Raw genomic sequence first — 57,671 nt, 5'->3', positions numbered from 1 at the left:
TGAACGCCGGGGAAACTGTCGAGTTGACGCTGGAAACCGACGATGTCACCCAGTTTGGCAAGCCAGACATGAGCGCTCTGGAGAGCAGCTTCGAGGTGCGCGATACGCGTCAGCTCAACAGCCTGAAAACCCTGGACGGCAGCAGCCAGGCCACCACTCGCTGGATCGTCACCCTGCTGCCTCGCGAGACCGGCAGCGTGTTGATCCCGTCGTTGCAACTGGGTGAGCTGAAAAGTCAGCCACTGACGCTTCAGGTTCTGCAAAGCGAGCCCCAGGACCCAGGCAGCCATCTGGCGTCGATCTTCATCGAAGCGAGCCTCGATCAGGACAGCGTCTATGTTCAGGCCCAGGCCGTGCTGACCCTGCGCGTCTACCACTCGGTGTCGCTATTCGATGACAGCAGCCTGAGCCCCTTGCAAGTGCCGGACGCACGGGTCGAAAAACTGGGTGATTCGCGCACCTACGAAAAGCTGATCAATGGTGTGCGTCATGGCGTGATCGAAACACGCTACGCGATCTATCCGCAGCAAAGCGGCGTGCTGAAGATACCGGCACAAGTATTCAGCGCCACACTGGTGCAGACACCTGCCGAAGGCTCGCAAGGCCAGGAGGCCAACCCGTTCGGCCCGCAACCAGGCCGTTCGGTGCGGGTCAAGTCCGCCGAAGTGCCGTTGACCGTCAAACCCAAGCCCGCCGACTACCCGGCTGATACTCCTTGGTTGCCGGCGCGCAGTATCAGCCTTGAAGAGAGCTGGAGCCCGGAGCCCGGCACTACGCAAGTCGGCGATTCACTGACCCGCACCCTCATACTCAAGGCCGAAGGCCTGGCCGGTGCGCAACTGCCACCCTTGCCGCCCACCGAAGTGCCCGGCCTGCGGCGTTACCCGGATCAGCCGCAGCTGCGCAACCTGCCCAGTGAACGCGGCCTGATCGGTACCCGCGAAGAACGCGAGGCACTGGTGCCCGGCCGGGCCGGGGCAATCGACCTGCCTGCGGTTGAAGTGACCTGGTGGAACACCCGCGAAGATCATCTGGAGCACAGCAGCCTGCCCGCGCGCACCCTGCAGATCAGCAGCAACCCCGGTCTGGCGGTGGACACACCGGTGAACAACGACATGAGCGGTGTGACCGTGATCGGCCCGCCAGTCTGGCCGTGGCAGATGAGCACATTGCTGCTGGCCTGCACCACTCTGCTCGGTTTCGGCCTGTGGTGGCGCGCCCGTGGACAGCCGGCAATCGCCCGGGCCGTGCAGACCGGGCCCAGCCCGCGTACCGTACTGGATGACCTCAAGCGCGCCTGCCTGGCCAACGACCCTCAAGGCACCCGTCAGGCACTCGACGCGTGGGCACGCCAACAGCCGGAAACCCTGGCCGAAATGGCCGCGCGTTTCGTGCCGCTGTCCGATGCTCTGGACGGTCTCAACGGTGCGCTGTACAGCGAAACCGGCAAGCTGTGGCTGGGCGAGGATCTCTGGCGCGCCGTGCGCAAGCTGCCCGCCGCCGAACATATCAAGGACCCGGCAGGCGATGCCGGGTTGCCACCGCTGTATCCAAAATAAGGATGCAGCTCAGGCAACCCCCCTACACGACAAGGTAAACCAATGCGTCTGTTTCACACCTCTGACTGGCACCTGGGTCAGAACCTGCACGGTCAGGAGCGGGATTTCGAACACGCCTGCTTCCTGACCTGGCTGCTGGCCCGTCTGGCCGAACGAAAACCTGATGTACTGTTGATCGCGGGCGACATCTTCGACACCGTCAATCCGCCGGTCAAAGCGCAGGAACGCCTGTACGACTTCATCGTCAACGCCCATGAACGGCAGCCGCTGCTGACCATCGTGATGATCGCAGGCAACCATGACTCCGGCTCTCGAATCGAGTTGCCAGCGCCCCTGATGCGCCGTTTGCGCACCCACGCACTGGGCAGGGTGATGTGGCTGGACGACGGTGTGCTGGATGCCGAACGCCTGCTGCTACCGTTGCCGGACGCCGAAGGCAACGTCAAAGCCTGGTGCCTGGCGCTGCCCTTCCTGCGCCCTGCCGAAGTCACCGGCCCGACACTGGGTGACGACTACCTGCGCGGTATTGGTCGGGTTCATGAGTTGCTGATCGAAGCAGCCAACCTCAAGCGCCAGCCAGGTCAGGCATTGATCGCCATCAGCCACGCACACATGGCGGGCGGCTCGGTCTCGGAAGACTCCGAGCGCAGCCTGATCATCGGCAACGCCGAAGCACTGCCGGCCAGCCTGTTCGGACCGAGCATCACCTACGTCGCGCTTGGCCATCTGCACAAGCCACAACGGGTCAACGGCGAAGAGCGCATTCGCTACAGCGGCTCGCCGATTCCCCTGTCATTTTCAGAAATCAGCTATCAGCACCAGATTCTCGAGATCATTTGCGACGGTGAGACGCTGACCAGTGTCGAGCCGTTGCTCATCCCTCGCGCCGTCAACCTGCAACGCCTGGGGCCTGCGCCCTTGGCCGATTTGCTGGTACAGCTCAAGGCGCTGCCGGACATCGACCTGCTTGCCGACCCGGACCGCCAGCCGTGGCTGGAAGTGCGTGTGCGTCTGGATGAGCCCCACCCGGACCTGCGCAACCAGATCGAAAACGCACTACAGGGCAAGGCCGTGCGGCTGGTGCGCATCGGTGCCGAATACGCCGGTAAAGGCAGCGCGGACGGCAGCGAGGGTGACGCCACGCTGATCGAACTGGACCAACTCACGCCTCAGGAACTGTTCAGCCGTGCCTGGCAGGACAACTTCGGCAGCGAGGTCGACGAACAGACGCTGACCGATTTCGCCACGCTGCTGCGTGAAGTCCAGCAGGAGAGCGAACAGCCATGAAAATCCTTGCCATTCGCCTGAAAAACCTTGCCTCGCTGGCCGGGCCGTTTGAAATCGATTTCACTGCCGAGCCGCTGGCCAGTGCCGGCCTGTTCGCCATCACCGGCCCGACCGGAGCAGGTAAAAGCACCCTGCTCGATGCCTTGTGCCTGGCACTGTTCGGTGCGATTCCGCGGCTGAGCAATATCGGCCAGTCCAAGGTCCCGGACATCGATGGCGACATCACCACCAGCGACCCGCGCACCCTGCTGCGGCGGGGCACGGGCAGCGGTTACGCAGAAGTAGACTTTATCGGCATCGATCAGCGGCGTTATCGCGCGCGCTGGGAAACCAACCGCGCACGCGACAACGCGACCAAAAAGCTGCAGGCCAGTCGCCAGACCCTGACCGACCTGGACAGCGAACAGGTGCTCAGCAACCAGAGCAAGCGTGAATTCGAGCAACTGATCGAGCAGCGTCTGGGGCTCAACTTCGAGCAGTTCACCCGTGCCGTGATGCTTGCCCAAAGCGAGTTCAGCGCCTTCCTCAAGGCCGACGACAAGGAACGCAGCGAACTGCTGGAGAAGCTGACCAATACCGCCATCTACAGCCAGCTCGGGCGGCGCGCCTACAGCAAGAGCAAAGAGGCCGAGGAAGCGCTTAAAACCCTCACAGCTCAAGCCAGCAACATCGTCCCGCTGGCTCCGGAGCTGCTGGCCGAACTGGAGCAACGCCTCAGCGATGCGCAGCAGCAACTCAAGGCACACCAGACACAGCAACGGCAACTGGAAATCAAACAGCAGTGGCTGATCGAGCTGCACCGCCTGCGCGACGAACAACTTGCCGCTCAGGACGCGATCACCCGTACTCAACAGGCCTGGGACGACCAGAGCGGAGCACGTCAGACCCTCGGCCAACTGGAACGCCTGGGCCCGCAACGCCACCGTTTCACGCGTCGGGTCACGCTGAACGCCCAGCTCAACCCGCTGGCGGAACAGATTCTTCAGTATCAGCAACAGCAGGCTTCGCTGCAGGATCAGCAGCAACAGCTGGAGAGCCCCCGCACCCAGGCGCACGCCAGTCTGCTGGCGGCCCAGCAAACTCACAGCACCGCCAAGCCGCTGTTGCAGCAGGCTTTTGACACACAGAACACGCTGAACCACTTGGCCCAGGAACTGGCCAAGGTGTCTGACCTGCATCAGCAAACCGGACAGCTTTGCACTGAGAGTCAGGCCAGCCTGCACATTCTGCTCGACCAGCAGCGACAGGTTTCGCAGCGCCTTGAACGTATTGCCGAGCAACTGGAGCACAGCAGCGAACTGGCTCCGCTGGCTCAGGCCTGGAGCGCCTGGCGCGACCGCCTGAAATCCCTCACGCTGATCGCCAACCGCCTCAAGCACGGCCACAGTGAGCTGCCGGCACTGCAGCAACGTGCCAGCACGGCTGACCAACAGTTGACCGAGCAACGCAGCGCGCTGGAATTGCTGTACCGCGAAGCCGATTGCGAAGTGGATGCGGTGACTGAACAGGTACAGATTCTCGGCAGCCTGCTGCAGGACAATCGCAAGCAGCAACGCGCATTCGAAGACCTGGCCCGTCTGTGGGCCAGCCAGCAGGACGTAGACCGGCAACTGGTCGATCTGGCGCAGCAACAGCAAAGCGCTCAGCAGCAACGCGAACAGCTCAACAGCGAAGGCATTCGCGTTCGTGATGAACTGACCGTCGCCGAACAGACCCTGACCGTTACCCGGCAACTGCTGGAACGTCAACGCCTGGCCCGCAGCGCCAGCGTTGAAGAATTGCGCGTCCAGTTGCAGGACGACCAGCCCTGCCCAGTCTGTGGCAGCATCGAACACCCTTGGCATCAGCCGGAAGCGTTACTGGAAAGCCTCACGCAACATGACGACAACGAACAGGCCAGCGCGCAGAAGGCGGTGGACCATCTGGCCGAACAGCGCAACCAATTGCGCGAGCAGGTTGGCGGCGTGATCGCCCGCCAGAAAGAGCTGCTTCGCCAACACGAGCAGCTCACCCTGCGCCATCAAGCCCTGGCACCGGATCTGGAATCTCATCCACTCGCGGCTCAATTGCTCGACCACGACCCAGGCAAGCGTGACAGTTGGTTGAGCCAGCAATTGAATAACCTGAGCGAAGTCATCACCCGTGACGAGCAACGCCAGGAAGCATTGCTGACCCTGCAGAAAGACGCCGCACGCTTGCAGCAGCAACTTCAGGCAGCCACAGAAGCCAGTCAGACCGCGGCGAGCCATGTTGCCGAGCAGCTCAAGCAGCTGGATGTCGACAGGCAGCGGCTGGAAGAAGAACTGAGCGCATTCACGCCGCTGGTCTCGCCACACGTGCTTGAGGGGCTGCGCAGCGATGCATCGGCAACGGTGATGCAACTTGAGCAGCAGGTAACTCAGCGTCTGGATCAACTTGAACAGCAACACGAAGAGCAGCAGGAGCAGAGCGAGCGCCAGCAGAAGATCGAAAAGCAACAGATCGAGCAGCAGACTCGCCTGCACCGCCAGACCGAACTGGCGCAGGAAGTCGCCCGGCTCGGCGAGCAACAACAGGCCAGCCAACAGGCACTGACCGGCTTGCTGGGCGAGCATGCGACTGCCGAGCACTGGCAACAGGCGCTGGAAAGCGCCATCGAGCAGGCCAGGCAAACCGAAAGCTCGGCCGCCGAGGCTCTGCAGCAGATTCAAAGCCAATTGATCCAGCTGGCTGCAGAACTCAAGTCCGCCCAGCAACAACAGCAATCCTTACAGCAGGAACTGGCTGAGCTTGATGTGCAGATCAGCGAGTGGCGCGGCCAGCATCCCGAGCTGGACGATAGCGCGCTCGACACACTGCTGACTTACGATGACGCGCATGTCGAGCAACTGCGTCTGCAGCTGAACGCTACCGACAAAGCCCTGGAACAGGCAAAAGTGTTGCTACAGGAACGCGATCAGCGCCTGCAACAGCATCAGGCGCAACACAGTGACCTTAACGACAGCACGCAACTGGCGGCAGCGCTGCAACATGCCCAGGAGCAGTCCGCGCTCGGCGAGCAGCAATGCGCCGACCTGCGTGCCGAACTCAGCGAAGATCAGCGCCGCCGCAACGCCAACAGCGAACTGCAGGCGCGCATCACCGACGCCAACAACGAATACCTGCGCTGGGCACGCCTGGCATCGCTGATCGGCTCGGCCGAAGGCGACAAATTCCGCAAGATCGCTCAGGCCTACAACCTTGACCTGCTGGTCCATCACGCCAACGCGCAGCTCCGGCAGCTGGTGCGTCGCTACCGCCTGAAACGCGGCGGCAGCATGCTCGGCCTGCTGGTTATGGACACCGAAATGGGCGATGAACTGCGCTCGGTTCACTCGCTGTCGGGTGGCGAAACCTTCCTCGTTTCGCTTGCACTGGCGCTCGGCCTTGCCTCAATGGCATCCAGCACCTTGCGTATCGAATCGCTGTTCATCGACGAAGGTTTCGGCAGCCTCGACCCGGAATCGCTACAACTGGCAATGGACGCACTGGACGGCTTGCAGGCACAGGGCCGCAAGGTCGGCGTGATCTCCCACGTACAGGAAATGCACGAGCGGATTCCGGTGCAGATCAAAGTGCGTCGTCAGGGGAATGGGTTGAGCACAATCGAGGTGGGTAACTGAAAGACCTGTGACGCGGAACGTGAGGCACGGCAGTTGACTATTATTCCTCACGCTCAGCGTGGGAATGCCGTTCTGGACGCTCTGCGTCCGCTCTTGAATGTTGTGCCATCAGCGCTTTCGCGAACAGGCTCGCCTGGCAGTCTCCTGCTTTTGATTCTGCCCGGGAGGGCGTAGGAGCGGACCGGGCGACGCTTCGCTTGTTCGCGAAAGGGACGTTAAATTCAGAGAAAATGTAGCGCCCGAAGTACCGCCTTCGCGAACAAGTTCGCTCCTACGCCCGCTGGGCAGAAGCCTCGTTTCCAGGCGTGGATGTGCCGCCGCCACCAGCGCTTTCGCGAACAGGCTCGCCTGACATTCCGTGCATGGTCTGCCGCGCAGTGGGCAGTAAGTCGCAGGGACCTGTGTGGGCGAACATGCTCGCGAAAGCGTGACGGCTAATGAATCATTGAGCGGATCTGTGATCCAGCGCTGCGTAGAAATTAGCGCTCTGTTGCAGGTATTTGGTGGTGTAGGTCTGAGTCGAGTGGGCTTTCTTGTCGTTCACTTCGACGCTGGCGCTGGCCGGGAGAGCGACGCTTGCCGAGATAGCAGATGCAGCGATGATGGAGAAAAGATTGAAATTCATGTCGGTCACCCCTCTTGTCTGTCTGTACGCTGGTTTGAAGTCCTGACCGTTATGGCCGTGACTCAAACTTACGCCCGAGGGTGGTTCAGCAGAAATCTTTTGTAGCACTAACCCATATCACCAAGAATGATAACGGCTCCAGCCCTTGTATCTTGCGGGCTGGAGCCTTAGCAGCCTACTTGTCAGTCAGAAAACGCAGATAAGAAGGTGAATCTGCATCAAATTTCTGCACCGTCTCACCGATCTTTCCGCTCTGGGGATCGCGGCGCAGGGTCACGATCTGATTACTCTTCTGATTGGCGAACAGCATGAACTTGCCGGTCGGGTCAAAGGCGAACTCGCGAGGTTCCTTGCCTTCCAAAGAACGACGCTGAATTTCTTCCAGCTTGCCGCTGGCCTGATCGATACGGAATACCACGACCTGATTCGCGTCACCACGATTGGTCACGTACAGAAACTTGCCATCCGGTGAGGTGTGCAAGGCGCCGCCACCGTTTTTCTCCTGCACGCCTTTGTTCTTCATATCAACCAGTTGGGTCTGCTTGAAGACGCCGTCATGGTAGTCAAACACCGCGACCTGCGCCGTCATCTCCAGTACCAGCCAGGCATGCTTACCATCAGCACTGAACAGCGTATGACGTGGCCCGGAGCCGCCCGGCAACTGCACGGTCGGCTCCTTGGCTGGCTGCAGTGGCTTGGCCTGGCTCGCGTCGTACTGATAAACAAACAGCTTGTCAGCGCCCAGGTCGGCAGTCACTACGTACTTGTCATCCGGGGTCGGCACGGCCAGGTGCACATGGGACGACATCTGACGCTCACTGTTGACCTTGCTTCCAGGACCCAGCGGCAGCACCTGAACGGCTTCGCTCAACGTACCGTCCTTAACCACAGGCACCACGGTCAGCGCGCCACCCGGTTCAGGGTTCACTGCGTAGTTGGCAACGAACAGATAGCGCCCGTCATAGCTCAGGCTGGAGTGCGTCGGTTCTTCACCGCGGCTTTGAACCTGATTGATCGGCGTGATCCGACGGGTTTTCGGGTCGATTGCAAAGCTGCTGACCTTACCGACCACGTCTTTTTGCCCAGGGCCGTTTTCATTGACCGCGAACAGATAACGCTGGTCTCTGGAGACGGTCAGCCATGACGGGTTTTCGGTTTTGACCACTTGGAGCGGCTTGGCGTCGATCATCCCGGTTTCGCTGTTGAAGGCAAAACGATAGATCCCTTCACTCTTGCCTTGCGTGTAGGAACCTATCAGCAATTCAGTATCGGGCATGGCTTGGGCCTGCAGGGTAAATGCGCTCATTGCACTGGCAATCGCCAGCCACGGCAGAAATTTATGGGGCATGGGGGCATCCCTTTTTGTCGAAATTATTGATGCCTGTTACGGCACTGTCGCGGTCTATGACAGCGCCAGCCCGCATTTACTCAATCCTGCGCGGAATCATCTTCGTCAGAAGGGGTGAAGGCATCCAGGCAGATGATCCGGTGATCGGCGTTGCCGTCATTGATCACCCAGCTTTGCAGGGATTCATCAAAGGTCGCGGCGTCGACCTGGGCTTTGCTGAAGCGCCATACCTTGCGCTCGCGGCCGTCCATGCATTCGACGTTCAGTTCCTCGCCCAGAGAGAACTCCCAGGCGTGCAGACCGTCGATTTCCAGCATGGTGGTGGCTTCAAGGGCGGCGAGCAGTGTGGTGGGTGTGGTAGTCATGAAATTCATCCGGCCAGCAAAAGCGCGAATGATAGGGCAAAAGGCAGGCGCAGATACAGTCGGAGCGGACGCATAGCCGTACCAACGCCGAGCGCTGGCACGGTGAGCAATCCGCGTCTGCTCTTACAGCTTGCCGATGCCGCCTGGCTGAAACACCGGCTCGCTCGATGCCAGGCCGTTGACCAGCGGCTGACCGAACTCGGCCTGACTGATCTCGAAACGATCGCCCGGCTGGGTGCGCACGCCATCGGCGAACGACAGGGTGGCGGTGCCGAAGAAATGCACATGCACGTCACCCGGCCTGAGGAATTGCGCGTACTTGAAGTGGTGGTATTCAAGGTTTTCCAGGCTGTGGCACATGTTCGCTTCGCCACTGAGGAACTCTTTCTCCCACAGTACCTTGCCATCGCGCCAGACCCGACTGGTGCCCGACAGGCTTTGCGGCAAGTCGCCCACGCGCAACTCCGGTCCGAACGAACAGGCGCGCAGTTTCGAATGCGCCAGATACAGGTAGTTGCGACGCTCCATGACGTGATCGGAGTATTCATTACCGATGGCGAAGCCCAGGCGATAAGGCTTGCGGTCATGACCGATCACATACAAGCCGCTCAGCTCGGGCTCTTCCCCGCCGTCTTCGGCAAAGGGCGGCAGCGAAAACGAATGGCCGGGGCGCACGACAATGCTGCCGTCACCCTTGTAGAACCACTCTGGCTGAACACCGGCCTGCCCCGCTACCGGCTTGCCGCCTTCGACGCCCCATTTGAAGATACGCATGGTGTCGGTCATCGACGCTTCGTCGCCTGACTGCTGGTGCATCTTGTCGCGCGCCGAAGCGCTGCCCAGATGGGTCAACCCGGTGCCGCTGACCAGCAGGTGCGCCGGATCAGGATGGTCGAGCGGCGGCAGGATCCGCAGTTCCTCAAGCACCTGCGAATAGTCGTGCGTCTCGCCAACGCCACGCTGCTCGACCTGATGCGCTAGAGCCGAACCCGCCTCGATAGCCGCCAGCGCCAGCTCGCGAACACTCTCGACACCCTGGACCTCACGCACCTGATCACCGTCGACCAGCCCGACCCGGCGCTGACCGTCGTTCAATTCAAACTGTACTAACCGCATGAAATTCTCCTTCCAGATAATGGGCCGCAGAAAACCTATCTCGCCCTGGCACTCGCCGCGAAGTCGGACACTGGCAGCACATGCTTGCGCTCCAGCACGTGATAAACGATGCCGGTCAGCAGCAGCCCGAAGACCATGACGCCCGACAGGAAATACAGGCCCGACGCCAGGCTTCCGGTGATTTCCTTCAACGCGCCGATCACGAACGGCCCGATGTAGCCGCCCAGGTTGCCGACCGAATTGATCAGCGCGATACCGGCCGCCGCACTGGCACCTGCGAAGAATCGCCCCGGCAAGGTCCAGAACACCGCCGTGCAGGAAAACAGCGCAAACGCCACGACACACAGCGCAGCCAGCTGCGCCACCGGCAGGGTCAGCCAGGCACTGCAGAACAGGCCGATGGCCCCCAGCACATACAGCACGGCCAGATGCCCGTAACGGTCGTTGAGACGGTCAGAGCTGCGCGGCACGATCAGCAGGCCGATGATGCCGAAAATGTAAGGCACCGATGACACGAAGCCGGTGGTCAGGTCACTGCCGCCAAACTGTTTGATCAGCGTCGGCAGCCACAGGCCCAGACCGTAGATGCTCAAGGTCACCGGCAGGTAGAACAGCGCCAGCAACAGCACGCGTTTGTCTTTCAAGGCATGCAACGGATTGCCGTGGCGAGTCTGGCCGTACTCTTCAAGGTCCTTTTTCAGCTCACCGGTCAGCCAGTCCTTCTCGGCCTGGTCCATCCATTTGACCTGCTGCGGACCATCTGGCAACCAGCGCAGCACAGGCCAGGTGAGCAGAATCGCCGGAGTGCCGATGACGATGAACAGCCATTGCCAGCCATGCAAGCCGAGTATGCCGTCCATGCCCAGCAAACCACCGGACACCGGCCCGGTGATCATCATGGCGATGGGTTGCGAAAGAATGAAAAGGCCAAGAATCTTGCCGCGATGGCGCACCGGAAACCACTGGGTGATGTAGTACAGCACACCGGGAAAGAAGCCCGCCTCGGCTGCACCGAGCAGAAAACGCATCACATAGAAGCTGTGTGGCCCCTGTACGAAGGCCATGCCGATGGTGATTGCGCCCCAGGTGATCATGATTCGTGCGAACCAGCGACGCGCCCCGAAACGCTCGAGCATCAGGTTGCTGGGGATCTCCAGCAGAAAGTAACCGATGAAAAACAGTCCGGCACCCAGCCCGTAGGCGGCGTCGCCGATACCGATGTCCGCGCCCATGTGCAGCTTGGCAAAGCCCACGGCAGAGCGGTCTACATAAGCGATCAGGTACAGCAGGATAAGGAAAGGAATCAGTTTCAACGTAATGCGGCGTATAAGCCGCAGTTCCTGGCTCATGTAGGCGGTCTCCCATTGTTTTTGTTATGGAACCTGCGGGAATCGCCTCTGTGCCTGGGGCTGAATAACGCAGCACATGCGCCAGGATGATCCCTCGTCTACGACCGACTATATAGTAATACTATTTAAACTGACAACTCTTCCAATACGCGTTTTTTAGGCTTACCTTAGCCAGCAGTATCGCCATTAAGTCTTACAATAAGAGAGCCGATCATGTCTGACTCCGATAAAAAACCGACCCTCCGTTCTGCCCAGTGGTTTGGCACCGCCGACAAGAATGGCTTCATGTACCGCAGCTGGATGAAGAATCAGGGCATTGCCGACCACCAGTTTCAGGGCAAGCCGATCATCGGCATCTGCAATACCTGGTCGGAGTTGACCCCCTGCAACGCGCATTTCCGGCAGATCGCCGAGCACGTCAAACGTGGTGTGATCGAAGCGGGCGGCTGGCCGGTCGAGTTTCCGGTGTTTTCCAACGGCGAATCCAACCTGCGCCCTACCGCGATGTTCACCCGTAACCTGGCGAGCATGGACGTTGAAGAAGCAATTCGCGGCAACCCCATTGATGGCGTCGTGCTGCTGACTGGCTGTGACAAAACCACACCTGCCCTGCTGATGGGTGCCGCCAGTTGCGACATCCCTGCTATCGTCGTGACCGGCGGACCGATGCTCAACGGCAAGCATCAGGGCAAGGACATTGGTGCCGGGACCATCGTCTGGCAGATGCATGAGTCCTACAAGGCCGGGACCATCAGCCTGGATGAGTTTCTCTCCGCCGAAGCCGGCATGTCTCGCTCGGCAGGCACCTGTAACACAATGGGCACGGCCTCGACCATGGCCTGCATGGCCGAAGCGCTGGGCACTTCATTGCCACACAACGCCGCCATTCCTGCGGTGGATTCGCGGCGTTACGTGCTGGCGCACATGTCCGGCATGCGTGCGGTGGACATGGTTCGTGAAGACCTGCGCCTGTCGAAGATTCTCACCAAGGCCGCATTCGAAAACGCCATCCGGGTCAATGCGGCCATCGGCGGTTCGACCAACGCAGTTATCCACCTCAAGGCCATTGCCGGGCGCATCGGCGTCGACCTGGACCTGGACGACTGGTCGCGCATGGGCCGTGGCATGCCGACCATCGTCGACCTGCAACCCTCTGGGCGCTTTTTGATGGAAGAGTTCTACTACGCCGGTGGCCTGCCTGCCGTACTGCGGCGCATGAACGAAGCCAATTTGCTGCCCAACCCGGACGCCCTGACCGTCAACGGTAAAAGCATTGGCGAAAACACCTGCAATTCACCGATCTATGGCGAGGACCAGGTAATCCGTGCGCTGGACAATCCGATTCGCGCTGATGGTGGTATCTGCGTATTGCGCGGCAACCTCGCCCCCCTCGGCGCAGTGCTCAAACCGTCTGCCGCTACACCGGCACTGATGCAGCATCGTGGCCGGGCGGTGGTGTTCGAGAACTTCGAAATGTACAAGGCGCGGATCAACGATCCGGATCTGGATATCGACGCCACGTCGGTCATGGTCCTCAAGAACTGTGGCCCCAAGGGTTATCCGGGCATGGCCGAGGTCGGCAACATGGGCCTTCCGGCCAAACTGCTCGCGCAGGGTGTGACCGACATGGTGCGCATTTCCGATGCACGTATGAGCGGCACGGCTTACGGCACCGTGGTTCTGCATGTGGCGCCGGAAGCCGCAGCGGGCGGCCCGCTGGCGGTGGTCAAGGAAGGTGACTGGATCGAGCTCGACTGCGCTGGCGGGCGCCTGCATCTGGACATCCCGGAAGCCGAACTGGCGGCGCGCCTCGCCGACTGGCAGGCTCCGCCTCAATTGCTGCTGGGTGGCTATCGCCAGCTGTACGTAGACCGGGTGATGCAGGCAGACCAAGGCTGTGATTTCGACTTCCTGGTCGGTTGCAGAGGTTCCGAAGTGCCTCGCCACTCGCACTAAAAGAAGCGGCGGTCCCTTGTTCTGGCGACCGCCGTCACTGTTGTGCGATGGTATGATGCCCAGCAATCACCGCCAGGACCCAATTGCGCTCTCATGGATTATCGAAAGCCTTCAGACCGAAAAAGCATGCACGCGCGCATTGTCCAGGAACTGGGCATGCAAATCGTATCCGGCCGTTTCAAGCCTGACGAAAAGCTGCCTGCCGAAGCGCTGCTCTGCGAAGAGTACGCCGTCAGCCGCCCGGTACTGCGCGAAGCTACACGGGTTCTGGTCGCCAAGGGGCTGGTCTACTCGCGGCCGCGTGTCGGCACGGTGGTCAAGGCCCGACGCGAATGGCACCTGCTGGACCCGGATGTACTGCACTGGGTGATGCAAAGTTCGCCGCAGAATGAATTCTTCAATCTGCTGACCAGCGTGCGCGCTGTCATCGAACCAGCGGTTGCCGCACTGGCCGCGCAGCACGCCACCGACGCAGAGATCGAGTCGATCCACGAAGCCTACCTGCGCATGGAAGCCGCACCGACGCCGGAAGACCTGTTGCAACCCGACCTCGACTTCCACAGCCGCATCGCCGACGCCACGCACAACGACCTGCTGGCGCACTTGTGCAACATGCTGTCACTGGCGTTGCGCGAAGCACTCAAATACTCCAACAAACGCCCCAACCTGCACGAACTGGCCATGCCCCGCCACAAGGCGATCCTCACCGCCATCCAGAATCGCGACGCACTGGGCGCACGCCATGCTTCGCTGGTGCAACTGGACGATGCACGCAACGCGCTGAGTGTGGTACTCGGCGGAGGCTGATGGGTTGCCAGCGCGAGGATCAACCGTTGCAGGCCGCTGATGTTCTCCCCCTCTGGATGCAGCCTATCGCCAGCACGTACATCAACAGGCTGACCACAAAGGGAGCGCCCAGCCACAGAACATGCTGGCCTGAGCCAACGTTACCCGCAAATATCAGGGCGCCAATCACTGGCGCTACACCGCCCACCAGACTCAACAGAGATGTCAGCCCGCCCTGCAACTCGCCTTGGTGCCCCGCCCTGGCATGACGCGAGAGCTCACTGCGCAATGCCGGCTCGGCGATCAGTCCGACAGCATGGAAACACATGCCCACCACCGTCAGCCAGACGCTTGCAGCAGCCGTATAGAAACCATAACCCAGCAGGCAACAGGCATAACCTGTAACGATGATCCGCTGGTTGGACATGATTGGCGTCAGCTTGCGTACCAGTACGCGCTGCGCGAACGCCATGCCCAGGGCGAGTGCCGCCAATGCGTACGACACTTCAAGCATGCTCCAGCCATAACGCATCTGATTGGCCAGCACAAAGCAGCTTTGAAATATCCCGTAGGCGAACCAGGAGCACGTCGCAGCCAGCAGATACGGCCGCAGGCCTTGCGTACTCCAGAGTCCTCGCAGGCTGCCAAACGGGTTGGTTCGCCGCCATTCAAAGGCACGCCGATGCTCGGCCGCAAGGCTTTCCGGCAACCTCATGTAGCCATACAGCAGGTTGATTGCCGCCAGGCCGCCAGCGACCAGAAAGGGCAAGTGCGGTCCGTAAGACGCAAGTCCCCCGCCTATGACCGGACCGAAAACAAGCGCTATGGCAATGACACTGCCCGCTGCACCGTAGAAATGCGTGCGCTGCTCACCCTCACTGATGTCCGCAATATAGGCCATCGCAGTGGCGATATTGGCGGCAGTGATTCCTGCGATGGCACGGCCTATCAGCAAGACCGTCAGGCTGCCGGCGAAGCCAGCCATCAGATTGCCCAGGCACATGCCGGCCAGCGCCAGAAGCAATATCGGTCGACGCCCATGGCAGTCGCTCAGCGCCCCCAGCAGCGGCGCACACAGAAACTGCATCGCTGAATAAAGTGTCAACGCCACACCCAGCGCCAACGAGACATGCTCGGTAGACGATGGCCAGATAGTCGCGATCAGCGTCGGCATGACAGGGATCGCCAGACCGATGCCAAGCACATCGAGCCCCAATATCAGAAGAATGAAACGCATGGGTGGACGGGTGTCACCTTTTGAGTAACCTCCAGGCATATGTAGACCTCAGACTGATTAATGTAGGCGAGCAGGCGCTGAGCCTGCTCGCCATGTTCCGCAAAGAACGGGTTATCGATCACACTCGGCGAGTTGCTCGATCAATACATCGGCAATTTGCCGGGCGTGGACGGACAGGCAAGTAAAGTGGTCTCCCGAGACATCGACCGTTCTTACCTTCGCCGCACTGAACGACTCCCAGCCCCAGGCATCCGTGTCGCGGATCTCGGGCAGGTTGATGCCGGAGGGCATCGAGTCGACCGCGCGAAACAGCACCAGCGAGGCATCAAGCGCAACTTTGGGCGGGTCATAGCGCATACCGAATGCGGCAGCAGCCTTATACACGTTGAACAGCCCCCGGATGCTTCCCTCATCGCCACGCGCATCCAGCAACCCGTGACTTTCCAGTGTGTCTTTCAGGTAGCGGATCTTTTCCTCATCATCCAGATGCTCGAGCGCCTGCAACTCCTCGCGGCTAAGCTTGATCGGCTTGTCGAAGTAATGCCCGAAGATACTCAGCAGCGAACCCAGTACCTGAGCATCAGTAGGCACCTGCATTTGCGTATAGGGAGGTGCCGCCGAGTCGAACAGCGCCAGCAAGCCCACCTGGTCGCCACGCGCTTCGAGACGCCTGGCGATTTCATACGCTACTTTTCCGCCAAGTGAATGCCCGCCCAACAGGTACGGCCCGTGCGCCTGAACCGATTTCATGCAGCGAATATAGTGTTCGGCCATATCCTCGACGCTGAGGTGAGGCTCAGCCTTGCCATCGAGCCCAAGGCATTGCAGACCGTAGAAAGGCCGCTGCGTCCCCATGGCCTTGGCCAACCCAAGCACTTGATTGACGTTGCCCCCCATGCCCGGCAGACAGAAGAATGGTCTCCCCTCGCCGTTTCGCTGCACCGGCACCAGACAGTAGCGGACGGCGGCTTCATCGGCATCGATGGGCGTATCGTCGGCGCCACTGCCCAATGAACGGGCGATTCGCTCGATGGTCGGCTCATCGAGAAACTCGGCCAACGTCAGGCACTGCTGAAAGCGCGAACGAATTCGCGAAATCAGCTGGGAGCCCAACAGCGAGTGCCCGCCCAGATCGAAGAAGTTATCCAGCACACCCGGCATATCGCCGCCTAGCAGCTCTTGCCACAACTGCGCGACTTCCTGTTCCACCGCATTGCGTGGCGCAACACGCTCGGCCCCGGAGTCGAACAGCGGTGTTGCACGGCCAGCCGATGTCGCGCCGCCGCGCTGCAGTTGCTCGATCAGTTGTTGCAGATCCTGCGCCTTGCTCACGATGACCTGAGCCGTGTTCTGCGCCAGGGCCAGCTCGAACAGCTGGCAACCTTCTGCGTTGGTCAGCCCGCGCACATTGTCAATCGGCGCCTGCTCGGGGTGTGCCCTGTCATAGGCAACACGCATACCTGCCTGCGCCCATGCATCCCAGTTGAGCGAAACCACTGGTATGCCCTCCTGACGACACGCCTGCGCCCGAGCATCCAGGTAAGCGTTGGCGGCGGCGTAATCCGCCTGGCCCAGACCACCCAGCACCGACGCCAACGACGAACACAGGAATATGAAATCGACAGGTTCCTGGCGCAAAACCTCTATCAGCACATCGGTGCCGACTACCTTGCTGCCCATGACCTGTGCCCATTCAGTTGCCTGGCTCAGTTGAATGAGACCGCTGGCTTGCACGCCTGCCGCGTGTATGGCTCCAGAGATACGTCCATGCTGACGTCTGACCTGGTGCAGCGCTGCAGTGAAAGCCTCGCGATCCGCGCAATCGACCGCCATGTGTTGAATCCGCGCCCCCTGCTGTTCCAACGCCTGCAGCGCTTGCCCGACCTCATCCGTGACTGTCGCAGAACGGGACATCAGGACTAAGGTGACGGCTTTTACCTTCGCAGCCAGATGAGTGGCCAGCTCAAGCCCCATGCCGCCCAGACCACCGGTAACCACGTAGGTCCCGCCCTCCTTGAACGGCTGCGAAGGTGGCGAGGCTTGCAGCGCTCGCAGGCAAGGCTCATGGAACGTCTGTTTGCGCAACGCCAGGGTCGAAGCAAGCGGAGATGCCTGGTCTGGATCGATGTGCTGGAGTGCCTGAAGCAGCAGCGTCTGGTTCTCCGCCGCATTGACAAGCGGCAGATCGAAATGACGGCACTGAATCTGTGGCAGCTCCCACGTAAGTGTGCGAACCACGCCAGACAAGGTCGCTACACAGCTGTTGACCGGCTCATCGTCATCCACCTGGCAGGCACCTTCGGTCACCAGCGACAACACAGTGGTGTTTGCGGCATGAGGGATGTACGCCTGTACCAGCGACATAAGATCGGTAAACAGCCTGATGGCAGCGTGTTCGCCGTGCGTCGGTTGCGCCTGACCAGCCATGTAAATGATCTGACTCGGCAAGGCATCTTGCGCCGCCAGTGTATTGAACAGTTGCTCATACGCCTGAGCATCGCCGCGAGCAATTGTCGCGACCGCAGTGCCAGAATCACCGGCATCTGCTATGCAGACACTGTCCGGCGGCAGCGAGAAGAGCATGCTGTTATCGGCTGCAACACCGCGCATCACAACCAGCCAGGGCCCTTGTAATGGCGAGTCGCTCCTCGGCGGCAATGCCGGGCGCCATGCAGGCGCCTGGCACCAGTCCAGGGGCTCAGTGCGCTGTGCTTCCGATGCCACTCGCTCCTCGCGCAAAGTGAAGCCTGTCACCTCGGCCAGCAGCGCCCCGACTCCGCCGTCGCTGTCGACTTCGAACATCTGCACATCATAAACATTACTGCGAACCCGCCGTGCATGGCTGTAAAGCCGGGAGCGCAGTGGTGCATGAACAGTCAGGCGCTGGTAATGGAACGGCAATCTGCGGGCGCGGTTTTCCATGATCGAGAGAAAACCAGTCGCCATGTCGAGCAACGCCGGATGCAGCGCAAAGTGCTCAACATCAGCGGCAAACGCCTGATCGAGTTCCAGGAGCGCCAACCCCTCATCCTCACTAAGCCAGATAGAACGAAAGCACTTCCAGCGAGGCCCGAACAAGCCGAGACGCGTGTTCAATGCCGCATGTTCGACTTCATCGGCAAGACAGTCAGCATGGTCGGCCTGAAGCTGCATCAACGCTGTGGGTACGGAACGCTCCCGGTCGTGGCGCTTGATGAAGCCCTGGGCATGCAGCATCGTGCGCTGCTGCGGACCGTTACCCTCGTCCGATACCGACTCGAGGAAAAACTCGGTGCTCTCGGCGTGATCCTTGAACGTAATCAGCACGCGTTGCGAGGCCTGCTCATCTTCCAGAACCAGAGGTGTCGGGAAGTAAACATCACTCAGCTCGATCGACTCGACACCTTCCATACGCGCATAGGCATTGCGCACCAGTTCGACGCATCCGGTGCCGGAAAGCACTGGCCTTCCTTCGAAAACACGATGTTCGTCCACCAGCCAGAGTTGTGGCGACAGGCTCAACCGGAACTGTCGGCGATTACCATGCATACGCTGCCAATGCAGGAACAACGGTGCCTCGTGCTGCGCTGAAGAAGCCGTCCCGGCAGCCTCGATCCAGTGGCTGTCTCGCGCGAACGGATAGGTCGGCAGCGGCACGCGTGCGCCGTCTGTACACCCTGTGGCCTGCGCCCAACCGAAACGTGCCCCCTGCCTCCACAATGACGCGATGCCTTGCGCCAATGCCGCCTCGTCCGATCGGCTGTCCCGTGCATGCCGAGTGCAACCAAGCACACACAAGGGCTCAGCATAGGATTTCAGTGCACTCTGAAGAGCACGGCCCGGGCCGACTTCGAGAAAAATCGGGTCTTCCAGTTCGTCGGCAAGCAGCGCGATACCGTCAGAAAAGCGCACGGTATCCAGTAGATGAGACGCCCAATAATCACTCTGGCTGCTCGAATCGATCGAGAACCAACCACCGTTGTGGTTGGACACGAGCGCGATAGTCGGAGACTGAACAGAGAACCCGTTAACAACTGCCTTCAACGCGTGCGCAGCAGGAGCCATCATGCGGGAATGAAAAGCGTGCGAGGTATCCAGTACACGCCCCACGAGCCCTTCCTCGGCCAGTTGTCGCTCGACCCGCGCAATGGCTTCAAAATCACCCGCCAAGACACATTGCAGCGGCCCATTGACGGCAGCCAGTTCCACGCCGGGCTCCAGAAAACGCGCGCAGTCTGCTTCCGAGAGGCCAACGGCAAGCATCGCACCGGGCGCTTGACGTTGCATCAGGCGGCCCCGCTCGACAACCAGCTTCAAGCTGTCTTCAACACTGTAGACCCCGGCAAAACAGGCAGCCACCAGTTCCCCAAGGCTATGGCCTATGAGCGCCTGCGGGTGGATACCGCGGCTTTGCAACAACAGGGCGCACGCGTACTCGACCACAAAAAGTGCCGGCTGCGCGATCTCCGTCCGGCTCAGGGCGTCACCTGTTTTGCTACCCGCTGGCGGGTACAGACAGGCCAGGATGTCGACGCCATAACGCTGCAATATGACTGCACAGCGGTCAACTGTCTGCCGAAATACTGCCTCACTGTCGTAGAGGCCCTTGAACATTCCCGCGTACTGGCTGCCCTGCCCGGAGAACATGAACACGATCGGACGGTCCTGCCTGCGTTCCATTAGCGCTGTGGACGAAGGCGCCTGCAGCGCGTGCAAGGCTCCGGCAATACTCTGGCTGACGACGCTGTCCCTGAAGGCAAAACGTGTACGACCCTCTCCCAGCGTGAAGGCGATATCGCGTATATCGGCTGCGGGATTCTGCAGACAGGTGATCAGTTGCCGACGCTGATGATCCAGCGCTGCTGCGGAGCGTGCAGAAAACGGCAGTATGTACCAGCGTTCGCTATCGTCATGCGGGCGTACCGACGGCTGAGGAGGTTCCTCGACAATGACATGCGCATTGGTCCCGCCGATGCCGAAGGAGCTGACGCCTGCCCGACGTGGAGAGGCCGCTGCCGGCCACGGCCTGGAGGTCGTGTTGACATAAAACGGGCTGTCGCTGAAATCGATTTCGGGATTGGCCCGCGTGAAGTTCAGGCTTGCAGGCAGCACGTTGTGTTGCACGGCAAGTATGGCTTTGACCAGCCCGGCGATGCCTGAGGCCGCATCAAGATGACCGATGTTGCTCTTCAACGAACCAAGGGCACAAAAGCCCGGCGTGAAATGTGGCAAAGCGCTGGTATAGGCCTGCGTCAGCGCACGGACTTCTACCGGGTCACCCAGACGAGTGCCGGTGCCATGCGCCTCGACGTAACCAATGGAATCTGCGCTGATATTCGCTGCATCGAGTGCAGCGCTCACCACCTGGGCCTGCCCATGAACACTGGGCGCGGTGTAACTGACCTTACTGGAGCCATCGTTATTGATCGCCCCGCCCTTGATCAAGGCATGAATATGGTCGCGATCTTCGATTGCCCTGTCAGCCAGTTTGAGGACCAACACTGCACAACCGCTGCCGCCAGTGGTGCCACTGGCCTGGGCATCGAACGGCCGGCAATGGCCATCGACGGAAATGATGCTGCCCGGTGCCGCCTGGTAACCGTAGTATTGAGCTTCGACCGAAGCACCGCCGACGATCACCATATCCGACTCGCCTCGCAGCAAGCTTTCGCAGGCCATCTGGACCGCCACCAGTGACGAGGAGCAAGCCGTTTCGACGGTAATCGCAGGTCCCGCGAGATTGAGTTTGTAAGCCACACGCGAAGCCATGAAATCGCGGCCATTACCCAACAACCACTGGATGTTCTCCAGTTGCAGCTCCTGGCGCCTCGGGTAAACGTGATCGAGCAGGTAATGGCTGGTGCTCGCGCTTGCAAATACGCCCACACGCAAATCGTTCAGAGCACCGCCGTAACCGGCGGCTTCCATCGCGGCCCACGCGCATTGAAGAAAGATGCGCTGCTGAGGATCCATCAGCTGTGCTTCACGCGGTGAAAAGCCGAAGAACTCGGCATCGAACTTGTCGACGTCCTCGAGACGATTGCCACACTTGACGAAATCGGCACGCTCCAGCAGATCAGGGTTTACGCCATGCGCGAGCATGACCTCATCACTGAAGTAAAGAGTCGACTCCACCCCCTCGGTGAGGTTCTGCCAGAACTCGCTCAGGTCGGCGGCGCCCGGAAAGCGCCCGGCCATGCCGACGACCGCCAGCGTGCGATTCCCTGGATCAATGGCAGGTGATACCTCGCTGGCTTGGCGAACCTCCGGCAGCGGCCCATGCAAGCGTTCCAGGTGAGCGACCAGACCACGCAGCGTCGGGTATTCGAAAAGGTCTGTCATGGCCACGGGCGCCTGCAAAAGCTCGCTCAAACGTTTTTGCGTCTCGACGATGCGTAACGAGTGGCCACCGAGATCGAAAAAATTGTCGTCCGAATCGATTTCCTGGCAATCGAGCACTTCCTGCCAGATCGTTCTGACCTTGTTGTGCAGACGTTTTCCAGCAGGCCTGATGGCTGCAGGAAGGGTCGCTGGCGTCCCGACCGCAGTGCCTTCCTGAGCGCGCTGATCAACGCGATTTTCGAGCGACTTGCGATCGACTTTGCCAGTACGGCTAAGCGGCAGCTCGGGCAAGCAGACAAGACGCTCCGGCACACTATGTGCCGGCAGCATCCTGGCCAGCTCTGCACGTACCTGTGCAACACTCGGTTTGCCGACGTAATACCCCACCAGAGCCTTGTGCCCCTGGTCATCCTGTTTGACGACCACGACCGCCTGCTCCAGCCCGGCTATCGCGTTCAAGCGCGTTTCGACGTCGCCCAGCTCAATGCGAAAACCGCGAATCTTGACCTGATTATCGATACGCCCGACATAGCTCAGGCTTCCGTTGAACTGACGCACGACAAAGTCGCCAGTGCGGTATAGCCGCGCCTCGGGCGAAACGCCGTATGGGTCGGGAAGAAACGCTTGCGCGGTGCGCTCATCCAGATTCAGATAACCCTGTGCCACCCCGCTCCCGCCAATGTAAAGCTCGCCGGGTACACCGCAGGGAAGAGGATTCAGATACCGGTCAAGGACATACATTCTGACGTTGTCCAGAGGCCGCAATACCAAGGCACCTCGCTCATCCCAGTAATCCCGGGCAGATGCATACACCGTCGTTTCGGTCGGACCGTAACCATTAAGGAAACGTCTGCCGGCTGCCCAGGTCTGGGCGACGTTGGCCGGACAGGCTTCACCGGCGCTGATGATGACTTTCAGCTCGGCAAGCTCGGCATGGGGGAGCAAGCGCAGGGCCGTCGGCGTGATCTGCAGATGGGTGATACGTTGCTCGCGCAGAAGCGTCACCAGATCCGGCCCCGGGAGCAGCTGTTCAGAGGCTGCAAATACCAGTGTGGCGCCGCTGATCAGTACCGGAAACACCTCGCCACAAACCCCGTCGAAGACTGGCGAAAAGTACTGCAGCTGGCGCGATCGACCAGTCAGTTCCAGTGTTCGCGCAAATGCATTCGCGGTGTTATCGATATTGCGCTGCGAAACCATTACCCCCTTGGGCTGCCCGGTCGAGCCAGAGGTGTAAAGAATATAGGCCAGATCCTGAGGCTCACGCTGGCAGGCCGGAGCAGACCATTCGCCCTGGTCACCTTCGAAGTCGTCAACCAGCAACGTCTCCAGCCCCAGGGCGGCAAGCTCGTGTGCCAAGCCTCGATGACCCACCACGCGGTGCAATGCTGCGTCTTTGATCATGTAACCCAGCGCACCTTCCATCGAATCCTGCGGATTCAAGGGGACAAAGGCACAGCGCGCCTTGAGGATGCCAAGCATGCCTGCCACCAGATAGGGATGCCGTCCAGTGAACAGGCCGATGTGCTCACCGGCTTGCACACCCTTCTTTATCAACGCGTGGGCGATGCCGTTGGCTAACCGGTCCAGTTCGGCGTATGTCCAGCAGCGTTGTTGCAACTGAAGGGCCATAGCCTGGGGAGTCTGACGTACACGCTGTTCAAAACGGCTGACGACATCGCCATCGCCGAAGTCGCGCGCCGTATCGTTGAACTGGCTGATCAGCCTCTGCTGTTCGGTTGCAGACAGCATCTTCACCTGCGCGACGGTCTGCTCGTCATTAGCCAGCATATTTTCCAGCAGACACTGGAAGTGCCCTGCCATGCCCGAGATAACGGAGCGCTCGAACAGCGACGTGCGATATTTGAATACCCCACTTACCCCTTCGCCTTTGACAGCACGCAACTCCAGCATCAGGTCCAGCTTCACCTCAGTGGAGGCCAGGGAGATTTCTTCCGATTTCACGTGCGGCAAGCTAAGCGGTACGGCCGTCGTACTCTGCACCACCAGGCCTGCCTGGAAAAAAGGATGCTTGCCCGGCAGCCGCTGCGGGTTGAGCACTTGCGCCAGGTAATCGATCGGCACCGACTGATTTGCCTCGGCGGCAAGCAGGGCCTGACGACTCTGTTCGATAACCTGCGCCACACGCAGAGGGCCTCGCAAACGCAGCCGTAACGGAAGCAGGTTAACGAAAAACCCGATCAGGTTCGTACTTTCATCATGGTCCCTTCCCGAGAATGGCATGCCGATCAAAATGTCGTCCTGCCCGGTGTAGCGATGCAACAGCAGCGCGAACGCGGCGTGCATGACCATGGCCGGTGTACATTGCAGACGCAGGCAAAGCTGATCGAGCCTTGCTGAGCAGTCGCCAGGAAGAGTCAGCGCAACGTAGTCGCCAGCCAACGGATTTCCTTCTCGCGGACTGGAACGTACAGGCAGTACCAGAGGCGGCGGCAAGTCCTGCAGCGATGCCTTCCAGGCATCGAGTTGAGTCGTGAAGGCCCCGGTTTCGAGTTGATTGCGTTGCCAGGCCGCATAGTCCTGATACTGAGCCTCCAGTGGGCTCAGTGTGATGCGCTCACCTTGCGTCAGGTGCCGATAGAACACTGCCAGCTCCTGACGAAGCAAGGCACTCGACCAGCCGTCGTAGGCGATGTGATGCAGCGTCAGGCACAGAACATGCTCATCCGACGCCGTCTGCAGAAGCAACGCGCGTATCGGCAGTTCCTTGTCCAGCACGAACGGCGTGTGCACCTCCACCTCCAGCGCAGCCGTGAGCGCTTCGCGAGCGATGGTTTGCAGCCTGAACGGTACACATGCGCTTTCAGCGTGGCTTGTCACAACCAACGGCTCTTTCTGCGTGACGCCCTGCGCGTCTACAAACGTTTCAAGCTCACGGGTGAAATGCGTGCGCAAGACTTCATGGCGCTCAAGCAGCAGATTCAATGCACCTTCCAGCGCAGGAATATCCAGTTGTCCGGTCAGCCGGCATATTTCCGGCATGTTATAGGCAGTGCCAGGCTCACTGTGCTGGGTCAACCACAGTCGGCGTTGGGCAAACGACAGACGTTGACGCTCGATACCGCTGCTGCGACCGATCGCGGCCGGCCTGGAAGCGACACTGGCCCCTTGGGAGATCTGGATCATACTCAGCATAATCTTTTCGGCGACCTGGGCGACGGTAGGCCCTTCGAACAGGTTGGCAATGCTGAGCGCCACACCAAAGCGTTTTTTGATCTGCGCAATGACTTGGGTGACCAGCAGAGAATGCCCGCCACTCTCGAAAAAATTGTCGTCAATGCCCACACGCGGCACGTTGAGCAGGTGTTGCCAGTCTTCGACAAGCTGCTCTTCCAGACTGTTACGCGGTGCGGCATAGGCGCGTGAGTCCTGCGTCCAATCGGGCTCCGGCAGGCTCTTGCGATCGATCTTGCCGTTTGCGGTCAAGGGCAGTGCCGCCAGGACCACCAACAGGCGCGGCACCATGTGGCCCGGCAGGCGCTCGCCAAGGTAGGCATTGAGTTGCTGCGCTGTAGCGCGGGTTTGTACATAACCGATCAGCTCGGCCTCAGCGCCTGGTGACTGGCGGGTCACCACCGCGCATTCATTCACGTCAGGATGGTCGGCAAGTACGCTCTCGACTTCCCCCAACTCAATGCGGAAGCCACGAATCTTGACCTGGTTGTCACTGCGGCCCAGAAACTCGATGGTTCCGTCGCGCATGTGTCGACACAGATCGCCGGTGCGATAGAACCGCTGCTCGCCGACGCCAGGTAAAAACCGTCCGCTGGCCGAGAACGAACCTGTCAGGAAGCTTTTCTCGTTCAGTTCAGGGCGATTCATGTAACCGGACGCCACTGCGCCGCCACCAATCAACAATTCGCCGGGGACAGTGCGCGGTACCAGATTCAGCGTTGCGTCGACCAGGTACAGGGACGTGTTCGGCAACGGACCGCCGATTGGCAAGCTGCGCTCAGGGTCATACCACCCCGCATCGGGCTCGAACGTAGCGCTTTCGCAGGTTGCCTCGGTGACTCCGTAAACACTGACAACCCTGGTCTGCGGTCCACACAGCGTCTGCATTTTCCGATACTCGTGGACGAACCAGACATCCGCGCCACAGGTCAGCGTACGCAGGGTATCCAGACGCCGTCCCGTCTCTTCCAGGTAACGTATCATCTGCCGCAGGACCGCCGGCACGAACTCGAGCAACGTCACCCGTTCAGCCGTGATCAGCTCATAGAGTTGTTCAGGGTCAGCCAGACTCTGCCGCGGGCACATTATCAACCGTGCGCCAACCGCCAGCGCGCGGACCACATCGCTCATGAATACGTCAAACGTGAAATTGGCCATCTGCAAAATGCCGGTGACACCTGGCTCGGTCTGACCGTAAGTCTGCTCCAGCGCCTGGAGCAGACTTACCCAACTGCCGTGGGAAACACTGACGCCCTTGGGACGCCCGGTAGAACCGGAGGTAAAAATAATGTAGGCGATGTCTTCCGGCTGTGTGTTGCGCCCCTCGAATTCGTTCTCGTGCAGTGTGCCGGTGGCCTGCGGCAAATCATCCTGCACAAGGCATGGATAACCCCTCAGTTGCTCCTGACAGGCGCTCAGTGTGAGCACCAGTCTGGGCTCGATGTCCTTGAGCAGATCAGCATGACGGGCATCGTCGATCGCCAGCGGCACATAAATGCCCCCAACCTGATGCACCGCCAGTAACGCGATGATGACCTCTGGCCCATAGCGTTGCACCACTGCGACCCGGTCACCACGCCGAACGCCGGCAGCATGCAGGTGACCCGCCAGTACCCGGGCCTCTGCATCCAGTTGCGCATAGCTGTAACGACGGTTTTCATAGACCAGCGCATCCGCCTCGCCCCATTGCGCGGCACTGCGTTTGAACCATTGATGAAAAGGTGCAAAGGGCGCCTGCGGCGCTGCTGGCTGATGATTGGCCAAGCGCAACGCCTGCTCCACAGCTTCGCACGACAATAGCGAAAAATCGTCAATGGCCCCGTCAGGATTGCGCGACACCTGCTCCATAATGATCAGCAGGCTATCGATCATCCCCTGCACTGCGCGCTCATCCAGCAATGCGGTGTCATACTCGATTGCGCCGCTCATGCCGCGCGCAGTCAGTGCCAGGGTAAGACTCAGGTCATATTTGGCGGTACAGGAGTCGAGCGTATAAACACGAGTGCGCAGGTTTTCCAGCTCGACCGAAAAATCTTCGTTGGCCATATCAAACAGCACCTGAAACACCGGCGCATGGCTCAGGGAACGTGGGGGCTGAATGGCCTCGACAATCTGATCGAAGGGCACATGGGCATGCTCGAACGTATCGAGCACCGAGGCACGAACTCTTTTGAGCAACTCGACGAAAGAAGGAGAACCCGATGCATCGATCCGGTTTGGCAGCGTATTGACGAAGAAACCGATCACACCTTCCAGGTCAGAGGATTGCCGATTCGACATCGGCGATCCGATGACCAGATCCGCCTCTTGCGTATAGCGATACAGCAGCACGGAAAAGGCCGCGAGCCCTACCATATAGGGCGTGACGCGACACTCCCTTGCCAGGTTTTTCAGCGCGTCCGAGACGGCTTCAGGCACTTGAAAATGACAACGCTGGCCTGCGTAACGCTGAACGGCCGGACGCTTGTTATCCAGCGGTAATGGCAATACCGGCGGCGCACCGGCCAATCGCCGCTGCCAGTGGTCGATATCGGGAGCCCGTTCAGCGTTCGATGGGCTCAGACTCAAATAATCGCCAAAGTCAAAGTTCAACGGCTCCGCGTTTACCTCGCTGCCCCGCACCAGCGCCGAATAGGCTGAGGCCACTTCGGAGAGGAAGATCTGCATCGACCAACCGTCGAAAACGATGTGATGAACATTGATCAACAGAACATGCTCGTCGGTCGCACAGTGCAGCAACGTCGCGCGCAGAAGCGCTTCATGCTCAAGATCGAAAACATAACGCGCTTCGCTTTGCTCGAACGCTTTCAGCGCGGCTTCGCTGTCCGGTTCGGCTCGCAGGTCAACCTTGCGAATCAGCAGTTGCTCATCGACAAGGCGAATCACCGGCTGTCCATCGATACAGGGAAAACGATAGCGCAGTGCACTCTGGCGCTGATAGACACTGTCCACTGCCCGCTCGAGGGCCGTGCAATCCAGTGCCCCGTCAATACGCAGCGCAAAAGGCACATTGTACGTGGCGCTGGCATCTTCCATCTGGTGCATGAACCAGAGGCTTTTTTGCGCAGGCGATAAATTCAGGAAACCCCCGCCTGCCGGTGTCGGCATCCTGACAGCGGACTCGGTGGTTGAAGTGACCGGCTTTTTTTGAGACATGACCATCTCCACCTCGACAGCGACCGATGTCGCTGCGAGGAAGGGTAAATTGGGAGGCTGAGAGGTGAGAAAGCGCGTGGGGGTGCTGTTGCTACCCATCACGCGCCTGAAAAACGGTCAGGCCGTCAACGGCTCGGCCGAGCGTTCGATAGCACCTGCAAGCGTCTCGACGCTGGGATACTCGAAGAGCAGGTTCAGCGAAAGACGAGTGCCAAATTGCTTGCTCAGCCTCGACATGATCCGCATACCGGCCAACGAGTGTCCGCCGATGGAGAAGAAGTCTTCATTTCTACCCACGTCCGGCACGTTGAGGATGTGCGCCCAGACCTCGGCAATGGATTTTTCCAGAGCCGTCGACGGTCGCTCGCTGGTAACCCTTGCACGGCCGTTTTGAGTCGCCAGTTCAAGCAAGGCACGCTTGTCGACCTTGCCGCTCGCATTGACCGGCAGTTGCTCGATCACATGCACTTCGGCAGGCACCATGTAGTCGGGCAGGCATTCTCTCAACGCCACACGAATCTGTTGCTCATCCAGTGCAACGCTTCCGTCCAGACTGACGAAGGCGACCAGCTGTTTGTCCAGGTTCAATGTGCGCAGAATCAGTGAGCACGCTGTGACACCCGGCAATTGACGTATCGCCTGCTCGACCTCACCCGGTTCTATACGCAAGCCACGGATCTTTATCTGACTGTCACTGCGTCCAAGGAACTCGATACCGCGGCCTGAGGTCCAGCGCGCCAGATCACCGGTGCGGAAGAGTGTTTTGCCGGGGAACCGCTCCAGCGTCACAAACCGCTCCTGGCTCAGTTCCGGACGCTTGAGGTAGGCACCGGTGATCCCTGTGCCGCCAATGAATAACTCCCCAGGAACACCGGGCTCGGCAAGCTGCCCGAAAACATCCACGATGTAGGCATCGGCCTGTGCAATCGGCCATCCGATCAAGGGTTTGTCAGTCACTTGTTCGACCTTGTCCATGCTGTAGGCCGTGATAAAGACAGTGCCTTCAGTCGGGCCGTAACAGATGGTGAGCGTCCCGGTGGAGCGTTCCAGCAAACTGCGCATGCTTTGCGGCGAAACAACGTCACCGCCGGTCAGTACATGCCTGACGCCAGCCATCGCCTGAGGATATTGATCGACCATCTCCTGGAACAACGCGGACGTCAGCCAGAGCACACTGACCTGCTGATTTTCCAGTGTGTGTGCCAGGTCATCCAGTCCGCCGACTTCGCCAGGCTGAACCACCAACTGCGCGCCGTTCAGCAAGGCGCCCCAGATTTCAAAGGTCGACGCATCGAACGCGAGGGGCGCGAAAAACAGGAAGCGGTCGTCACCCTTGATATCGATATAGTCCGTACCCTTGACCAGACTCACCACCGCGCGGTGGGTACTGGCCGTGGCCTTCGGAGTGCCCGTGGAACCCGATGTAAACATGTAATAGCAGCGAGCATCCGCGCTGATGACAGGTTTGGCCTGCGGCGACACGCGTGGGTCGTCCTGCTCATTCACCAACTGCCCTATCAACAGTGTCGAGGTTGCATCACGTAAAGCCGGAGCACTCTCATCGATCAGTGCCCACTTGACGTCCGCCTCCTCCAGAAGCCAATTGCGACGCTCTGCAGGCAATGCACAGTCGATCGAGAGGTAGCATGCACCGGCCTTGAGCACGCCCAACAGCGCCGCAACCAGCAATTCAGAGCGCATCATGCAGATGCCCACGACGTCACCCGGCTGCACGCCCTTGCGAAGCAATGTGTCGGCAACTTTGTCGGCGGATTCATTGAGCTGAGCGTACGTCAGCACTGCATCGCCGCACCGTACAGCGATGGCCTCGGGCTGTGTGGCCGCAAAGGCCTCGACGATGGCGTGCAAGGACGTTTCAGGATAGCTCGAGTCAAGCCCTTCACACTGTGTCTGAATGGCAGCCTGGTGCTGGGCCGATAGACTTTGCGCCAGCGTTTCGTCCAGTGATTCGCTGGCCTTTTCCAGCAACTGGACGTAATGCCCGGCCATTGAAGTCGCTGTTTCCTGAGCGAACAGATCAGCAGCATAGCCAAGTGACAACGAGGCCTTTGTGCTGGAACGGTCCAGGACGAATTCGAGGGGCGAGTGCAGACTGCCCGACGCACCTCCCTGCTCTGCACGCGCGGAAACACCGTCGCAGAATACCGACTGGATCAATGACTGCGGCGCTCTTCCCGAGGCCGCAACACTGTCATCAAGCGCTTGTTCCAGACCCTGGGCAGAAGATTCGTGCCAGCGACGAGCCTGATCGCAGTGCTGTTGTGCGCGCAGGAAGACATCGGCAAACGTGTCATGCGCAGCGAGCGTCAACTTGAGTGGCAACGGTATGGCCAGACGCTGTCCATCGGCAGCAGTACCCAGACCGGCCACGACGGTTTGATGCCCGCCATAACGAGCCATGGTTACGGCATAGAGAGAAAAAAGCGCTGCCTCAGGTTCAATGTTGCGCTGCTCACACGCTTGAAACAGGCGCGCAAGGCTTTCATCCGGAAGAGGGATTTCATGACGCGCAAGCGGCCCGCTGACTGCGCGATTAAGCGCATGGTCAGGCAGAAGCCCCGAAGCTTCGAGGTCAAGTGATTGTTTCCAGAATTCCACACCAGGATTGACAGAAGAACTGCCTGACGGCGCGGCCAGCACAGCAGCCTTGCGTACATTGGCGAGACTTTCTGCAGGTTGCTCGAGCCAGGCGCCAGCCAGGTGAAGAAAATCGGCCATCAGCGCTCTGACATCTGCCTCTTTGGCGACAGCGGTGGAGTACTCAAGCATGAAGCGACCACCAGCGGCCGGGTTCACTTCGTCATCGAAAACGCAAATGACGTTGAGGTCGAATTTCGCAGAACCGTTTGCCAGCCCTTCCACCACCTCGACATCAATGTCCGCAAAGTCCAGGGTGCGGGACATGGAGTTATGAAAACTGAAAGCAACCTGGATGTACGGCAATTGCTGAGTGACACGATCCGGACTCAGATCGGCAACCATTGTTGAAAACGGTACATGCGACTGCAGGCAAGCCGTGCGGATTTCTTCTTTCACGGCTGCCAGTAGAGGCGCCCAGGACGTATTCGCATCAATGTCGATGCGCAGCGGCAACATGTTGACCAGCATACCGATGGTGTTTTCGATGCCCGGCAAGTCACGGTTGGCGACGGCGGTGCCTATCAGCTGTTGCGTCTGACCCGAACGCGCCGCTACCACGCAAGCAAACAGCGAAAACATGGTCTCGAACAGGGTGGATTTATTTTCCGCCCCATACGCCTGCAGTGCGCTGATCAACTTACCCGGCAACGGCACCGACACCGAACTTCCGACAAAATCCAATGCGGCTTGCGCGTCCTTCTCTGCCGGAAACGGCGAATGCGTATAGGCCGGCCAGGTTTCAAGACGTCCGTACCAGAAGTCTCGGCCTTGACGGCCTTCAGCCGAATCCAGCCAGTCGCGCTCCCATTGGCAGTAATCGATGAACTGGATCACCGGCTCAAGGGGCTCCTGATTCACGCGGCCCTTTTCTTCATTGTAAAAATGATTCAGCTCTTTGAGAAACAGCCGGAATGACCAGCCGTCATGAATGAGGTGGTGTTCGATATGCAGCAATACGTGGAATTGATCGCTGAATTTGAACAGTACCCAGCGAATCAGCGGAAGTTCCGCCACTTCGATCTTCTGGGCAATTTCAGCTTTCACAATAGAATTCATGTAGGTCTGCCGTACCGCTTCACTGCTGGCAGACAGGTCAACGATCGGAATGTTCACGGACCAGGCGTCCTGGATAGTTTGCCGTGGTTCTCCGTCAACCTCATCAAAAACAGTGGACAGTGACTGATGGCGTTCAACCACCCTGCTCAGCGCACGTTCAAGCACGTTAATATCAAGGTTGCCGCGAATGTTCAGCATGGCCTGAAAGTTATAAGCAATACTCTCTGGTACTAACGTCTCAAGAAACCAGGCTTGTTCCTGAGACATGGAGAGTGGCCCTTCAGTACCGGTTATATGCTGTGCGCCGGCCCGCATAGCGAGATCTTGAGAGCGTGACGGTGCGGTATTATTTTTCTCAAAACTGTTCATGACGGCCTCGGATAACATATTGATCAGGTGACATCAACCTCGTAAAAAAAACGGTGTATCCGTTTTGTTAGCAGTGATTGACTTCTTTAAAAAGACCACACGCCACCGCCAACTGTCTACCTGTAAAAAATATCAGCTTACGCGGCTCCCCGCCCCTCTCTAGTCTATATAACGCCCTAATTACCAACGCATTGCAGAGCACAACCTGTCGAGGTAAACGATGCAGACCGTCCAACGATTTCACTGTACAAATGAACTAAAACTTGAACTGACGTGTCTTTATAAAAAGAATAACTGGCGATGGCTATTGGGTTGGTCGGGGGATGTTCTTGTAATTGCTTCCGCTGTCGCACTCACCCAATGGTCATTGTATGCTTACCCCCTCAGTGTGCTGATTATCGGTTCACGGCAACGCGCCCTTGCCTCTCTCGTTCATGAAGCAGCCCATTTAACCCTGACCCAAAGCCGCCGCCTCAGTTATGCCATTGGCCACTACCTGACCGGATTACCCATCTTTCAGGATTACGAGGCTTATCGACATTCGCATGTGCACATGCATCACCATCATCTCGGTGACGCCGACAAGGACCCGGACTATCGCTACTACATTGAATCCGGGCTGCAGGCGACCGAAGATCGATTTGACTTCATGTTCAACCACCTGCTTAGAACCGTGCTGTTTCTGAATATATTCAGCTACCTGCGCTACCTCGTCATTCATCGGTTGGGCGCACTGTTGAAATCCCCTCGCAAAGCCCTGACACTGATCGCGGTACACGCTGTTTTATTCTCGCTTTTCTATGCCACCACGGGCGTGTACGGTTACTTGATGTTCTGGCTCGTTCCTTATCTGACGGCCTTTCAGGTCATCGGCTGGCTGTCGGAAGTTTCTGAACATTTTGGATTATTCGGCAGGGAGCAGGAGGCCTTGCGTATCACCCGCAACCGTTTTCCCTCCTGGTGGGAGAGGCTGTTTGTCGGCATGCACGGGGACAACCTGCACCTGACCCATCACCTGTTTGCAGGCATCCCCTACTGGAACCTGCACAAGGCACACTCCATTCTCCTGCAAGACCCTGACTATGCCGAAGCCAATCTGGCCAAGGGTGGCATCATCTCGGGTCGTCGCGATACGCAATCGGTCATGCGCCAGATACTGAGTATTTATCGCCTGCAAAACAGACGCCATTCGCAATACGGCACTGCACCGCAGACACTGTGCGAACAGTCGGCACGCGAAGGTACGCAGACCACGAATGGCGATGACCGATAGCCATCGCGCGGGCATCCAGATGGGGTCAATGAGCATTCCGATCGGCCTCGCGCTGTGTCGGAATCGCACAAGAAAAATCGTAAGCGCCTCATGAACCCCACATTCCCAACCAGCCATTGAAGCCTGATGCTGTGCTCCCGATTCTTTTCAGGAGTCAGCACCTCATGATGCGACCCGACGCCAAAGTCGAAAAAGTGTACCTCTACCCCAAACCGGTGGACTTTCGAAAATCTATTGACGGCCTGGCTGCACTGGTCGAGCTGGACATCAAAGTTGCGGTATTCGACCCCGTGCTTTTTGTTTTTCTGAATCGCCCTCGTAACCGAGTGAAAATCCTTTACTGGGAGCGCAACGGCTTCTGCCTTTGGCTCAAGCGCCTGGAGTCCGAGCGTTTCAAAATATCTCCCGGGGCCGCGCTGATGTTGCACTGGCATGCATTAACAAACTGTATGGCATCGAGCGTGAACTCAAGGATGTCAGCGATGAGCAGCGTTATATCGGTCGTCAGGAAAAAAGCCTGCCTGAGCTGACGAAGCTCAAAGCATGGATGGAAACAACGCAGCCGCAGGTCACGTCGCAAAGTGCCTTGGGTAAAGCGGTGAACTACCTGGCCCACAACTGGAGCCGGATAGAGCGTTATATCGAAGCTGGTTTTCTACCCATCGACAACAACGCTGCCGAAAGAGCAATCAGGCCGTTCGCCATTGGACGAAAAGCCTGGCTGTTCAGCGACACGCCCAAAGGCGCCACGGCCAGCGCCCAGATCTACAGCCTGGTCGAGACCGCCAAACTCAACGGCCAAGAGCCTTATACTTGGCTGCGCCACGTACTTGAGCGGTTGCTGCATCGGTAGAAGATTACGAAGCCTTGCTGCCGTGGAACTGCTCGCCAGAGATGCCTCGCTAAAGCCAATCCTCATTTTTTGCCAGGTGGGGTTTATGGCGCGGGTACGTAGAATCCAGGCTCACTCAACGCGTTGACTGCCTTGGCTCCCGCCACTCAACCCAGTCGTCATGGGTTCCAAAAACCCCTTACAAAATCCCCATTTTGGTCAGTTGTATGCAGGCCTGGAGTTTGGTTCTGACACCCAACTTCGAGATGACATTGGAAATATGAAAATCTACCGTTCTTTTGGATATATTTAGAATGACGGCAATTTCATTACAGGTCTTGCCGATGGCTGTCCATATGTACACCTCCTTTTCACGTTCCGTAATAGTGAAGTTTTCGTCCGACTCATTGACGCCCATGACCAGGCCCGTCAACTTATGATGAAACTCACGAACCAGCGACTTCACCTCTGCCGCAAGACTGTACTCGCCTTGCGTACTTCCTGTTCCGGTTTCTTTATTTGCAAACCGCAGTAAACTGAATGCCTTCTCTTCGCCGAGGTAGAACGCCGCCATCCCGTCAGAGGTGGTACCGGCGTCGATCATTTCGCCGCGGTCATTTGATGATGACGGCCTGTTCAGCAAACCGGTAAATAGTGGCTCAGAGCAGGCAACGTCCAAAATCGCATCCGCGACGTCCTGCCGCTCTGCGCAATGACTATTATTTTTCCCTGCCTCCGGACCGCTGACCAGAACAAAGCCATGTTGCTGTAACGCTGGTGCGTGATGATAAAAAAAATAGGTATAGTGATGAACACCCCGCTCACTTGCACTCTGTTCGAACTCCCATTCCAGCTTTTGTCTGCCGGTGCTTTTTTCATGGCCAAACGTATCACCGCGCAATGAAAGTGCCATCATTTGACTCCATGAACTACTTGAAATGGCTAACTCTCAAGTGAGAAGCCCATGCAAATTATGATAACTATGCACCACCCTTCACGCAACTCAAGTAACTCTCAGACATTAAGTACCGGCACATTGCCCGTACACTGAAACTCGCTTTTCGCGATTATAGTATTTCTTACGACATCTTATTAAGCCGCACACTAACAGCCCCGCCCGACAGAACAACATCTTGATATTTCTGATAGGCGTCTCATAAAAAACCTTAACTCTATCACCCTAAAAACTCTATTTTTCGCCCTTTTTTTCACCCCGTTGTCCCCCTTTTACAGTGCAAGGCAACCTTGACATGACACAAGCCGTTCAACAAAGCAACCGCGCGCTGCGAAACGTTCAGCACAGAGCGAAGACACGTCACCAAGAAGAGGATGGATAACCTAATGTGTGTCTCAATGTGAAAACAACGAATTCCCCACCTTCCCCGCCATCTTCTCCGGCCTGATCAGAAACCGCGCCAGCGCAGGCAGCAGCCACAGTGCGCCGAACATGTTCCACAGCAGCATGAAGGTCAGCATCAGGCCCATGTCAGCCTGGAACTTGATCGCCGAGAAGATCCAGGTGCACACACCGATGGCCAGACACAGGCCGGTGAACAGCACGGCCTTGCCGCTGGATTTGAGGGTTTCGTAATAGGCTTCCTGCAATGGCAGTCCGGCGCGCAGGAAACTCTCGAGACGGCTGTAAATGTAGATGCCGTAATCGACGCCGATGCCAACGCCCAGCGCCACCACCGGCAGGGTCGCGACCTTGACGCCGATCCCCATGAAGGCCATCAGGGCGTTGCCCAGCACCGAGGTCAGCACCAGCGGCAGGACGATGCACAGCGTGGCGGCCCATGAGCGGAAGGTGATCATGCACATCGCGGCCACGCAGAGGTAGACCAGCAGCAGAATCACCCACTCGGACTGCTTGATCACTTCGTTGGTCGCGGCCTCAATGCCGGCGTTGCCGGCGGCCAGCAGAAATTGCCGGTCCGGCGTATCGTTCTGTCTGGCGAAGTCCTGCACTGCATGCACCGCCCGGTCGAGGGTTTCGGCTTTATGGTCGTTGAGGAACACCAGCAGCGGCGCCAGCGAACAATCGGTGTTGTACAGGCCGTCGGCGCGGGCGATGGAGTTGTTCAGCACGTCCTTGTTACGCGACAGGCTCTCCCATTTCAGGTTGCCCTCGTTCATGCCCTTGATCATCTGTCTGGACACCGTCACCAGAGAAATGGCCGACTGCACGCCCTGGGTGTTTTCCATCTTCCAGGCCAGCTCGTTGATCGCTGACATTGTCGAATACGCCGAGCAACCCTCGGGGCCTGTCTTGACCATGACCACCAGCACATCGGAACTGGTCGAGTAATGGTTGATGATGAACGCGTTGTCCCTGTTGTAACGCGAGTCGGGGCACAGTTCGGGCGCGCCCTGATCCAGGTCGCCGATCTTCAGGTTCTGGCTGTACCAAAGCCCCCCTCCGAAGGCCAGCAGCGCCAGCACAATCGAAACCGGCGCGACTCTGGCGCTGGCAAAGTTCGCCAGCAATCGCCAGAAAGGATGCTCGGAGACCGCATCCTGCTTGCTGCGGCTCACTGCCTTTTTGCTGATGCCCACGTAAGAAATCGCCACCGGCAGCAGGATCAGGTTGGTGAACACGATCACCGCCACACCAATGGAGGCGCCGATGGCCAGCTCGCGGATCACCCCGATGTCGATAATCAGCAGCGTGATGAAGCCGACCGCATCGGCCAGAATCGCAATCATGCCGGGCAGAAACAGCTGACGAAACGTCCGCCGCGCAGCGGTCAGGGCGTTGTCGGCCTCGCTGTATTGCAGGGCAATACCGTTGATTTTCTGCACACCGTGAGAGATGCCGATGGCGAAAATCAGAAACGGCACCAGCATCGAATACGGGTCGATACCGAAGCCGACCACATGCATCAGCCCCAATTGCCAGATCACCGCGATCAGCGTGGTGCTCAGTACTGCCACCGTGCTGCGTATACACCGGGTGAACCAGATCAGTAGCACCAGCGTGATCAGAAAGGCGATGCCAAAGAACATCACCACCATGAACAGACCGTCGATCAGGTCGCCGACCTTCTTGGCGAAGCCGACGATGTGAATCCTGATGTCGGGGTTTTGCGCCTGATACTTGTCGCGGATCTTTTCTTCGAGCTGGTGGGAGAATTGCTGATAGTCCAACGCCAGTAATTTGCCTTGGTCTGCCGGGTCCGGGTAGGACTCCTGCAGCGGAACATCAATGATGCTCGACCTGAAATCATTGGCGACCAGGCGCCCGACCTGTCCGGACTTGAGCACGTTGTTGCGCAACTGGTCCAGACTGGCGTCCGAGCCGTCGTAGCTCTGCGGGATCACCTCGCCTCCCGCAAAGCCCTCTTCCGTCACTTCGGTCCAGCGCACGCTGGGGCTCCACAGCGACTTGAGCCCGGAGCGGTCCACGCCGGGGATGTAAAACACTTCGTCGCTGATCTGGCGCAGGGTCTCCATGTACTCAATGGAGAAGATGTCGCCGTCCACCGCTTCGACCGATATGCGCACCGTGTTACCAAGGTTCGCCAGATCGTTACGATGCTTGAGCATGTTCTGAACGAACGGATGAGACAGCGGGATCATCTTCTCGAAACTGGTGGAAGGCCGCACCTGCGTGGCCTGCCAGAACAGAAAGAGGCTGGCCAGCAGGCAGAGGATGATCACTGCCGGACGATGGTTGAAAATCAGGCGTTCAAGGATGGTTGCCTTTTCATCCGGATCTTGCGCGTGCTGGTGCGTGCTCATACCTGAATATCCCCGCCCTGAAAGGTCTTATTGTTGGGTCGTATCGGCGCCCGTCGGCGAGGTGAGGCGAACGCCGCCCTGTCCTACCAGAATCAGATTGCCCTGAGAATTGCCGGTAACCCCGGCCAGCGAGATGCGATCAGGTCGATTGAAGACCGCGAATGTTTCCCCGTCATCGGTGCTGCGCATGACACTGCCGCCATTGCCGACCAGCACCAGCGAGCCATCGGCCAGCAGCGTGGCGCTGGCCAGGCCGAACTCGAGCGGCCCTCGCGCACCCTTCAGTTCGATCGGCTGCCAGCTGTCACCAAAATCGCTGGAGCGAAACAGATTGCCGCGCAAACCATAGGCCAGCAACGTGGACGGCTGAGCCGTGCCGATCGCGCCGAACAGCGATCCTTGATACGGGCCGTCAATTTTTTCCCAGGTCTGCCCCTCGTCGCGGGAGCGAAACATGCTGCCCGCTTCGCCGACAATGAACAGGCCGGCATCCTTTACCTGAGCAATGCCGTTCAGGTGGTATTGATCCTCGTTGTCCAGCCGGTCGCTGACATCTTCCCAGTGCTGCCCGCCATCGGCCGTGCTCAGCAGCAGGCCGTAGGCACCGATGGCCAAGCCGTTGTCGAGGTCCTTGAACCAGACATCCAGCAGCGGAGCCTCGCGCTTCAAGTCCTCGAACTGCTTGTTCCAGCTCTTGCCCCCATCGCTGCTGGCCAGTACCTGCGCGTCATGACCGACCGCCCAGCCATGCTGTTCATCCACAAAAAACACGGCCGTCAACAACTGCCGGGTAGGCACGCGGGCCTGACTCCAGGTCTTGCCCTGATCATCGGAAAGCAGAATATGCCCATGGTCACCCACCACGACCAGCCGCGCCCCCGCATGGGCGACGTCCAGCAACAACGCGCGTGAGGCTTTGGCCGACTCGATGGCATAAACAGGCGTATCTGCAGCGGCGGCAGTGGCTAGCGCCTCGGAACCGGCCATGGCTGGCAGCGCAAACAGGGATGACGCAACGACAGCCAGGCACATGCCCGCGCATAACCAGGTGCGACGATGGAAAGACTCACGCATGGACTTTTCCGCTCTTATTATTATCAGGTGGCTGTTATCGGGTGCGGGTGCCGGACAACTCGTATTGATGTCGACGCCCGCAGCGCTGTGGCATTACCTGTCTGGAAGCTCAGCCATCCTAGGCAGCTTTGCAAATGCCTGACAATCGACATGTCGTTATCTTTTGTTAAGCGCGCTGAATGTGATTGATGAAACATCACGACGGTTGATCGGGCAGATTGCCAGACGCCGGTCAGCGAATGCTCCTGCGCCGCAAGGCCGCTGGTTTGAAGGCATTCACGCTGGGCACCGGCTGAGAGAAGTCACTAGTGCCAGGCTCCTGATTGTCGAGGTTCTGTACGTGATAACGCCGCGCCTGCAAGTCATGGAAAACGTCCAGTGCGGACCAGGTCGTCGGCAGTTCGTAATAGTTTTTCAGGTACGCCATGGAGACGCGCCATAACTGCCCCCGGGCATCGTACTGATCGACAATTGCGGCCTGCCAACTGTCCTCGTCCAGGTACAGCGTGCGTCTTGAATAGACATGACGCGCGGTCGGTTTCAGCGTGCCCTCCACCACCCATACACGATGCAGCTCATGGCGCGTATAGGCCGGGTTGAGATGCCCTACCTGCAATAATTGTCGATAGGTAATGTCAGGACTGGAAATCCGGTAGTTGTTGTAGGGAATATAGACCTCGCGTTTACCCAGTAACCTCCAGTCGTAACGATCCGGCGAGCCATTGAACATGTCGGTGTCGTCAGCCGTGCGCAAGCCTTCAGAGGCCGGGATCGGCATGTCGTAAGCCAGACTCGGCGCGCGGCGTACCCGACGCTGCCGCGCACTGTAGGTCCACGCCTGCCGCGGCTCCTGGATCTGGTCCAGTGTTTCGTGGACCAGCACGGCAGAACCGGCCATGCGCGTCGGGCACTGGATAAACGACAGGTAATAGAACAGCACGTTATCCAGACTGGCAAAGCTGCCCGCAGGATCATAGAAACGAAACAGCACTTCCTGACGCGAAGTGTTCAGTTTGAAACTGCCGTCGCGCTGTATCGCAACTTCCGAAGTACGTCGCACCGCATAATGGCCGCGATACCGTGCAATGTGGTTCCACACGGCCTGAATGCCCTTTTCCGGCAGGGGAAATGGAATGCCGCCATAGGCATCGACAAAACCGTTGCCGCCGCCGATCAATCGGGCTTTTTGCGCATTGCGGCGGGTATTGTCGTAGACCCATTGCGGCGCAGATCCGGAACGCCGGGTGGGGTATACCGGCATCCGGTAGCTGTCGGGGTAGGTGTCGAACATCGCCACCTGCCCAGGCGTCAGGCGCGTGCGGTAGTGCTGCATATTGGCGTGAGTAATGGTGAACAAGGGTTTGTCAGCGGCATACGGATCGACATGCCGAGTGCCCGAGCCTTTGTACCCGGGCGGGGGCCGGGTGATTCCGCCTGTCCAGGGTGGAATAGTCCCCGTGGCATTACCTGCCATCTCGCCTCCCAGCGGGGTCAAACGACGCCCGAGCAATGTGGTATCGACTGCCTGGCAGGTGTTGATCACGAACAGCAGCGTCAGCGCGCCGCCCAGCAGTGGTTTCATGAGCATGTGGGCTCTCCTTGCATGGCCACGTCGGGACGCGTGTCTGGCGTCCGGGCCGGGAATAGTTCCGTGTAAACGGCATGTTGTGAGGGCGACACGGTTATTGACGCTCGGCCAATAACCGTTTGTTTAACAGGCAAACCGAATTGCCCACGTATTCTTACCGCGAACAGGTTATCTATCGGGTATATGTCTGTAGGAAACTTCACAGAACAAGAAGAATCGACAACGCGCTGTTAAACACCAATGAAGCAGGCACCCGGAATAGCCCACAGTAATGCAACGTGAATGCCAACAGGCGATAAAGAACAGATCACAACTTATATAGGGTACAGATCTGAAACGTCGTACCCCCGCGTTATGACCAGAATTAAAAACAACGACATCGTCTGTTTGATTGTCAGACAGCACACTAATAAAACCACTTATTATCGCTGCTTGATGGCGGGTATATGAACGTGTGGTAACAACAAGAGTGTTACGTGCTCGAAGCCAGTAACACAGGGTGGCGACAGGCAAGGCTCAGCCGATGACGACGTGTGGCAGGAAGCGGCTGGTGTCTTTGGTGATCAGACTGTCGTCTTCACGAATGCCGATTCCGGAGGCAAGGTCGCCGATGACCCAGGAGCCGATCAGCGTGTAGCTGTCACCAAATCGCGGCAGCGGCGAGTACGCCTGCAAAATATAAGGCGCATCAGTGTAAGGCCCATCAACTGAAATCACCTGATCGCCAGGCGTGCGCATTTCGATGTTGGCACCTTCACGGGAAAAGTACGGTTTGCGTACCCAGCCTTTGGGAACCGCTTTGTTCGCGTCCTGGTCGACATGCGCGGGCAGCAGGTTCGGATGGCCTTCGTTGAACTGCCACAACAACGGCAGAATACCCTTGTTGCTGAGAATCGCCTTCCACGCCGGTTCGACGAACTGAGTGCCGCTGGCTGACACGTGCTGACCGAATTCCTCGTGAAAGATATGCTCCCACGCGTGCAGTTTGAACAGGCGCTCGATCCAGCGCCCGTCCAGATCGACAAAACGCCCGTCAGCGCCGAGCCCGATGTCTTCGATATCGATATGCCTCGCATCGATGCCGACGTGTGCCGCCATACGCCGCAGAAAATCGGTGGTGCCCCGGTCTTCGATGGAACCGGACATCGCCGAGAAGTAGAACGGAGTCGTACCGGGAAACTCGGCAAAGGCCCGAACCAGATCCTCGGCAATCGAGTTGAACTGGGTGGCATGCGCAGGCAGCACGCCGCGCGCCATCTGCTCTTCCAGCCAGAGCAGTTGCACCGCCCCGGCTTCCATCAGACTGGTCGGCGTATCGGCATTGATTTCGTACATCTTTGCCGGGCCGGTGCCGTCGTAGGCAAAGTCGAAGCGTCCGTACAGATGCGGATGTCCCTCCTTCCATGAGCTCTGGATCAGGTCGAAGAACGCTTCCGGGATCGCCAGTTGATGGAGCAGCGCTTCGCTGTCCACCACTCGCGCCACGGCATCCATGCACATCTGGTGAAGCTCCTGGGTGGGCGCTTCAAGATCGCGGGTAATCTGCTGTTCGCTGAACAGGTAATACCCGCGCTCGTCCCAGTAACGCTCGCCATCGATGGTGTGAAAGTTGAACCCTTCACGCTCGGCGGTGGTGCGCCAGTCCGGACGTTCCTCGATGCTGATCTTTTTCATGCCGCGAACCGTCAGCCTCCGAAACTGCTGCTGCCACTGCTGCTCTTGCCGCCCCAGCCACTGCGTGCCGAGGCCTGGCTGCCGAATCCGCCGCGCGAGATGGTCGACGACACAGAGGACGAGCCGGAGCCCGAACTGCCCAGGTTGCGCCCCAGCGTGCTCTTGCCATAGCTGCGATCGGAACTGGATTGCGCCTGGGTCGAACGGCCGAAGGTCTTGCCGCGATCAATCTGACTTGGCAAGGACGAGCTGTAGTAACCGCCGCGGTCATCGCGCGTCTGGTAGATAGGTTGCGAGTAATAGCGATTGTTGCCGAAGCCATTGCTGAGCAGATTACCGATCAGCAGACCGGCCATCAGCCCGGTGGTGCCGCTCATGCCTGCGGGAGCGGACTGGGCGACTTCCTGATTGGCCCGGTCCAGCGCCTCTTTGGGCACACGCCCGGAAAAACCCAGCTCAAAGCCGCCGAGTTTCGGCATGTACTTGCCATCCGACGTGACCTGGCAATAATCCGGTACAAAGTCCGCGTCGCAAGACGCCTTGTCATCATAGGTCGGCGCTATACGGCGATGGTCGGACAGCGCCTGCATGTAGGCATCCGAACAGACATTTACCGGTACCTTGGCATCAACGCATTCCTGCACCGAACTGAAGTTGGCCTGCGCGTTGAAAGTATCCTTGTCTTCCGACGGGCCACACCCGGCAAGGGCCAGCGGAAGCGTGCTGGCAAGTACCAGCTTTACTGAACTGCGTCTCATCGTGAGTCTCCTTGTTCAAGGCTGCCGTCAGACCGAAGGGGTCATGCAGGCTGCGTTGAGAAGACCGACGCTGATTGCGACGCTGGCCGAGTAAATGGCGGCAGCCAATTCGCCCTTGGCAATACGTGTCGACAGGCCCTTGAGCACCAGGCTGGTAACGCCGAACGCCAGCAGTTGCACAACGGCTGCAATCACCACCCAGACGATCACGTCCAGAATGCTGATGCTGTAACTGATGATATTGCTGGCTGGCAGTGCGAAACCGATCAGCGAACCACCCAACGCCAACGCGGCAGCACTGTTGTTCTCGCGAATCAGCGCAAACTCCTTGTGCGGCGTGATCCTGCTGTAGATGAACTGGAACAGGGCGAACAGAATGGCCGCCACCAGAATGTACATGACGAAGCCGATCACGGCAGGGGCATTGAGCGACATACGCAGCGCGTCGATCATGAAGATTTCCTTGTCAAAGAACGTTGATATCAGTGGATTGCAGCGTTACGCCGACCGCCGTGGTGAGCGTGATGCTGCCCTCCTCGTCTTCCTCTACGGAAAACAGCAGAAACTCACGGCGGTTGATCAGCCCCGTTTCGCGGGCGTACAGCATGCTCAGGTGCTTGACGCGATAAGTCGCGTCAGGACTGACAATGTCTTCATCGAGTGGCGTCAGCTCGGTCTGGCCGGGCGACGTGCCCCATTGCCGTTCGAATACCTCGCCATCGTGTTCGTAGGTGGGCAGGCCGATCTTCGACGACGGACCGGTCAGGCGCAGCAACTCATCCTTGCTGGTGATCGGCGCGGCGCTGTAGTAACCGAACAGAATGATGTCCTGCACGTCTTCCGGATTGGGGCCAGTGCTGACCACTTGCAGAAAATAGTCCTCGTTATCGAGGTAGAAACGATGCAGCGCCATGGACTGGCCAAGATCGATATGCCCCACGGACCAGACCTTTTCATCGCCCGGAACGACCACTTCCGAGTGACCGTCGAGCAACAGTTTCAGCGAACTGTCCAGGCACAGCATCCGTCCGGAGGCCAGCCCCAGCGGACTGACCGTGCTGACCGGTTGTGTGCCGTCCCGGCCTGATGCCTTGGGAGCTTCCAGGCCCATGGCCCGTTTGAACCAACTCATAATCCGTTTCCTTGCAGTGACGGGTGACGATATATAACGCTCTTCAAGCGCAACAGGCGCACTGCCTGCGAGCGCAAGACTGACTCATTTCTGCGCCAGCAATGCCCTGGAATGCATCAGCCAGGCCACACAAGCGCCTGCAAGTGCACCCGCGATATGTGATTCGAACGAAACACCGGCCACCGGAACGAAGCCGAACACCAGCCCGCAATGAGCGGCCAGCACCAGCAGCGCGATCAGCACGCTGGCGATACTTCGCTGATACCACGCCCGCGCCAGCAGATAAGCCCACAAACCAAAAATCAGACCGCTTGCGCCGACATGAATATTGCTGCGACCGAAGCTCCAGACCAGCAAACCGCCCAGCAGGCAGACCAGCCCGGCGACCCATGCATAACGCCTGACACCCTCGGTCGCCACCAGCCAGCTCAGCACAATGAACGGCAACAGATTGCTGAGCAAGTGCTGAATCGACCCGTGCAAAAAGGGGGCAAACACAATGCCGCGCAACCCGGTGAGGCTGCGCGGCATGATACCGAACTGCAGCAGACTGTTGCTGGTCATCGAGTTGATTGCCTGTACCACAATCAACACGGCCGACAGGACAAGGATGACCTTGAGTCGTTGGGAAAACGCCATGCACCACCCTCGCCTGCCTTGTTGCAGCGCTTACTGAGCCGGCGTCTGACTTTTGGCTTTCAGGCGCGCCAGTACATCCTGCGCACCGCCGCTTTTGGCACCGATCCCGGCATCCTGCAGACGACGCTCCAGATCGCTGCCGCTGGACTGGCTGGCCAGCTCTTCAGCCGCTTCGAGCTTGGCGTCCTGTTCATCCTGGCGCTGCTTGAGACGTGCCAGCGAGCCGACTGCGGTTTCCACGGCGCCGCTGGCACCACCGGTTGCAGTAGCCGTTGCAACGCGGGCCTTTTGCACGGTTTCACGGGCCTTGGCCATCTCGACCTGCTGCTTGAGGCTCTTGATTCGCGATTCGGCCTTGATCACCTGATCCTGCAGCAGGTTGACCTGCTTGCTGAACTGATCGGCCAGTTCCTGCTCCTGATCACGCAGGGCTTCGATCTCGGCGATCTTGTTTGCACATTCGACCGCCAGGGCTTCTTCACCCTTGTTCAGGGCCTGCATGGCGCGGCCTTCCCAGTTGGCAATGCTGGTGGCGTGCTCTTCAAGACGCTGTGCCGAAAGTTTGTGCTTGGCCTTGATGGTGATCAGCCCGTCGCGGGCCTTGACCAGCGCGTTCTCGGCGTCGCGAATTTCCTGATCCAGAATGCGGATGGCATTGGCATCGGCAATCGACTCGCCCACTTCGGAAGCGCCACCACGAACGGCGGTCACCAGTTTTTTCCAGATACTCGTAGTCATGAATATTCTCCGCCTGACAGCGCTGTTCAGTAGATGAAATGATCTTCAAAAGCGTCGGCCGCACGGATCACGTTGTCCGCGAGGGTAAGGATTTCCTGCACGATTACGGTGAGCGACGATGCTGCGCTTAAAGCGCCAAACAGGCAGTAGACTTCCTGACCGTCACCGAGCTTTTCGATGCCGATCGAGGACAGTGGAAACAGGTCGCGACTGCGCAGGACAACGTCGTTGAACGCTTGCACGTTCTTGATCTTGTTCACTTCGATCAAGGTCGCGTCGGCGAGAATCTGCTCGCCTTCTACGGCGATGTAGATCGGCAGGTCGCCGTAGTCGGCCATGGTCAGCCTGATCCCCGAGGCATCGCCCTCGGTCACGTCGAGCTCGATCTTGCCGTTCGTCACCAGTTCCAGTTCGCTGAGTGCCTTCTGCAGAGAGCTGATGGTCCAGTGGGTATTCTCGGTCATGAAGTCCTCCAGTTTTATTCTGTCGCCCAGAAAGGGCTGTCTTAAGGCTTTTTCGATACCCCGCAGGGCATCGACATTTTCGGGCCGGATCCAGAATTCGCGCTTTACCAGCCCCGCCTCCTTGAGCCGCAGGCGCATTTCACGCATGTAATCGGTGGAACTCTTGGAAACCTTGGCCGGGACCGCTGCGTTATCGCCCTGGATTTTACGAGGCATTGGCGCTTCCCCTTGCTGCTGGCCGTGGATCAGGTGAGCAACGTAGCAGATGTTTCTGAAGATAGATATGCATCACATGTGAGATTTTTATGAGCACCGACAATTCTCGTTACCACGCTCCGCGTGGTAATGCATTTCGTGACCCTCTGCGTCACATTGCAGCCATGGTGTATCACTCAATCAGGCCCTAGATACAGGCAGCACCGAAGCCTGAGACTCCTTTGCGTCTGATACCGCGCCAGGCTGCAGATTTGTGACGCGGAGCGTCACCCGATGCATGCCAACGCGGAGCATTGGCACGATAGTCAAAACACCGCACGGCGACGCACACTCCAAAAAAAAGCGCTGTCCGCATCAGCGGACAGCGCCTTTCTCACAAGTGCCTGTCAGGCACTGGGCAACCCTCATTCAGCCAGGCTTTTGCTCACCACTTCATACACATCCGCCGACAGTTTGCCGGAGGCGAGGATGCGCTCCAGCTCGGCCTTCATCAGCGCCTGACGGGCGCTGTCGTATTTGCGCCAGCGGGTCAGTGGTGCCAACTGACGAGAAGCGATCTGCGGGTTCAGCGCGTTCAGCTCGATCACCAGGTCTGCCAGGAAGCGATAGCCGGAGCCATCTGCCGCATGGAAGTTGACCAGGTTCTGCCCGGCAAAGGCACCAATCAAGGCACGCACCTTGTTCGGATTCTTGATGCTGAAGGCTGGGTGCTTCATGAGTTCCTGAACACGCTGCAGGCCGCCCGGCAACGTGCTCGCCGCCTGAACGCTGAACCACTGATCCATGACCAGCGCATTGCTCTTGAAGTTCTCGGCAAACACGTCGAGCGCCTTGTCGCGCTCGGCAGTGAACGGCGAATTGACCAGCACGGCCAGCGCAGTCAGGCGCTCGGTCATGTTGTCGCTGGTGTCGAACTGGTCGATAGTGGCTGCCAGTACCTCCGGCTTGCCGCTGAGCATCAGGTACGACAGCGCGATGTTCTGCAGGGCACGACGGGCGAAGTGCGCGGCTTCGGCCACATAAGGCGTGACCTTCGACACTTCGCGGTTGGCCTGATAGCGCGCCAGCAGCCCATCGAACAGCCCCTCTGCGAGCTGCTGACGGGCAAATTCGCGAGCGGCGTGAATCGCATCGACATCGGCCACTTCGCTGATTTCGGTCAGATAAGCCTCGCCCGGCAACGAAAGCATTTCTGCGACCATCGCCTGATCCAGACGCTCATCCGCCAGCACGGTGCCCAGCGCAGTGATCAGACGCTGATCCATGACCAGCGCCTGGCCTTGCTGATGCTGGCCGATCAGTTCCTGCAATACCTGAACCGACAACTGCTGACCGGCATCCCAGCGATTGAAACCGTCGCTGTCGTGCTGCATCAGGAACATCAGTTGATCGCGGTCATACGGGAAGCTCAGCTTGACCGGTGCAGAGAAGCCGCGCAGCAACGAAGGCAGCGGCTTTTCGGCGATATCGACGAAGGTGAAGGTCTGTTCGGCTTCGGTAACCGACAACACTCGCGTAGTGCCGGTCGCCGCCGTCTCATTCGCCAGACGCAGGGCAATCTCGCCACCCTTGCTGTCCAGCAGTCCTAGTTCGACCGGGATCACGAACGGTTGCTTCTGATCGCCAGGCTGGCCTGGTGTGGTCGGGCAGCTCTGGCGGAAGGCCAGGCTGTAGGTCTTGGCCGCAGCGTCGTACGATTCGCTGACCGCCAGACGCGGCGTACCCGCCTGGCTGTACCAGCGTTTGAACTGGGTCAGATCGACGCCATTGGCGTCTTCCATGGCCTTGATGAAGTCATCGCAGGTCACGGCCTGGCCGTCATGGCGCTCGAAATACAGATCGCTGCCCTTGCGGAAGCCTTCAGCTCCCAGCAGGGTGTGAAGCATGCCGACCACTTCCGAGCCCTTTTCGTACACGGTCAGGGTGTAGAAGTTGGAGATTTCGATAAAGCTGTCCGGGCGCACAGCGTGAGCCATCGGCCCTGCATCTTCGGCGAACTGGTGAGTACGCAGATAGGCAACGTCCTGGATACGCTTGACCGTGGCCGAGTTCATGTCGGCCGAGAAACCGGCGTCGCGGTACACCGTGAAGCCTTCCTTGAGCGACAGCTGGAACCAGTCACGGCAGGTCACGCGGTTGCCCGACCAGTTGTGGAAGTATTCGTGGGCGACGATCGCTTCGACACGCTGGTGTGCGGCATCGGTCGCCGTCTCGGCACGCGCCAGCACGGCACTGGAGTTGAAGATGTTGAGGCCCTTGTTTTCCATCGCCCCCATGTTGAAGTCATTGACCGCGACAATCATGAAGATGTCCAGGTCGTACTCGCGACCGTAGGTCTCTTCGTCCCAGCGCATGGACTTCTTCAGGCTGGTCATGGCGTGCTGGCACTTGTCGATGTTTTCCGGCTCGACGTAGATACGCAGGGTCACGTTCCGCTCATTCATGGTGGTGAACGTGTCTTCGATACACCACAGATCGCCGGCCACCAGCGCAAATAGATAGGCCGGTTTCATGAACGGATCTTCCCACGTCGCCCAGTGCCGGCCATCCTCTTCTTCGCCGCTGGCCACCGGGTTGCCGTTGGACAGCAGGATCGGGAAACCCTGCTTGTCGGCGCTGACGGTGGTGGTGAACTTGCTCATCACGTCGGGGCGATCGAGGTAATAGGTGATCTTGCGGAAGCCTTCGGCCTCGCACTGGGTGCAGAACATGCCGCTGGACTTGTACAGGCCTTCCAGTGCGGTGTTGGTTTCAGGATGAATGCGCACGGTGCTGTCGACCGTAAAGCTGTCAGCCTGTGGGTGCAGCGTCAGGTGGTCGTCTGTCAGCTGATAATCGGCAGCGCCAAGCTCCACATCGCCCAGCTTGACCGAAAGCAGTTCCAGATGCTGCCCATCCAGCACCAGCGGTGGCAGGCCTGCACCGCGCTCGGGGTTGCGGCGCATGACCAGTTGGGCGTGGACCAGCGAGTGGTCGTCGAACAGTTCGAAGGTCAGGTTCGTCTCATCGATGAGGTACTTGGGAGCCTGATAGTCCTTCAGGTAAATCATTTTCGGTTGCTCGGTGCGCATGCTGGAATCCTTCTACTGATGCACGGCCAGCTGATAGGCCGTGTACTTGCGAATATTGATCACGCCGGTATCGAAAATCAGGTATTGGCCCTTGATCCCCAGCAGCGTGCCCTCGGCAATCGGGTTCTTGTCCAGGTTGAAGCTGACAATCTTGGTCGGATACGCCTCGACCGGGTAACGAAACTCGACAGGCTCGGCGTCATGTAGCAATTGGATGGCCTGCAGGCCGAATCGTTCTTGCAATCCCAACAGCCCTGCGCCGCAACTGTCGAACAGCTCCCGGCGAATGGCCTTGAGATCGACCGGCTGGGCATCACCTTTAAGCAGCGCACGCCAGTTGGTACGGTCGGCCACCTGACTGCGCAGCAAGTCTTCGACAAAGCCGGACTGCTGACGGGTGGCTACGCGCAGAATCGGCAACGCCTGGCTCGCGCCCTGGTCCAGCCAGCGGGTCGGCAACTGCGTGGAGCGGGTAATGCCGACCTTCACGCCTGACGAGTTGGCCAGGTAAACGATGTGATCGGTCATACAGAACTGCTCGCCCCATGCCGGATCGCGACAGGTGCCCTGATCGTGATGGCATTTTTCCGGGCTCATGATGCACAGGTCACACTGCGCCAGCTTGAGCATGCACGGGTAGCAGTAACCCTGGCTGTAGCTGGACTTGGTCTTGCGCCCGCAATGACTGCAATGAATGGCGCCGAGAAACTCCAGACGCAGCGTCTTGCCGATCAGCGGGTTGACCGCGATCTCGGTGTCGCCCAAGCGAAAAGCGTATTGCACACACGACGTGTCATCCTGACGCGCCGACATTTTGTTGACTGCTCCGCGACCAATTTCGATCAATGAATAGCATCCGATTTGAACAGGATATTAGGCACCGGCGCTGATTTGGAGGCGCATTCCTGCGGCCCCATGTAGCCCGTGCGCTGGTCTTCCGGCAGGTTCTGCACTTCCCAGGCGATCAGCGCCTGCAACGACAGCTCACGCTGTTCCTGAGTAAGCTTGCGGCCATCGGACCATTTGCCGATTTCCACAGCCAGCTTCAGGCTCTCGTAGATATCCGGGGTGATGTTTTCGATCATTTCTATAAAAGACGACATGGCGCACTCCAGAAAATAGCGGGTAATTCTAGGCCTTGCGGCGCGCAATCGCACCGCCAACCAGCCCGGTGACACAACCGATGATCAGCCCGCCGACATGCGCACCGTTGGCGATTTCGCCGAAGCCGAGCATGCTCACCAGGCCGGACAGGCATAGCGCCAGCCAGATGAGCATCATGATCAATACCCCGCGTGGCAGACGGTAGACCGGGTTGGGCGCCAGTAACTGAAAGATCCAGCAGTGGCCGAGCAAGCCGTACAGCACGCCGGACAGCCCGCCAAACAGGCTCGGGCCGCTGAACAGGTATTGCACGTAATTTGAAACGGCTGAAAACAGCAGCGTGAGCAGCAATAAAGACAGGCTGCCCTGACGAATTTCGATACGTCGGCCCAGTTCCCAGAACCACATGCCGTTCATGGCCAGGTGCAGGATGCCGAAGTGGATCAGCATCGGTGAGACGATCCGCCACCATTGCCCGGCGGCCAGACTGTCGGACAACGGCAGAAACGTCGCGTACTCGCCACTGATCCGGAAATCCTGAAAGGTCAGCCAGCGGATGGCTTCAAGGTTGTCGCCCAGCAGCGTCATGCCCGCCACCAGCAGGGTGACCAGCAACACCAGCGCCGTCACCGGGCTGTTGCGTAACTGCTCGATCAGGCCCGGCGGCTTGTACGTTACGCTTGGGGCGTCTTGCGCCAGTTGAAAATCCTCGTCCCCTTCAGGAAAGCGCGTGTACAACTCGCGCACTTCATCGGCCAGTTGCGGCGCATCCGGCACCCAAAGCACCTGCTTGCCAGCCTCTTCGCTGACCCTGTGAGGAATCCGCAAGCGCAGCAACAGCCTGACAAAACCGCTCAGGTCGGTGGTCAGCGGCAAACGCAGGACTGCAACAGCACTCATTCTGAAACCTCGGGACGCTGCACGTCGACCCAGACGAACTTGTCCGGGTCGATCTGTGTTTCCTGATCCAGCCGATAGGCGACCAGCTTGCCGTAGAGCACGGCGCTGTAATCCAGACAGGCCAGATTCGGCCGGATAGGCGCGGGGACACCGCTGCGCCAGTAATGACCGACAAACAGCAGCGGCTCATTGATACCGTAACGCAGCAGTGCGTTTTTTTCCGATGTGGACAGCGGGGTCTTGGCTACGCCTTCAGGCAGCGCGTCGGGCTGAAATACCACGTCGCCATAGGTCTGCGGGTCATCTTCCCAGAACTTGGTACGAAAGAACTCGCGGGTCAGCCCGTCACCGCCGGTCAAGGTAAGACCGTGCGGCAAACGCATGTCGGTGCCGCGTAGCAGACGGTTGAACACATTGCTCGCGAAACTGCCGGGCACTGCCGAGGCCTGGACAAAATGTTTGTCGATACAACCGGTGCCATGCAGGCCACGCAACGGATCGATCAGAGTCGCATCCCAGCAGGCATGCACCACCCTGAAACGACCGGCGTCCATGTACAGCGGCAGCTCGTAGAACCAGTTGACGAACTCGCTCCATTCATCCGGGTAACGCTCGAACTGCGCCAGGGTTTCGCCGATCAGCCGGGCATGGCGCGGGGTGTGCTCACGAACGAACTCATGACCGCTTTCCGGCAAGGCTGGCGTCATCCAGCCCAACGCGTTGAACTCATGGTTGCCCATGATGCACAGGGCATGACCGGCCTGAACCATATCGCGGACGATATGCAGCGACTCGCGAATGCGCGGGCCACGGTCGATGATGTCGCCAAGGAAAATTGCAATGCGCTCAGGGTGGCGCCAGACGCCAGCCTGCAGACGGTAGCCGAGAAGCTCCAGCAAGTGCTCCAGGGTATGGGCGCACCCGTGCACGTCACCGATCAGATCATAGCCACGCGCCGGATCGAGCATTAATCGCCCCCGCCGCCGAGCTTGCTGCCCCAGCCGAGCTTGGTGCGGCAGACTTCGTAATAATTGTGATCCAGCGGGTGAATCAGACGCAGCTTCTGCGGTTTCTTGCTGACCGTGATGGTGTCACCCGGTGCGCAGGTAAAGTGATTCTGGCCATCGCAGGACACTTGCGGATAAATGGTCATGTCCTTGGACACCACGATTTTCAGCTCGCTGTTGCCGTCGACAACGATGGGCCGCCCGGACAAGGTGTGCGGGTACATCGGCACGATGACAATGGCGTCGAGCTTGGGATGCATGATCGGCCCGCCCGCCGACAGCGCATAGGCTGTCGATCCGGTCGGCGTGGCGACGATCAGGCCATCGGCCTTCTGGCTGCACACAAACTGACCGTCTATATAGATCTCAAACTCAATCATGCGCGTGGACTTGCCGGGGTGCAGCACAACGTCGTTGAGCGCATCGCCCTGACCGATGGCCTCACCGTGGCGGCGCACTTCGGCCTGAAGCAGGAAGCGGTTTTCAACCAGATAGTGCCCGTCGAGCACTTCAGCGCATTTGACCTCAAGCTCGTCGGGACGAATGTCGGTCAGAAAACCCAGACTGCCGCGGTTGATACCCAGCACCGGAACGTTGTGCCTGGCCAGTGCCCGTGCTGCCCCTAACAGGCTGCCATCGCCACCGACCACGATGACCATGTCACAGACTTCACCGAGCATCTTGCGCGACGAGGTTTGCAGGCCATGACCGGGCAGGACTTCGGCAATCGTCTCTTCAAGAATGACGTGCAGGTGGCGGTCCAGCAGGAATCTCTTGAGTCGGCGAACGGTATCGAGCACCTGAACACTGCCCAGGCGACCGATGATGCCGATATTGCGAAATTGCTCCATGAGGCTCCTGCTGCGGTTTCGAGACGACTTAAAACAGCGATTATGGGCGAAACGGCCCGGTAGCAGCAAACCGGCACGTAAAGATCAAGCGAAAGGCCTAATCACGAAGCGCTTCAATCAGCAGATTGGCTCTGAACGAATGAGCAAATTCCCGCAAAAAAACCGGATTTTCCTTACATACCCCACACAAGGTATTCATTAGCTTCGTCCGTTTTCAATAAACCTAAGGACGACACATGATTCCCTCAGGCCGCCAGGGCGACATGCACCTCTGCCCGTTGCCGGGCCACGGTTGCACCCCGATTGTCACAGCCTCCTCCGACACCCTGATCAACGGCATGTCCGCCGCCAGAGTAGGCGATATGTGCGGCTGCGGCGCGGTGATCGTCACCGGCTTTCCCTCGATCCTCATCAACGGTCGCCCAATGGCCCACCTGGGCAGCCCGACCAGCCACGGCGGAACGATCATTTCCGGCAGCCCCGATGTGGGTGGAGGCTCCGACTTCGGCGATGCCGCTGGCCCAGCCATCGATTTCTCCAGGCTAGGCATCCTTCGCAAGGACGGCACGCTGGACGAACCGAAGCTGAATCAGCTTGTGAACGACTCCGGCATATAGGCCGATGAAATCATGAAAGACGTCTTACATCTTCATAGATGCCAATGGCCGCATCGACCTGAACGTCAAGGGGGGCAACCGACGTCAAGAGATTTTCGCCCTGCTCCGGTGAAGACCCTGATTTTCTCGGACTGGCCAGGCCCGTTGGATAGCACCGCATCTTTTCGCCTTCACAATCAGCTCACCTGCACATCGGCAACCTGCTGCACCTCAACTCACGCTATCCTCGGCACATGACTCTATTCCCCAGCCTGATCGACCTCCCCCGCCAACTACGGCACTCCGAAGTGCGCGACCTTGCCTGGGTGATCCTCGCGCCGCCCATGCTGGAAGTCGCGCCGTGGCCACAGCGTCATCCGCTGGCGGGCAGTGAATGGGTACAGGACCCGCAGCGACTGGCGGACTTTCTCTGGCAACTCGACCGTGACAGCCGCCCTCTGGAAGACTGGCTGGCGCTGGCAACCACACGACGGCTGGGCCGCTATTACGAACGGCTCTGGCAGTTCGCGGTGCAGCACGCGCCGGGGGTGGAGATTATTGCCGCCAACCTGCCGATCCGGCTCGGCAGCCAGACGCTGGGCGAACTGGACATGCTGCTGCGTGATCGCGAAGGCGTGCATCACATCGAACTGGCAATCAAGCTCTACCTCGGGCCGCAGGACGGAGACGGCCGCGATCCGGCCTGCTGGCTGGGGCCTGGCTGCCAGGATCGGCTGGACCGCAAGCTTGCCCACCTGAGCCAGCATCAGTTGCCGATGTCTGCGCGTCCGGAAAGCCGCGCGGCCCTGGCAGCGCTGGGTGTCGAAGCCTTCAGCGCGCAGTTGTGGCTGGGCGGTTATCTGCTGTATCCGTGGCCAGGCTCATGCGAATCGCCCGCAGGTGTTCACCCGCAGCATCTCAAGGGCCGCTGGTTGCATCAACGCGACTGGAAGCCGTTTGTGGCGCAGAGCAGCCCCGGACGCTGGCAGCCCCTGCCGCGTCATGCCTGGCTGGCACCAGCGCTGTACGAAGAAGCGTGGAGCGATCAGCAGCTACGCGACTGGCTGGCCGAACTCGACCCGCTGGCCCCGGCGCAACTGCTGGTGCGCCTGAAAGAGAATACCGAGGGCAACTGGGAAGAAGCCGAGCGCCTGTTTCTGGTGTCGGACATGTGGCCGAATCTGGCCGACACCAGCCACCCGCTCAACTTAATCGCAGTGCCAGCGCAGCCAGTGTAATCAGCAACACCGGCACGGTCAGTACGATGCCGACCTTTAAGTAATAGCCCCAACTGATGGTGATCCCCTTGCGCTCCAGCACATGCAGCCAGAGCAGCGTCGCCAGACTGCCGATCGGGGTGATTTTTGGCCCCAGGTCGCTGCCGATCACGTTGGCGTAGATCATCGCTTCCTGAATGGCCCCGCTGGCATGGCTTGCATCGATGGACAGCAGCCCGATGAGCACGGTGGGCATGTTGTTCATGATCGAAGACAGAAACGCCGTCATGACGCCGGTGCCCATCGCTGCGCCCCAGATGCCATAGCCGGCAAACCAGTCCAGCAGACTGGCCAGATAACCGGTGAGTCCGGCGTTGCGCAGACCATAAACCACCAGGTACATGCCCAGCGAAAACACCACGATGTGCCACGGTGCTTCTTTCATCACCTTGCGCGTCTTGATCGTATGCCCTTTGGCGGCAATGGCGAGCAGCAGCAACGCACAGACCGACGAAATCGCACTGATAGGGATACCGAGCGGCTCAAGAGCGAAACAGCCCACCAGCAAAATCACCAGCACGGCCCAACCGGCCAGAAACGTGGCGCGGTCATGGATAGCCGTTTCGGGCTTGTCCAGATTTTCGGGCTCGAATTCGCTGGGAATATCCCGACGGAAATACCACATCAGCACGGCCAGAGTGGCGGCGACACTGGCCAGGTTCACCGGCACCATGACGGCCGCATAACGGTTGAAACCGATCTTGAAGTAATCAGCCGAAACGATGTTCACCAGGTTCGATACCACCAGCGGCAGGCTGGCCGTATCGGCAATGAAGCCGGCCGCCATGACGAACGCCAGGGTCGACGCAGCGGAGAAGCGCAACGCCAGCATCATGGCAATGACGATAGGCGTGAGAATCAGCACGGCACCGTCGTTGGCGAACAAGGCTGACACCAGCGCACCGAACAGCACGAACAGGGCGAACAGACGACGTCCCTTACCCTTGCCCCAGCGCGCCACATGCAGCGCGGCCCAGGCAAAGAACCCCGCCTCATCCAGTAACAGCGTGATAATGATCAGCGAAATGAACGTCGCCGTGGCATTCCAGATGATGCCCCACACCACAGCGATGTCGCTGAGGTGCACAACCCCTGTCAGCAACGCCAGAACCGCCCCGAGTACAGCACTCCAGCCTACGCTCAGGCCTTTGGGCTGCCAGATGACCAACGTAATGGTGAACAGGAAGATCAGCGTTGCTATCAGCATTATTTGGTCCGGGGCAGAAGAATAGCGAGGATGCCAAGCAGCGGCAGGTATGAGCACAGCGTGTAGACGAACAGAATGCCGTGGCTGTCAGCCAGATAACCGAGCAAGGCTGCGCCAATGCCGCCGAAGCCGAACATCAGGCCGAAGAAAAGCCCGGCAATCATGCCCACGTTGCCAGGTACAAGCTCCTGGGCGTAGACGACGATGGCGGAAAAAGCCGACGCCAGTACAAAGCCAATGATCACGCTGAGTACGCTGGTCCAGAACAGGTCCGCATAAGGTAGGGCCAGAGTGAACGGTGCAGCGCCAAGGATCGAAAACCAGATCACCGCCTTGCGGCCAATGCGGTCGCCGATCGGACCGCCGAAAAAGGTCCCGGCCGCCACTGCGCCCAGAAACAGGAACAAGTGCAGCTGCGAGCTGGCGACTGAAAGGTCGAATTTCTCGATCAGGTAGAAGGTGAAATAGCTGGTCAGGCTGGTCATGTAGAAGAACTTGGAAAACACCAGAAATGCCAGCACTGCCAGTGAGGCAATCACGCGTTTTCTGGACAGGCCATGAGTGGCCGCCTGGCCTGCCTTGAGCTTGAACAGGTTGAGGTGCGCGCGATACCAGCGGCTTATCGCATACAGCAAACCCAGCGAGAACAATGCGAACAGGCCGATCCAGGCCACATTGCCCTGGCCGAACGGGATGATGATCGCCGCCGCCAGCAATGGCCCGAAAGCAGAGCCGGTGTTGCCGCCCACCTGAAAGGTCGACTGCGCGAGCCCATAACGACCACCGGAAGCCAGTCGCGCGATACGCGAGGCTTCCGGATGGAATGTCGAAGAACCGATGCCGATCAGCGCGGCAGCCAGCAGAATCAATGGAAAACTGCCCACCATCGACATCATCACGATACCAACCAGCGTACAGATCGACCCTACAGGCAGTACCAGCGGGTTAGGATGGCGGTCAGTGTAATAACCGACCCAGGGCTGCAGCAGCGATGCTGTGATCTGAAACGTCAGGGTGATCAGGCCGATCTGGGTGAAGCTCAAGTCGTAGCTGGCTTTGAGCATCGGGTAGATCGACGGAAGAATGGCCTGAATCAGGTCGTTGATAAGGTGAGCAAGGGCAACGGCACCAATAATGCGCATCACCAGCGGGCTGGCTTGAGGGGGGGTCGAGGCCTTCGCCGTCACGGGCTGAGCGCTGGTCGCCATGGGTATTCATCCGTAAAAGGTTTTAAGGTTCCCCGGACGGATGATTACAAGATGTGTCACGCGTACCAAGGCGCGCCAATGTGCCATTTTTCAGGGCAACTGTGCCATGTTTTGTTGCGTTTTCGCTGATGGGTCGAGAAGTGCTCTTTTGTCAGGTGGATTGAGGTTCGGCTCGGACTCTCGTTCCCACGCTCCGCGTGGTAATGCCTTTCTTGACGCTCCGCGTCACACAGCGGTTCTGCGACATCAGGTGGCTTGTGGCTCGGCTCGGACTCTCGTTCCCACGCTCCGCGT

General features: G+C 59.1%; 34 protein-coding genes and 3 pseudogenes (1 of these 37 running past the window's edge). 10 read left to right on the top strand and 27 right to left on the bottom strand.

Translation table 11 applies throughout. The features are described 5' to 3' along the window. The 3 genes in view from RGM3321_RS12260 to RGM3321_RS12250 are tightly spaced (at most 42 nt apart) and all read left to right on the top strand, a layout consistent with a single transcriptional unit that may run on beyond the window. Positions 1–1,559, top strand: partial view of a BatD family protein gene (locus RGM3321_RS12260; RefSeq protein WP_244393265.1) — the 3' portion only. It extends 100 nt beyond the left edge of the window; 1,559 of the gene's 1,659 nt are visible here — the last part of the coding sequence; its start codon lies beyond the left edge, outside the window; it ends in the stop codon at positions 1,557–1,559. A gap of 42 nt (positions 1,560–1,601) precedes the next feature. Then, positions 1,602–2,846 carry an exonuclease SbcCD subunit D C-terminal domain-containing protein gene (locus RGM3321_RS12255; protein WP_244393264.1) on the top strand — a complete coding sequence of 415 codons (1,245 nt, stop codon included), beginning with the start codon at positions 1,602–1,604 and terminating at the stop codon, positions 2,844–2,846. Beyond that, positions 2,843–6,487: an AAA family ATPase gene (locus RGM3321_RS12250; protein ID WP_244393263.1), complete on the top strand. Its 3,645-nt coding sequence runs from the start codon at positions 2,843–2,845 to the stop codon at positions 6,485–6,487. The genes RGM3321_RS12255 and RGM3321_RS12250 overlap by 4 nt, the downstream gene beginning before the upstream one ends. Before the next feature lie 442 nt (positions 6,488–6,929). On the opposite strand, the gene RGM3321_RS12245 is transcribed toward RGM3321_RS12250, so the two are convergent. From RGM3321_RS12245 to RGM3321_RS12225, 5 genes are all read right to left on the bottom strand, one after another. Then, positions 6,930–7,112, bottom strand: a complete 183-nt coding sequence (locus tag RGM3321_RS12245) for a hypothetical protein (protein WP_244393262.1) — start codon at positions 7,110–7,112, stop codon at positions 6,930–6,932. Positions 7,113–7,287: 175 nt separating this feature from the next. Next, on the bottom strand, positions 7,288–8,460 hold the full coding sequence (locus RGM3321_RS12240) for a lactonase family protein (RefSeq protein WP_244393261.1): 1,173 nt from the start codon (positions 8,458–8,460) through the stop codon (positions 7,288–7,290). 80 nt (positions 8,461–8,540) lie between these two features. Further along, positions 8,541–8,825: a DUF5629 family protein gene (locus RGM3321_RS12235; RefSeq protein ID WP_244393260.1), complete on the bottom strand. Its 285-nt coding sequence runs from the start codon at positions 8,823–8,825 to the stop codon at positions 8,541–8,543. A gap of 123 nt (positions 8,826–8,948) precedes the next feature. Next, complete coding sequence (gene araD1 / locus RGM3321_RS12230; RefSeq protein WP_244393259.1) at positions 8,949–9,941, bottom strand: AraD1 family protein; 993 nt, start codon at positions 9,939–9,941, stop codon at positions 8,949–8,951. 35 nt (positions 9,942–9,976) lie between these two features. Beyond that, positions 9,977–11,290 (bottom strand): MFS transporter, encoded by a 1,314-nt coding sequence (locus RGM3321_RS12225; RefSeq protein WP_244393258.1) that lies wholly within the window; start codon positions 11,288–11,290, stop codon positions 9,977–9,979. Between the two features lie 213 nt (positions 11,291–11,503). Between RGM3321_RS12225 and RGM3321_RS12220 the strand changes: the two genes are divergently transcribed. Together RGM3321_RS12220 and RGM3321_RS12215 are read left to right on the top strand one after the other, a co-directional pair. Continuing rightward, positions 11,504–13,246, top strand: a complete 1,743-nt coding sequence (locus RGM3321_RS12220) for an IlvD/Edd family dehydratase (RefSeq protein ID WP_244393257.1) — start codon at positions 11,504–11,506, stop codon at positions 13,244–13,246. Positions 13,247–13,339: 93 nt separating this feature from the next. Then, a complete protein-coding gene (locus RGM3321_RS12215) occupies positions 13,340–14,053 on the top strand; it encodes a FadR/GntR family transcriptional regulator (protein ID WP_002554489.1) in 714 nt (237 codons plus the stop codon). A gap of 19 nt (positions 14,054–14,072) precedes the next feature. Here RGM3321_RS12215 and RGM3321_RS12210 read toward each other — a convergent pair whose 3' ends face one another. From RGM3321_RS12210 to RGM3321_RS12200, 3 genes are all read right to left on the bottom strand, one after another. Further along, complete coding sequence (locus RGM3321_RS12210; RefSeq protein ID WP_244393256.1) at positions 14,073–15,269, bottom strand: MFS transporter; 1,197 nt, start codon at positions 15,267–15,269, stop codon at positions 14,073–14,075. A gap of 111 nt (positions 15,270–15,380) precedes the next feature. Further along, complete coding sequence (locus tag RGM3321_RS12205) at positions 15,381–27,941, bottom strand: hybrid non-ribosomal peptide synthetase/type I polyketide synthase (protein ID WP_244393255.1); 12,561 nt, start codon at positions 27,939–27,941, stop codon at positions 15,381–15,383. Between the two features lie 117 nt (positions 27,942–28,058). Next, the gene (locus tag RGM3321_RS12200) at positions 28,059–31,925 is read right to left on the bottom strand and encodes an amino acid adenylation domain-containing protein (protein WP_244393254.1); all 3,867 of its coding nucleotides are present in this window, start codon (positions 31,923–31,925) and stop codon (positions 28,059–28,061) included. 322 nt (positions 31,926–32,247) lie between these two features. Here RGM3321_RS12200 and gntB point away from each other — a divergent pair, with 322 nt between their 5' ends. The 3 genes and pseudogenes from gntB to RGM3321_RS12185 all read left to right on the top strand — a co-directional run. Further along, positions 32,248–33,300, top strand: coding sequence for a guanitoxin biosynthesis L-arginine gamma (S) hydroxylase (gene gntB / locus RGM3321_RS12195; RefSeq protein ID WP_244393253.1), 1,053 nt, complete (start codon positions 32,248–32,250; stop codon positions 33,298–33,300). A 164-nt stretch (positions 33,301–33,464) separates the two neighbouring features. Continuing rightward, positions 33,465–33,692 (top strand): annotated as a pseudogene (gene tnpB / locus RGM3321_RS12190) (IS66 family insertion sequence element accessory protein TnpB); the annotation flags it as partial. 17 nt (positions 33,693–33,709) lie between these two features. Further along, a pseudogene (locus RGM3321_RS12185) lies at positions 33,710–34,206 on the top strand (transposase); the annotation flags it as partial. 125 nt (positions 34,207–34,331) lie between these two features. On the opposite strand, the gene RGM3321_RS12180 reads toward RGM3321_RS12185, so the two are convergent. The 17 genes from RGM3321_RS12180 to RGM3321_RS12100 form a co-directional block, all read right to left on the bottom strand. Next, positions 34,332–35,048: a LuxR C-terminal-related transcriptional regulator gene (locus RGM3321_RS12180; RefSeq protein WP_244393252.1), complete on the bottom strand. Its 717-nt coding sequence runs from the start codon at positions 35,046–35,048 to the stop codon at positions 34,332–34,334. Positions 35,049–35,482: 434 nt separating this feature from the next. Continuing rightward, positions 35,483–37,873, bottom strand: coding sequence for an RND family transporter (locus tag RGM3321_RS12175; protein WP_244393251.1), 2,391 nt, complete (start codon positions 37,871–37,873; stop codon positions 35,483–35,485). 27 nt (positions 37,874–37,900) lie between these two features. Further along, positions 37,901–38,947, bottom strand: a complete 1,047-nt coding sequence (locus RGM3321_RS12170; RefSeq protein ID WP_244393250.1) for a YCF48-related protein — start codon at positions 38,945–38,947, stop codon at positions 37,901–37,903. 232 nt (positions 38,948–39,179) lie between these two features. Next, complete coding sequence (locus tag RGM3321_RS12165; protein ID WP_244393249.1) at positions 39,180–40,535, bottom strand: DUF1329 domain-containing protein; 1,356 nt, start codon at positions 40,533–40,535, stop codon at positions 39,180–39,182. 516 nt (positions 40,536–41,051) lie between these two features. Further along, entirely contained in the window at positions 41,052–42,209 is a 1,158-nt protein-coding gene (locus tag RGM3321_RS12160; protein ID WP_244393248.1) for a glutathionylspermidine synthase family protein, read from the bottom strand. Positions 42,210–42,220: 11 nt separating this feature from the next. Continuing rightward, a complete protein-coding gene (locus RGM3321_RS12155; RefSeq protein WP_244393247.1) occupies positions 42,221–42,967 on the bottom strand; it encodes a DUF1190 domain-containing protein in 747 nt (248 codons plus the stop codon). Between the two features lie 27 nt (positions 42,968–42,994). Continuing rightward, complete coding sequence (locus tag RGM3321_RS12150; RefSeq protein WP_244393246.1) at positions 42,995–43,420, bottom strand: DUF350 domain-containing protein; 426 nt, start codon at positions 43,418–43,420, stop codon at positions 42,995–42,997. 13 nt (positions 43,421–43,433) lie between these two features. Beyond that, positions 43,434–44,099, bottom strand: coding sequence for a DUF2491 family protein (locus tag RGM3321_RS12145; protein WP_244393245.1), 666 nt, complete (start codon positions 44,097–44,099; stop codon positions 43,434–43,436). A gap of 84 nt (positions 44,100–44,183) precedes the next feature. Further along, positions 44,184–44,738: a rhomboid family intramembrane serine protease gene (locus RGM3321_RS12140; RefSeq protein WP_244393244.1), complete on the bottom strand. Its 555-nt coding sequence runs from the start codon at positions 44,736–44,738 to the stop codon at positions 44,184–44,186. Between the two features lie 30 nt (positions 44,739–44,768). Then, entirely contained in the window at positions 44,769–45,476 is a 708-nt protein-coding gene (locus tag RGM3321_RS12135) for a PspA/IM30 family protein (protein WP_016567586.1), read from the bottom strand. A gap of 26 nt (positions 45,477–45,502) precedes the next feature. Beyond that, positions 45,503–46,156: a YjfI family protein gene (locus RGM3321_RS12130; protein ID WP_244393243.1), complete on the bottom strand. Its 654-nt coding sequence runs from the start codon at positions 46,154–46,156 to the stop codon at positions 45,503–45,505. 404 nt (positions 46,157–46,560) lie between these two features. Next, a complete protein-coding gene (gene pepN, locus RGM3321_RS12125) occupies positions 46,561–49,227 on the bottom strand; it encodes an aminopeptidase N (protein WP_244393242.1) in 2,667 nt (888 codons plus the stop codon). A gap of 12 nt (positions 49,228–49,239) precedes the next feature. Then, entirely contained in the window at positions 49,240–50,073 is an 834-nt protein-coding gene (locus tag RGM3321_RS12120; protein ID WP_024651739.1) for a DUF2797 domain-containing protein, read from the bottom strand. Continuing rightward, entirely contained in the window at positions 50,070–50,330 is a 261-nt protein-coding gene (locus RGM3321_RS12115; protein ID WP_002554502.1) for a DUF1315 family protein, read from the bottom strand. The genes RGM3321_RS12120 and RGM3321_RS12115 overlap by 4 nt, the downstream gene beginning before the upstream one ends. 28 nt (positions 50,331–50,358) lie before the next feature. Further along, a complete protein-coding gene (locus RGM3321_RS12110; RefSeq protein ID WP_244393241.1) occupies positions 50,359–51,231 on the bottom strand; it encodes a rhomboid family intramembrane serine protease in 873 nt (290 codons plus the stop codon). Then, positions 51,228–52,199 (bottom strand): metallophosphoesterase, encoded by a 972-nt coding sequence (locus RGM3321_RS12105; RefSeq protein ID WP_054098078.1) that lies wholly within the window; start codon positions 52,197–52,199, stop codon positions 51,228–51,230. Before RGM3321_RS12105 ends, RGM3321_RS12110 begins: the two co-directional genes overlap by 4 nt. Next, positions 52,199–53,089 carry an NAD(+) kinase gene (locus RGM3321_RS12100; RefSeq protein WP_002554505.1) on the bottom strand — a complete coding sequence of 297 codons (891 nt, stop codon included), beginning with the start codon at positions 53,087–53,089 and terminating at the stop codon, positions 52,199–52,201. The genes RGM3321_RS12105 and RGM3321_RS12100 overlap by 1 nt, the downstream gene beginning before the upstream one ends. Before the next feature lie 236 nt (positions 53,090–53,325). Here RGM3321_RS12100 and RGM3321_RS12095 point away from each other — a divergent pair. Beyond that, positions 53,326–53,694 (top strand): annotated as a pseudogene (locus RGM3321_RS12095) (PAAR domain-containing protein); the annotation flags it as partial. 245 nt (positions 53,695–53,939) lie between these two features. After that, a complete protein-coding gene (locus tag RGM3321_RS12090; protein ID WP_244393240.1) occupies positions 53,940–54,923 on the top strand; it encodes a DUF1853 family protein in 984 nt (327 codons plus the stop codon). Here the strand turns inward: RGM3321_RS12090 and RGM3321_RS12085 are convergent. Together RGM3321_RS12085 and RGM3321_RS12080 are read right to left on the bottom strand one after the other, a co-directional pair. Further along, a complete protein-coding gene (locus RGM3321_RS12085; RefSeq protein WP_244393239.1) occupies positions 54,889–56,169 on the bottom strand; it encodes an arsenic transporter in 1,281 nt (426 codons plus the stop codon). The two genes, RGM3321_RS12090 and RGM3321_RS12085, sit on opposite strands and share 35 nt — an antisense overlap. Further along, entirely contained in the window at positions 56,169–57,377 is a 1,209-nt protein-coding gene (locus RGM3321_RS12080; RefSeq protein ID WP_002554510.1) for an MFS transporter, read from the bottom strand. Before RGM3321_RS12080 ends, RGM3321_RS12085 begins: the two co-directional genes overlap by 1 nt. Between the last annotated feature and the right edge of the window lie 294 nt (positions 57,378–57,671).

This window comes from Pseudomonas sp. RGM 3321 (assembly GCF_022836805.1).
Lineage (GTDB): Bacteria > Pseudomonadota > Gammaproteobacteria > Pseudomonadales > Pseudomonadaceae > Aquipseudomonas.
This window is presented reverse-complemented; position numbering and strand designations above follow the sequence as displayed.

Coding starts and splice junctions, on each gene's coding strand:
- RGM3321_RS12255 (WP_244393264.1), top strand. CDS start 1,602: ATGCGTCTGTTTCACACCTCTGACTGGCACCTGGGTCAGAACCTGCAC.
- RGM3321_RS12250 (WP_244393263.1), top strand. CDS start 2,843: ATGAAAATCCTTGCCATTCGCCTGAAAAACCTTGCCTCGCTGGCCGGG.
- RGM3321_RS12245 (WP_244393262.1), bottom strand. CDS start 7,112: ATGAATTTCAATCTTTTCTCCATCATCGCTGCATCTGCTATCTCGGCA.
- RGM3321_RS12240 (WP_244393261.1), bottom strand. CDS start 8,460: ATGCCCCATAAATTTCTGCCGTGGCTGGCGATTGCCAGTGCAATGAGC.
- RGM3321_RS12235 (WP_244393260.1), bottom strand. CDS start 8,825: ATGACTACCACACCCACCACACTGCTCGCCGCCCTTGAAGCCACCACC.
- araD1 (WP_244393259.1), bottom strand. CDS start 9,941: ATGCGGTTAGTACAGTTTGAATTGAACGACGGTCAGCGCCGGGTCGGG.
- RGM3321_RS12225 (WP_244393258.1), bottom strand. CDS start 11,290: ATGAGCCAGGAACTGCGGCTTATACGCCGCATTACGTTGAAACTGATT.
- RGM3321_RS12220 (WP_244393257.1), top strand. CDS start 11,504: ATGTCTGACTCCGATAAAAAACCGACCCTCCGTTCTGCCCAGTGGTTT.
- RGM3321_RS12215 (WP_002554489.1), top strand. CDS start 13,340: ATGGATTATCGAAAGCCTTCAGACCGAAAAAGCATGCACGCGCGCATT.
- RGM3321_RS12210 (WP_244393256.1), bottom strand. CDS start 15,269: ATGCGTTTCATTCTTCTGATATTGGGGCTCGATGTGCTTGGCATCGGT.
- RGM3321_RS12205 (WP_244393255.1), bottom strand. CDS start 27,941: ATGTCTCAAAAAAAGCCGGTCACTTCAACCACCGAGTCCGCTGTCAGG.
- RGM3321_RS12200 (WP_244393254.1), bottom strand. CDS start 31,925: ATGTCTCAGGAACAAGCCTGGTTTCTTGAGACGTTAGTACCAGAGAGT.
- gntB (WP_244393253.1), top strand. CDS start 32,248: ATGCAGACCGTCCAACGATTTCACTGTACAAATGAACTAAAACTTGAA.
- RGM3321_RS12180 (WP_244393252.1), bottom strand. CDS start 35,048: ATGATGGCACTTTCATTGCGCGGTGATACGTTTGGCCATGAAAAAAGC.
- RGM3321_RS12175 (WP_244393251.1), bottom strand. CDS start 37,873: ATGAGCACGCACCAGCACGCGCAAGATCCGGATGAAAAGGCAACCATC.
- RGM3321_RS12170 (WP_244393250.1), bottom strand. CDS start 38,947: ATGCGTGAGTCTTTCCATCGTCGCACCTGGTTATGCGCGGGCATGTGC.
- RGM3321_RS12165 (WP_244393249.1), bottom strand. CDS start 40,535: ATGCTCATGAAACCACTGCTGGGCGGCGCGCTGACGCTGCTGTTCGTG.
- RGM3321_RS12160 (WP_244393248.1), bottom strand. CDS start 42,209: ATGAAAAAGATCAGCATCGAGGAACGTCCGGACTGGCGCACCACCGCC.
- RGM3321_RS12155 (WP_244393247.1), bottom strand. CDS start 42,967: ATGAGACGCAGTTCAGTAAAGCTGGTACTTGCCAGCACGCTTCCGCTG.
- RGM3321_RS12150 (WP_244393246.1), bottom strand. CDS start 43,420: ATGATCGACGCGCTGCGTATGTCGCTCAATGCCCCTGCCGTGATCGGC.
- RGM3321_RS12145 (WP_244393245.1), bottom strand. CDS start 44,099: ATGAGTTGGTTCAAACGGGCCATGGGCCTGGAAGCTCCCAAGGCATCA.
- RGM3321_RS12140 (WP_244393244.1), bottom strand. CDS start 44,738: ATGGCGTTTTCCCAACGACTCAAGGTCATCCTTGTCCTGTCGGCCGTG.
- RGM3321_RS12135 (WP_016567586.1), bottom strand. CDS start 45,476: ATGACTACGAGTATCTGGAAAAAACTGGTGACCGCCGTTCGTGGTGGC.
- RGM3321_RS12130 (WP_244393243.1), bottom strand. CDS start 46,156: ATGCCTCGTAAAATCCAGGGCGATAACGCAGCGGTCCCGGCCAAGGTT.
- pepN (WP_244393242.1), bottom strand. CDS start 49,227: ATGCGCACCGAGCAACCGAAAATGATTTACCTGAAGGACTATCAGGCT.
- RGM3321_RS12115 (WP_002554502.1), bottom strand. CDS start 50,330: ATGTCGTCTTTTATAGAAATGATCGAAAACATCACCCCGGATATCTAC.
- RGM3321_RS12110 (WP_244393241.1), bottom strand. CDS start 51,231: ATGAGTGCTGTTGCAGTCCTGCGTTTGCCGCTGACCACCGACCTGAGC.
- RGM3321_RS12105 (WP_054098078.1), bottom strand. CDS start 52,199: ATGCTCGATCCGGCGCGTGGCTATGATCTGATCGGTGACGTGCACGGG.
- RGM3321_RS12100 (WP_002554505.1), bottom strand. CDS start 53,089: ATGGAGCAATTTCGCAATATCGGCATCATCGGTCGCCTGGGCAGTGTT.
- RGM3321_RS12090 (WP_244393240.1), top strand. CDS start 53,940: ATGACTCTATTCCCCAGCCTGATCGACCTCCCCCGCCAACTACGGCAC.
- RGM3321_RS12085 (WP_244393239.1), bottom strand. CDS start 56,169: ATGCTGATAGCAACGCTGATCTTCCTGTTCACCATTACGTTGGTCATC.
- RGM3321_RS12080 (WP_002554510.1), bottom strand. CDS start 57,377: ATGGCGACCAGCGCTCAGCCCGTGACGGCGAAGGCCTCGACCCCCCCT.